General features: G+C 71.5%; 64 protein-coding genes and 3 tRNA genes (1 of these 67 running past the window's edge). 59 read left to right on the top strand and 8 right to left on the bottom strand.

Features of this window, described 5'->3' with window-relative positions; translation table 11 throughout:
- From ACJTNH_RS14740 to ACJTNH_RS14665, 16 genes are all read left to right on the top strand, one after another.
- Positions 1 to 2,524 carry the 3' portion of a putative bifunctional diguanylate cyclase/phosphodiesterase gene (locus ACJTNH_RS14740; RefSeq protein WP_458176876.1) on the top strand. It extends 26 nt beyond the left edge of the window, so the window shows 2,524 of its 2,550 coding nt (coding positions 27–2,550); its start codon lies off the left edge, out of view; the stop codon is at positions 2,522 to 2,524.
- 101 nt (positions 2,525 to 2,625) lie between these two features.
- A tRNA-Thr gene (locus tag ACJTNH_RS14735) sits at positions 2,626 to 2,698 on the top strand.
- Between the two features lie 49 nt (positions 2,699 to 2,747).
- Positions 2,748 to 2,821: transfer RNA gene (locus ACJTNH_RS14730), tRNA-Met, on the top strand.
- A gap of 126 nt (positions 2,822 to 2,947) precedes the next feature.
- On the top strand, positions 2,948 to 3,112 hold the full coding sequence (gene rpmG, locus ACJTNH_RS14725) for a 50S ribosomal protein L33 (RefSeq protein ID WP_014742879.1): 165 nt from the start codon (positions 2,948 to 2,950) through the stop codon (positions 3,110 to 3,112).
- A 44-nt stretch (positions 3,113 to 3,156) separates the two neighbouring features.
- Complete coding sequence (locus ACJTNH_RS14720) at positions 3,157 to 3,603, top strand: FAS1-like dehydratase domain-containing protein (RefSeq protein ID WP_458176874.1); 447 nt, start codon at positions 3,157 to 3,159, stop codon at positions 3,601 to 3,603.
- A complete protein-coding gene (locus ACJTNH_RS14715) occupies positions 3,600 to 4,022 on the top strand; it encodes a MaoC family dehydratase (protein ID WP_458176872.1) in 423 nt (140 codons plus the stop codon). Before ACJTNH_RS14720 ends, ACJTNH_RS14715 begins: the two co-directional genes overlap by 4 nt.
- 10 nt (positions 4,023 to 4,032) lie before the next feature.
- Positions 4,033 to 5,463 carry a M1 family aminopeptidase gene (locus ACJTNH_RS14710; protein ID WP_458176870.1) on the top strand — a complete coding sequence of 477 codons (1,431 nt, stop codon included), beginning with the start codon at positions 4,033 to 4,035 and terminating at the stop codon, positions 5,461 to 5,463.
- A gap of 196 nt (positions 5,464 to 5,659) precedes the next feature.
- Positions 5,660 to 5,735 (top strand) — tRNA-Trp (locus ACJTNH_RS14705).
- 84 nt (positions 5,736 to 5,819) lie between these two features.
- The gene (gene secE, locus ACJTNH_RS14700) at positions 5,820 to 6,296 is read left to right on the top strand and encodes a preprotein translocase subunit SecE (protein ID WP_458176868.1); all 477 of its coding nucleotides are present in this window, start codon (positions 5,820 to 5,822) and stop codon (positions 6,294 to 6,296) included.
- Between the two features lie 43 nt (positions 6,297 to 6,339).
- Positions 6,340 to 7,236 carry a transcription termination/antitermination protein NusG gene (gene nusG / locus ACJTNH_RS14695; protein WP_458176866.1) on the top strand — a complete coding sequence of 299 codons (897 nt, stop codon included), beginning with the start codon at positions 6,340 to 6,342 and terminating at the stop codon, positions 7,234 to 7,236.
- Between the two features lie 88 nt (positions 7,237 to 7,324).
- Positions 7,325 to 7,753 (top strand): 50S ribosomal protein L11, encoded by a 429-nt coding sequence (gene rplK / locus ACJTNH_RS14690; protein ID WP_222194254.1) that lies wholly within the window; start codon positions 7,325 to 7,327, stop codon positions 7,751 to 7,753.
- Between the two features lie 127 nt (positions 7,754 to 7,880).
- Entirely contained in the window at positions 7,881 to 8,600 is a 720-nt protein-coding gene (gene rplA / locus ACJTNH_RS14685; RefSeq protein ID WP_458176864.1) for a 50S ribosomal protein L1, read from the top strand.
- 457 nt (positions 8,601 to 9,057) lie between these two features.
- A complete protein-coding gene (gene rplJ / locus ACJTNH_RS14680; RefSeq protein WP_458176862.1) occupies positions 9,058 to 9,660 on the top strand; it encodes a 50S ribosomal protein L10 in 603 nt (200 codons plus the stop codon).
- Positions 9,661 to 9,677: 17 nt separating this feature from the next.
- Positions 9,678 to 10,067 (top strand): 50S ribosomal protein L7/L12, encoded by a 390-nt coding sequence (rplL, locus tag ACJTNH_RS14675; protein WP_166754911.1) that lies wholly within the window; start codon positions 9,678 to 9,680, stop codon positions 10,065 to 10,067.
- Positions 10,068 to 10,619: 552 nt separating this feature from the next.
- The gene (gene rpoB / locus ACJTNH_RS14670) at positions 10,620 to 14,129 is read left to right on the top strand and encodes a DNA-directed RNA polymerase subunit beta (protein ID WP_458176860.1); all 3,510 of its coding nucleotides are present in this window, start codon (positions 10,620 to 10,622) and stop codon (positions 14,127 to 14,129) included.
- 94 nt (positions 14,130 to 14,223) lie between these two features.
- The gene (locus ACJTNH_RS14665; RefSeq protein ID WP_458176858.1) at positions 14,224 to 18,123 is read left to right on the top strand and encodes a DNA-directed RNA polymerase subunit beta'; all 3,900 of its coding nucleotides are present in this window, start codon (positions 14,224 to 14,226) and stop codon (positions 18,121 to 18,123) included.
- Between the two features lie 201 nt (positions 18,124 to 18,324).
- On the opposite strand, the gene ACJTNH_RS14660 is transcribed toward ACJTNH_RS14665, so the two are convergent.
- The 3 genes from ACJTNH_RS14660 to ACJTNH_RS14650 all read right to left on the bottom strand — a co-directional run bounded on the left by ACJTNH_RS14660 (position 18,325) and on the right by ACJTNH_RS14650 (position 20,725).
- On the bottom strand, positions 18,325 to 19,362 hold the full coding sequence (locus ACJTNH_RS14660) for an LLM class F420-dependent oxidoreductase (protein ID WP_458176856.1): 1,038 nt from the start codon (positions 19,360 to 19,362) through the stop codon (positions 18,325 to 18,327).
- Positions 19,363 to 19,429: 67 nt separating this feature from the next.
- On the bottom strand, positions 19,430 to 19,645 hold the full coding sequence (locus ACJTNH_RS14655; protein ID WP_458176854.1) for a hypothetical protein: 216 nt from the start codon (positions 19,643 to 19,645) through the stop codon (positions 19,430 to 19,432).
- A gap of 99 nt (positions 19,646 to 19,744) precedes the next feature.
- Complete coding sequence (locus ACJTNH_RS14650; RefSeq protein WP_458176852.1) at positions 19,745 to 20,725, bottom strand: hypothetical protein; 981 nt, start codon at positions 20,723 to 20,725, stop codon at positions 19,745 to 19,747.
- Between the two features lie 667 nt (positions 20,726 to 21,392).
- Between ACJTNH_RS14650 and rpsL the strand changes: the two genes are divergently transcribed.
- The 36 genes from rpsL (at position 21,393) to truA (ending at position 44,603) form a co-directional block, all read left to right on the top strand.
- Positions 21,393 to 21,767 (top strand): 30S ribosomal protein S12, encoded by a 375-nt coding sequence (gene rpsL, locus ACJTNH_RS14645; RefSeq protein ID WP_153359811.1) that lies wholly within the window; start codon positions 21,393 to 21,395, stop codon positions 21,765 to 21,767.
- Between the two features lies 1 nt (position 21,768).
- Positions 21,769 to 22,239: a 30S ribosomal protein S7 gene (gene rpsG / locus ACJTNH_RS14640; protein WP_458176850.1), complete on the top strand. Its 471-nt coding sequence runs from the start codon at positions 21,769 to 21,771 to the stop codon at positions 22,237 to 22,239.
- 87 nt (positions 22,240 to 22,326) lie between these two features.
- Positions 22,327 to 24,426 (top strand): elongation factor G, encoded by a 2,100-nt coding sequence (gene fusA, locus ACJTNH_RS14635; RefSeq protein ID WP_458176848.1) that lies wholly within the window; start codon positions 22,327 to 22,329, stop codon positions 24,424 to 24,426.
- Positions 24,427 to 24,529: 103 nt separating this feature from the next.
- Positions 24,530 to 25,723 carry an elongation factor Tu gene (tuf, locus tag ACJTNH_RS14630; protein WP_458176846.1) on the top strand — a complete coding sequence of 398 codons (1,194 nt, stop codon included), beginning with the start codon at positions 24,530 to 24,532 and terminating at the stop codon, positions 25,721 to 25,723.
- Between the two features lie 121 nt (positions 25,724 to 25,844).
- Positions 25,845 to 26,150, top strand: coding sequence for a 30S ribosomal protein S10 (gene rpsJ, locus ACJTNH_RS14625; protein ID WP_012950483.1), 306 nt, complete (start codon positions 25,845 to 25,847; stop codon positions 26,148 to 26,150).
- A gap of 15 nt (positions 26,151 to 26,165) precedes the next feature.
- Entirely contained in the window at positions 26,166 to 26,831 is a 666-nt protein-coding gene (gene rplC / locus ACJTNH_RS14620; RefSeq protein WP_222194242.1) for a 50S ribosomal protein L3, read from the top strand.
- On the top strand, positions 26,828 to 27,847 hold the full coding sequence (gene rplD, locus ACJTNH_RS14615; protein ID WP_458176843.1) for a 50S ribosomal protein L4: 1,020 nt from the start codon (positions 26,828 to 26,830) through the stop codon (positions 27,845 to 27,847). Before rplC ends, rplD begins: the two co-directional genes overlap by 4 nt.
- Positions 27,844 to 28,146, top strand: a complete 303-nt coding sequence (rplW, locus tag ACJTNH_RS14610; RefSeq protein ID WP_014742856.1) for a 50S ribosomal protein L23 — start codon at positions 27,844 to 27,846, stop codon at positions 28,144 to 28,146. The genes rplD and rplW overlap by 4 nt, the downstream gene beginning before the upstream one ends.
- Positions 28,147 to 28,188: 42 nt before the next feature.
- Positions 28,189 to 29,022, top strand: coding sequence for a 50S ribosomal protein L2 (gene rplB, locus ACJTNH_RS14605; RefSeq protein ID WP_458176841.1), 834 nt, complete (start codon positions 28,189 to 28,191; stop codon positions 29,020 to 29,022).
- 23 nt (positions 29,023 to 29,045) lie between these two features.
- Positions 29,046 to 29,327: a 30S ribosomal protein S19 gene (gene rpsS, locus ACJTNH_RS14600; protein ID WP_153359827.1), complete on the top strand. Its 282-nt coding sequence runs from the start codon at positions 29,046 to 29,048 to the stop codon at positions 29,325 to 29,327.
- Positions 29,328 to 29,358: 31 nt separating this feature from the next.
- Positions 29,359 to 29,823 carry a 50S ribosomal protein L22 gene (rplV, locus tag ACJTNH_RS14595; protein ID WP_222194240.1) on the top strand — a complete coding sequence of 155 codons (465 nt, stop codon included), beginning with the start codon at positions 29,359 to 29,361 and terminating at the stop codon, positions 29,821 to 29,823.
- A complete protein-coding gene (gene rpsC / locus ACJTNH_RS14590) occupies positions 29,823 to 30,752 on the top strand; it encodes a 30S ribosomal protein S3 (RefSeq protein ID WP_458176838.1) in 930 nt (309 codons plus the stop codon). Before rplV ends, rpsC begins: the two co-directional genes overlap by 1 nt.
- Positions 30,753 to 30,755: 3 nt before the next feature.
- On the top strand, positions 30,756 to 31,172 hold the full coding sequence (gene rplP / locus ACJTNH_RS14585) for a 50S ribosomal protein L16 (protein WP_222194238.1): 417 nt from the start codon (positions 30,756 to 30,758) through the stop codon (positions 31,170 to 31,172).
- Entirely contained in the window at positions 31,172 to 31,405 is a 234-nt protein-coding gene (gene rpmC / locus ACJTNH_RS14580; RefSeq protein WP_014742850.1) for a 50S ribosomal protein L29, read from the top strand. The genes rplP and rpmC overlap by 1 nt, the downstream gene beginning before the upstream one ends.
- A complete protein-coding gene (gene rpsQ, locus ACJTNH_RS14575) occupies positions 31,402 to 31,701 on the top strand; it encodes a 30S ribosomal protein S17 (RefSeq protein ID WP_458176836.1) in 300 nt (99 codons plus the stop codon). The genes rpmC and rpsQ overlap by 4 nt, the downstream gene beginning before the upstream one ends.
- A gap of 202 nt (positions 31,702 to 31,903) precedes the next feature.
- Positions 31,904 to 32,272 (top strand): 50S ribosomal protein L14, encoded by a 369-nt coding sequence (gene rplN / locus ACJTNH_RS14570; RefSeq protein ID WP_029433456.1) that lies wholly within the window; start codon positions 31,904 to 31,906, stop codon positions 32,270 to 32,272.
- Positions 32,273 to 32,274: 2 nt separating this feature from the next.
- Positions 32,275 to 32,622, top strand: coding sequence for a 50S ribosomal protein L24 (gene rplX / locus ACJTNH_RS14565; protein ID WP_458176833.1), 348 nt, complete (start codon positions 32,275 to 32,277; stop codon positions 32,620 to 32,622).
- Between the two features lie 5 nt (positions 32,623 to 32,627).
- On the top strand, positions 32,628 to 33,212 hold the full coding sequence (gene rplE, locus ACJTNH_RS14560; RefSeq protein WP_222194236.1) for a 50S ribosomal protein L5: 585 nt from the start codon (positions 32,628 to 32,630) through the stop codon (positions 33,210 to 33,212).
- Between the two features lie 32 nt (positions 33,213 to 33,244).
- On the top strand, positions 33,245 to 33,430 hold the full coding sequence (locus tag ACJTNH_RS14555; RefSeq protein ID WP_222194235.1) for a type Z 30S ribosomal protein S14: 186 nt from the start codon (positions 33,245 to 33,247) through the stop codon (positions 33,428 to 33,430).
- 175 nt (positions 33,431 to 33,605) lie between these two features.
- Positions 33,606 to 34,016, top strand: a complete 411-nt coding sequence (gene rpsH, locus ACJTNH_RS14550) for a 30S ribosomal protein S8 (RefSeq protein ID WP_222194234.1) — start codon at positions 33,606 to 33,608, stop codon at positions 34,014 to 34,016.
- A 15-nt stretch (positions 34,017 to 34,031) separates the two neighbouring features.
- Positions 34,032 to 34,571, top strand: coding sequence for a 50S ribosomal protein L6 (rplF, locus tag ACJTNH_RS14545; protein WP_222194233.1), 540 nt, complete (start codon positions 34,032 to 34,034; stop codon positions 34,569 to 34,571).
- Between the two features lie 35 nt (positions 34,572 to 34,606).
- On the top strand, positions 34,607 to 34,987 hold the full coding sequence (gene rplR / locus ACJTNH_RS14540; RefSeq protein WP_458176830.1) for a 50S ribosomal protein L18: 381 nt from the start codon (positions 34,607 to 34,609) through the stop codon (positions 34,985 to 34,987).
- 34 nt (positions 34,988 to 35,021) lie between these two features.
- Positions 35,022 to 35,648, top strand: coding sequence for a 30S ribosomal protein S5 (rpsE, locus tag ACJTNH_RS14535; RefSeq protein WP_458176828.1), 627 nt, complete (start codon positions 35,022 to 35,024; stop codon positions 35,646 to 35,648).
- Position 35,649: 1 nt separating this feature from the next.
- The gene (gene rpmD / locus ACJTNH_RS14530; protein WP_164699904.1) at positions 35,650 to 35,832 is read left to right on the top strand and encodes a 50S ribosomal protein L30; all 183 of its coding nucleotides are present in this window, start codon (positions 35,650 to 35,652) and stop codon (positions 35,830 to 35,832) included.
- A gap of 13 nt (positions 35,833 to 35,845) precedes the next feature.
- A complete protein-coding gene (rplO, locus tag ACJTNH_RS14525) occupies positions 35,846 to 36,289 on the top strand; it encodes a 50S ribosomal protein L15 (RefSeq protein ID WP_222194230.1) in 444 nt (147 codons plus the stop codon).
- A gap of 175 nt (positions 36,290 to 36,464) precedes the next feature.
- Positions 36,465 to 37,775 (top strand): preprotein translocase subunit SecY, encoded by a 1,311-nt coding sequence (gene secY, locus ACJTNH_RS14520; RefSeq protein ID WP_458176826.1) that lies wholly within the window; start codon positions 36,465 to 36,467, stop codon positions 37,773 to 37,775.
- Positions 37,775 to 38,410 carry an adenylate kinase gene (locus tag ACJTNH_RS14515; protein WP_458176824.1) on the top strand — a complete coding sequence of 212 codons (636 nt, stop codon included), beginning with the start codon at positions 37,775 to 37,777 and terminating at the stop codon, positions 38,408 to 38,410. The genes secY and ACJTNH_RS14515 overlap by 1 nt, the downstream gene beginning before the upstream one ends.
- Positions 38,411 to 38,491: 81 nt before the next feature.
- Positions 38,492 to 39,295 (top strand): type I methionyl aminopeptidase, encoded by an 804-nt coding sequence (map, locus tag ACJTNH_RS14510; RefSeq protein WP_458176822.1) that lies wholly within the window; start codon positions 38,492 to 38,494, stop codon positions 39,293 to 39,295.
- Between the two features lie 263 nt (positions 39,296 to 39,558).
- Positions 39,559 to 39,780: a translation initiation factor IF-1 gene (gene infA / locus ACJTNH_RS14505; RefSeq protein ID WP_012950459.1), complete on the top strand. Its 222-nt coding sequence runs from the start codon at positions 39,559 to 39,561 to the stop codon at positions 39,778 to 39,780.
- A gap of 70 nt (positions 39,781 to 39,850) precedes the next feature.
- Positions 39,851 to 39,964, top strand: coding sequence for a 50S ribosomal protein L36 (rpmJ, locus tag ACJTNH_RS14500; RefSeq protein WP_014742835.1), 114 nt, complete (start codon positions 39,851 to 39,853; stop codon positions 39,962 to 39,964).
- Positions 39,965 to 39,978: 14 nt separating this feature from the next.
- On the top strand, positions 39,979 to 40,353 hold the full coding sequence (gene rpsM / locus ACJTNH_RS14495; RefSeq protein ID WP_036334299.1) for a 30S ribosomal protein S13: 375 nt from the start codon (positions 39,979 to 39,981) through the stop codon (positions 40,351 to 40,353).
- Between the two features lie 128 nt (positions 40,354 to 40,481).
- Positions 40,482 to 40,889: a 30S ribosomal protein S11 gene (gene rpsK / locus ACJTNH_RS14490; RefSeq protein ID WP_026844840.1), complete on the top strand. Its 408-nt coding sequence runs from the start codon at positions 40,482 to 40,484 to the stop codon at positions 40,887 to 40,889.
- Between the two features lie 33 nt (positions 40,890 to 40,922).
- Positions 40,923 to 41,549 (top strand): 30S ribosomal protein S4, encoded by a 627-nt coding sequence (gene rpsD, locus ACJTNH_RS14485; RefSeq protein WP_458176819.1) that lies wholly within the window; start codon positions 40,923 to 40,925, stop codon positions 41,547 to 41,549.
- Positions 41,550 to 41,697: 148 nt separating this feature from the next.
- The gene (locus tag ACJTNH_RS14480) at positions 41,698 to 42,765 is read left to right on the top strand and encodes a DNA-directed RNA polymerase subunit alpha (protein WP_458176817.1); all 1,068 of its coding nucleotides are present in this window, start codon (positions 41,698 to 41,700) and stop codon (positions 42,763 to 42,765) included.
- 128 nt (positions 42,766 to 42,893) lie between these two features.
- The gene (gene rplQ, locus ACJTNH_RS14475) at positions 42,894 to 43,691 is read left to right on the top strand and encodes a 50S ribosomal protein L17 (RefSeq protein ID WP_458176815.1); all 798 of its coding nucleotides are present in this window, start codon (positions 42,894 to 42,896) and stop codon (positions 43,689 to 43,691) included.
- Positions 43,692 to 43,718: 27 nt separating this feature from the next.
- Positions 43,719 to 44,603, top strand: coding sequence for a tRNA pseudouridine(38-40) synthase TruA (gene truA, locus ACJTNH_RS14470; protein WP_458176813.1), 885 nt, complete (start codon positions 43,719 to 43,721; stop codon positions 44,601 to 44,603).
- A 7-nt stretch (positions 44,604 to 44,610) separates the two neighbouring features.
- On the opposite strand, the gene ACJTNH_RS14465 is transcribed toward truA, so the two are convergent.
- Positions 44,611 to 45,276 carry an NAD(P)H-binding protein gene (locus tag ACJTNH_RS14465; RefSeq protein WP_458176811.1) on the bottom strand — a complete coding sequence of 222 codons (666 nt, stop codon included), beginning with the start codon at positions 45,274 to 45,276 and terminating at the stop codon, positions 44,611 to 44,613.
- Positions 45,277 to 45,319: 43 nt separating this feature from the next.
- Positions 45,320 to 45,907 (bottom strand): molybdenum cofactor guanylyltransferase, encoded by a 588-nt coding sequence (gene mobA / locus ACJTNH_RS14460; protein ID WP_458176809.1) that lies wholly within the window; start codon positions 45,905 to 45,907, stop codon positions 45,320 to 45,322.
- Between the two features lie 42 nt (positions 45,908 to 45,949).
- Between mobA and fdhD the strand changes: the two genes are divergently transcribed.
- Positions 45,950 to 46,819 carry a formate dehydrogenase accessory sulfurtransferase FdhD gene (gene fdhD, locus ACJTNH_RS14455; protein WP_458176807.1) on the top strand — a complete coding sequence of 290 codons (870 nt, stop codon included), beginning with the start codon at positions 45,950 to 45,952 and terminating at the stop codon, positions 46,817 to 46,819.
- Here the strand turns inward: fdhD and ACJTNH_RS14450 are convergent.
- Genes ACJTNH_RS14450 through moeA form a run of 3 tightly spaced genes read right to left on the bottom strand, consistent with a single transcriptional unit; the run spans position 46,791 to position 48,957 of the window.
- Positions 46,791 to 47,285, bottom strand: coding sequence for a MogA/MoaB family molybdenum cofactor biosynthesis protein (locus ACJTNH_RS14450; RefSeq protein WP_458176805.1), 495 nt, complete (start codon positions 47,283 to 47,285; stop codon positions 46,791 to 46,793). The genes fdhD and ACJTNH_RS14450 overlap by 29 nt on opposite strands.
- On the bottom strand, positions 47,282 to 47,755 hold the full coding sequence (gene moaC / locus ACJTNH_RS14445; protein ID WP_458176804.1) for a cyclic pyranopterin monophosphate synthase MoaC: 474 nt from the start codon (positions 47,753 to 47,755) through the stop codon (positions 47,282 to 47,284). Before moaC ends, ACJTNH_RS14450 begins: the two co-directional genes overlap by 4 nt.
- A complete protein-coding gene (moeA, locus tag ACJTNH_RS14440) occupies positions 47,752 to 48,957 on the bottom strand; it encodes a molybdopterin molybdotransferase MoeA (RefSeq protein ID WP_458176803.1) in 1,206 nt (401 codons plus the stop codon). The genes moaC and moeA overlap by 4 nt, the downstream gene beginning before the upstream one ends.
- A gap of 152 nt (positions 48,958 to 49,109) precedes the next feature.
- Here moeA and ACJTNH_RS14435 point away from each other — a divergent pair, with 152 nt between their 5' ends.
- The 6 genes from ACJTNH_RS14435 to glmS all read left to right on the top strand — a co-directional run bounded on the left by ACJTNH_RS14435 (position 49,110) and on the right by glmS (position 54,960).
- Positions 49,110 to 50,081, top strand: coding sequence for a PfkB family carbohydrate kinase (locus ACJTNH_RS14435; RefSeq protein WP_458176801.1), 972 nt, complete (start codon positions 49,110 to 49,112; stop codon positions 50,079 to 50,081).
- 49 nt (positions 50,082 to 50,130) lie between these two features.
- Positions 50,131 to 50,616 (top strand): beta-class carbonic anhydrase, encoded by a 486-nt coding sequence (locus ACJTNH_RS14430; RefSeq protein ID WP_458176799.1) that lies wholly within the window; start codon positions 50,131 to 50,133, stop codon positions 50,614 to 50,616.
- A 194-nt stretch (positions 50,617 to 50,810) separates the two neighbouring features.
- Positions 50,811 to 51,254 (top strand): 50S ribosomal protein L13, encoded by a 444-nt coding sequence (gene rplM / locus ACJTNH_RS14425; protein WP_458176797.1) that lies wholly within the window; start codon positions 50,811 to 50,813, stop codon positions 51,252 to 51,254.
- Positions 51,251 to 51,670 carry a 30S ribosomal protein S9 gene (rpsI, locus tag ACJTNH_RS14420; protein WP_458176795.1) on the top strand — a complete coding sequence of 140 codons (420 nt, stop codon included), beginning with the start codon at positions 51,251 to 51,253 and terminating at the stop codon, positions 51,668 to 51,670. Before rplM ends, rpsI begins: the two co-directional genes overlap by 4 nt.
- Positions 51,671 to 51,681: 11 nt before the next feature.
- Positions 51,682 to 53,025, top strand: coding sequence for a phosphoglucosamine mutase (glmM, locus tag ACJTNH_RS14415; protein WP_458176793.1), 1,344 nt, complete (start codon positions 51,682 to 51,684; stop codon positions 53,023 to 53,025).
- A gap of 72 nt (positions 53,026 to 53,097) precedes the next feature.
- Positions 53,098 to 54,960, top strand: coding sequence for a glutamine--fructose-6-phosphate transaminase (isomerizing) (gene glmS, locus ACJTNH_RS14410; protein ID WP_458176791.1), 1,863 nt, complete (start codon positions 53,098 to 53,100; stop codon positions 54,958 to 54,960).
- Positions 54,961 to 55,112 lie beyond the last annotated feature (152 nt).

Below are 55,112 nucleotides of genomic sequence, written 5' to 3'. Positions count from 1 at the left end.
CCCCGAGACCAGGGGGAAGGCGCTGTTCCGGCGCCCGGAGACGATCTTCGCCGTCGCGTGCGCGACGGCGGTCGTGTTCGGTGCACTGACTCTCCCGCACGCCTGGGCGACCCCGCCGGTGTGGGCGGTGCTGGCGCTGTTCGCCGCCTTCCTGCTCACCGAGTCGGTCCAGCTGGACATCGAGTTCCGCCGGCAGACCTTCTCGGTCTCGCCCTCGGAGGTCGCTCTCCTGGTCGGGCTGGTCGAGGTCGGCGGCGTCTGGACGGCGGCGGCCCGGGTGGGCGCCGTCGCCATCGTCCTGACGCGCCAGTCCCTGCCGCTGCCGAAGATCGGCTTCAACCTCTCGCTCGCGGTGGTCGAGGTCTGCGCGGCGGTGCTGGTGCTGTCCTGGTTGCCGCCGCTGGACCTCGGTCAGCCGTCGAGCTGGCTGTCGCTGGCGTGCGCGCTGGTGGGCGCCACCTTCGTCGGGATGCTCCTCACCTGCCTGGCCATCTCCCTGGCCGGCGGCTTCCCCGGGTGGGGGTTGCTGCTCGGCATGCTCCCCGCGCTGGCCGTGGCTCCGCTGAGCGTCGTGGTCGGCGTGGTGGCCCTCCTGCTGACCCGGCAGACGCCGTGGGGGTGGGCGTTGATCGTGCCGCTGGTGCTCGGTGTCCTGGCGATCTTCCGCCAGGGGACGCAGGCCCAGCGAGAGCGTCGGACGGTCCAGCAGGTGTACGACTTCGCCCGGCGGGTGGAGCTGGTGAGCCCGGACGAGAGCGGCACCCGGGAGATCGTCCGCGCGGTCCGGGAGCTGCTCAACGCCGATCGGGTGGCCCTGTGGTTGCCGCCGTACCTCGACGAGGGGCCGCTGCTGGTGGTCGATGCCGCCGACGGTGACCTCGCCTGGTACGACGGCCCGGGCGACCCCGACGACCTGGTGCGCCGGCGGGCCCTGGCTCCCGAGGCCACCGGTCCCGTGCTGCTGTCAGCGGCTCGGGCGGACGCCGTCGAGCTCGCCGCGCTGGGTCGGCGCGGTGCTCGCGAGCTCCTCGGCGCTCCCGTCGTGACCGCGGCCGGGGAGCCGGGGTACCTCGAGGTCTGCGACCGGCGCAGCGACGTGATGACCTTCGGCGCCGGCGAGCAGGGCGCGCTGGACTCGATGCTCACGCACGTCAACGCCGCGATCCGCCAGCAGCAGCTGCTCGCCCAGATCCGGCATGACGCCGACCACGACCGGCTGACCGGGCTGCCCAACCGGCAGCGGCTGGCGGCGGAGATCGACGCGGTGCTGTCCGTCGAGCCGGAGACCGCCCGGGCCGGTCTCGTGCTGGCCGCGCTGGACGGCTACACCGACGTCACCGACACCCTGGGGCATGCCGCCAGCGACGAGCTGCTGCTGGTCACCGCCGGGCTGCTGCGCGAGCACGCGCCCCCGCAGGCACTGGTGGCCCGGATGGAGGGTGGCCAGTTCGCCGTCCTGCTGCCGGGGCTGCCCCTGCCGGCCACCGAGCGCGCGGCCCGCCGGCTGCGCGAGGCCGCCTCGACCCGGGCGCGGGTCGCCGGGCTCGACCTGGAGGTGTCGCTCACCATCGGGGTCGCCGCGGCGCCGGTGCACGGGTCCGGGGCCGGGACGCTCATCCAGCGTGCCGACGTCGCCCTGCTGGCCGCGCACAGCTCCGGGGGAGTGGCGACCTACCACCCGGTGCTGGACCAGCAGAGCCTGCGCCGGCTGCAGCTGGGCACCGAGCTGGAGACGGCGATGGCCGAGGGGCAGATCACCGTGGTCTTCCAGCCGATCGTCGACACGCGGACCGCCGACATCGTCTCGGTGGAGACGCTGGTGCGCTGGGCGCACCCCCGGTACGGCGAGATCCCGCCCGACGACTTCATCAGCCTCGCCGAGCAGATCGGCCGGATCGGGCCGCTCACCGACCACGTGCTGGACAAGGCGCTGGACCGCTGCCGCCGCTGGCTGGACCAGGACATCGCGCTGTCGGTGGCGGTCAACCTCTCCGCGCGCTGCCTGGTGCAGCCGGACCTGGTGGACCGGGTGCGGTCGGCGCTGCGCCGGCACGGGGTGCCGGGCGAGCTGCTCACCCTGGAGCTGACCGAGGGCAGCGTCGTCGACGACACGGTGCGCAACAGCACCGTCCTGGCCGACCTGCACGCCCTCGGGCTGCGGCTGTCGATGGACGACTTCGGCACCGGCTACTCGTCGCTGTCCCAGCTGCGGCTCCTGCCGATCGACGAGCTGAAGATCGACAAGTCCTTCGTGCTGGGCATGTCGACCAGTCAGAACGAGTCGTTCATCGCCCGCTCCATCGTGGAGCTGGCCCACAACCTCGGGCTCCGGGTGGTGGCCGAGGGCGTCGAGGACGAGGTCACCCGCGACCTGCTGGCCCAGATGGGCTGCGACAAGCTCCAGGGCTTCCTGGTCAGCCGGCCGCTGCCGGACGACCGCCTGGAGGGCTGGTTGCTCGCCCGGACCGGTGTCCGGGCCCCGGCGCCGGGCGCCACCCACCGCCGGTTGTTCGTCCGGACCTGAGGGAGGACCAGCCCTGCTCCCGCCGCGGGCCGGCGCACGGCAGACCCCCTGCGGAGCGGCCGAGGGCATCAGGTACAGTTCTCCACGGCTCCTCGGAGCAGGCCCCTTTAGCTCAGTCGGCAGAGCGTCTCCATGGTAAGGAGAAGGTCTACGGTTCGATTCCGTAAAGGGGCTCGTACGACGACCACCGGTCCAGTCGCGAGACCGGGCCGGGCGGTCACCCGGCGGTGTAGCTCAGCCTGGTAGAGCAAGCGGCTCATAATCGCTGTGTCACCGGTTCAAGTCCGGTCACCGCTACTCCAGACGGACCCCGCTCGCGGGGTCCGTCGTCGTGTCCGGCTCCTGCCGCACACGGGCACCACCCGATGTCGAGGACCTCTCGACCACCGGTCGTTCCACACCCGACAAGGCGAGGATGCGCTCATGGCAGCCACTGACGTCCGTCCGAAGATCACCCTGGCGTGCCAGGAGTGCAAGAACCGCAACTACATCACCCGCAAGAACCGGCGGAACGACCCCGACCGGATCGAGCTGAAGAAGTACTGCCCCACCGACCGCAAGCACACGGTCCACCGCGAGACGCGCTGACCGCAGCGGTCGCCGCAACATCAGCCGGCTGAGAGGGCGGGAGCATGGCGCTGGACGCAGGACTGGTCGGGCGCAGCTACCCGCCCTCTGCCGTCTACGAGGTCGGTCGGGAGAAGATCGCCGAGTTCGCCACGGCGCTGGGTGACCCCGACCCGGTGTACCGCGACCCCGCCGCAGCGCGCGCGGCCGGGCACCCGGACGTGATCGCGCCCCCCACCTTCGCCATCGTGCTGAGCCTGGGCGCGGGCAACGTCGTCGTGGACGACCCCGACGTGGGCATCGACTACGGCCGGGTGGTGCACGGCGAGCAGCGCTTCACCCACCACCGCCCGATCCGGGTCGGTGACCGGCTGGTGGCCACCGCCACGATCGACGCGGTCAAGACCGTCGCCGGCAACGACATGCTCACCACACGGGTCGACCTGGCCACCGAGGACGGCGAGCCGGTCTGCACCACCCGTTCGATGCTCGTCGCGCGGGGCACGGCGTGAGCGGGCGCCCGGTCGACGTCCAGGTCGGCACGGAGCTGCCCGAGCAGACCTCCCGGGTGACCCGCGCCGACCTGGTCCGCTACGCCGGCGCCTCAGGCGACTTCAACGTCATCCACTGGAACGAGCGGGTCGCTCGCGACGTCGGGCTCCCCGACGTGATCGCCCACGGCATGCTCACCGCCGGCCTCGCCGCCCGCGCGGTCACCAGCTGGGCCGGTGACCCCGGCGCCGTCGTCGACTACCACGTGCGCTTCAGCCGGCCGGTGGTCGTGCCCGACGACGACGCCGGCGCCGAGCTGACCGTCCGCGGCCGGGTGGCCGCCCTGCTCGAGGACGGCCGGGTGCGGGTCGACCTCACCGTCACCAGCGGGGGCGAGAAGGTGCTGTCGCTCGCCCGCGCCGTGGTCGCCCTCGGCTGAGCCGGTCCCGGTGAGCACGCCGCCGGGAGCGGCCGGGCGGACCACGGCCCTCGCGGCCGCGGTCGCGGTCGCACTGCTGGTCTCCGGCTGCACCTCCCCGGGTGAGCCGTCGGCCGAGCCGACTGCGGCGCCGACCGGGGTCGGGAACTGCCCGGTGGAGCGGGCCGAGCCCGATCCCGCACGCCCGGTGGTCGAGCTGGCGTTCTCGCTCTCCGACGACCGTCGCACGGTGACCGGCACCGAGACCGTGCGCTTCACCGCCGACCTGCCGACCGACGAGCTGGTCTTCCGGCTGGTCCCGAACGCCCCGGACGCCGCCGCGCTGGGCAACCGGCTCACGGTCGACCAGGTGCGTGGCGCGGACGTGGACGACGGCGGCTACGAGAGCGCGCAGGCCGCCGCTCCCGGTGGGCTGTACGTGGTCGCCCTGGACGACCCCCTGGTCGCCGGGGAGTCGACCGAGGTGGCGCTGGACTTCACGCTCCAGCTGGGCGGGGCCGGCTTCGAGCGGGTCGGTACCGCGCAGGACGTCACCTGGTTCGGCAGCGGAGCACCGCTGCTCGCCTGGGAGCCGGGCGTCGGCTTGGCCCGGGACCCCTTCGTGGCCGTGCTGGGGGAGACCGCGACCAGCCCGGTCAGCGACACCACGATCACCGTGGACGCCCCGGCCGGGCTGACCGTGCTGATGACCGGCGACCAGGAGGAGCCCACCCGGGCGCGGGCGGGCCGCCGCACGTGGCGGTCGCACGAGCCGGTGGCGCGGGACGTCAGCGTGGCGGTCGGCGCCTTCCGCACCGCGGAGACCGAGGTGGCGGGCGTCCGGGTCACCACCGGTGTCCTGCCGGGCTCTGGAAAGGACCCCGCGCGGCTGGCGCGGGCCACCGGGGAGGCCATCGAACTGCTGGCCGACCGGTTCGGGCCGTTCCCCTACGCCACGCTGACCGTGCCGTGGCTGCCGGACCTCGGCGGCGGGATCGAGTACCCGTCGTCGGTGCTGATGGCCAGCGACCAGGACGTCGTGCTGGTGCACGAGGTGGCCCACATGTGGTTCTACGGGATGGTCGGCGACTCGCAGTTCCGCGACCCGTGGCTGGACGAGGCGTTCGCCGGCTACGCGGAGTCCGTGACCGCGGAACCGCCTGCCGGACGGGTGACCCGGGCGCTCGGTCAGGAGGGGGACGTCGGGGCATCGATGGCCGAGCACGCCGACGACCGCAGCTACGTGCAGGCCGTCTACGTCAAGGGTGCGGCGATGCTGCTGACCGCCCGGGAGGCAGCGGGCGCCGATGCCTTCGACGCCGCCCTGCGCTGCTACGTCGACGCCACGGCCTGGCAGATCGCCACCCCCGCGGACGTGGCCGCGGCGCTGGCCGACCTCCCTGCGGCGCTGGCCGTGCTGGCAGCCGCCGGGGCCCTCGACCCGGCGGACCTGCCGCGGTGACCGGAGGGCGGTCCCACCCCGGGTGGGGGAGTCCCGGCGGGCCTGCCGGGGCGGGCGTTGGCTGGCCGCCCCGGCGGTCCCGTACACTCGTCGTCCTGGAGCCTGAAGGGCCCCGCCACCGGCGTGCCCCGGAGGCCCCTCTCGAGGGTGCGTCGCAGGACGGGGCCATGCCGTCGGGCGGGTCCGGGCGTCCCCTAGGGGTGTAGCTCAATTGGCAGAGCAGCGGTCTCCAAAACCGCAGGCTGCAGGTTCAAGTCCTGTCACCCCTGCCACGACCGACGACAGCCCGTCGTCACCCACCCGGCCCAGCCGGCCCAGGTGGACCCGACCGAGCCGACCGAAGTGAGCGAGGCGCTGTGAGCGAGAAGGACGGCGAGCCGAACGGCGAGCAGCTCGACTCCGAGCGACTCGACGCCGAGCAGATCGACGCCGAGACCCCGGGCGTCGACGACGCGGGCGAGCTCGAGGCAGCCGAGGCCGAGGTCGCCGAGGACGCTCAGGACGACGAGGACAAGGTGGTCGCCGCCCCGACCCGCCGCCGCGCCCGCGGTGCCCGCCCGGCCGGTCGTCCGGCGGAGTCCGGCCGCACGGGTGAGGGCACCCGCACCCGCGCGGAGGCCGAGCGCGCCCGCGCCGCCGAACTGCGCCGCAAGCGCAGCATCGGCCGGTTCCTCCGCGAGGTCGTGGCCGAGCTCCGCAAGGTCATCTGGCCCGGGCGCAAGGAGCTCATCACCTACACGACCGTGGTGATCGTCTTCGTGGCCGTGATGGTGGCCATCGTCGCCGGCCTGGACATCCTCTTCGCCCAGGGCGTGCTCGCCGTCTTCGGCTGACCCGCCCCCGCGACTGCACGCCACCCGAGAAGGAAGAGACCCTGTGACGGACCCCCGCGAGCCCTTCGAGACCGACAGCGCGGTCGAGGGCACCGACCTCGACGACGCACGAGCGGACGTGCGCGGCAGCGCCGACCTCGAGACGGGTGCCGGCGAGACCGGGTCCGCCGAGGGGTCGACCGACACCGCCGACCAGGACACCGACACCGGGGTCGCCGACGTCGTCCCCGAGGTCGAGTCCGGCGAGCCGGGCACGCTGGCCGGCGACCCGCTGCCCGAGCCGGCCCCCGACCACGACCCGCTCGTGACCGAGGCGCTCGAGTCCGCCGACGAGGAGGACGAGGACCCGGCCCAGGCCCTGCGCAAGACGCTGCGCAACCAGTTCGGCGACTGGTACGTGATCCACTCCTACGCCGGCTACGAGAACAAGGTGAAGACCAACCTCGAGTCGCGGATCACCTCGCTGGACATGGAGGACTACATCTTCCAGATCGAGGTGCCCACCGAGGAGGTCACCGAGATCAAGAACGGCAAGCGGACCCAGGTCAACCGCAAGAAGCTGCCCGGGTACCTGCTCGTCCGGATGGACCTCAACGACGAGTCCTGGGGTGCGGTCCGCAACACCCCCGGCGTCACCGGGTTCGTCGGCGCCACCTCCAAGCCCTCGCCGCTGAGCATCGACGAGGTCGTCAACCTGCTCGTGCCGGCGACCACGGCCAAGCCGGCCGTCGCCGCCGAGGCGACCCCGGTGGCCGGCCCGGCGCCCGTGGTCGAGTTCGAGGTCGGCGAGTCGGTCACGGTCATGGACGGCCCGTTCGCGACGCTGCCGGCGACCATCAACGAGATCAACCCCGAGCAGCAGAAGCTCCAGGTGCTCGTCTCCATCTTCGGCCGCGAGACCCCGGTCGAGCTGTCGTTCACCCAGGTCTCCAAGATCTGATCGAGGCCCCGGCGCTCCCCGACGCCCGTACCATCGTGTCGGGGCCCTGCGACGGGGCCGTTCCATCCCGTCACCAAAGAAGGAAGTCATGCCCCCCAGGAAGCGGTTGACCGCGGTCATCAAGCTCCAGATCAACGCCGGTGCGGCCACCCCCGCGCCGCCCGTGGGCCCCGCCCTCGGTCAGCACGGCGTGAACATCATGGAGTTCTGCAAGGCGTACAACGCCGCGACGGAGGCCCAGCGCGGCAACGTCATCCCGGTCGAGATCTCGGTCTACGAGGACCGGTCGTTCACCTTCGTCACCAAGACGCCGCCGGCAGCGCGCATGCTGCTCAAGGCCGCCGGGGTCGAGAAGGGGTCGGGCGAGCCGCACAAGACCAAGGTCGCCACGGTCACCCGTGACCAGGTCCGCGAGATCGCGCAGACCAAGATGGCCGACCTGAACGCCAACGACATCGACCAGGCCGAGAAGATCATCGCCGGCACCGCCCGGTCGATGGGCATCACGGTCAAGTGACGCAGGCCGCCAGCTGACGGCGGCATCGCACCACCCGGGTCCGTGCGGACCCGGCCAGCACTCGTGGGAGGGCCCAGCCAGGCCCGCGCACCACGCGACCCCCGTCCCGGGGGGAAGGAGAACCACCATGGCGAAGCACGGCAAGAACTACCGCAAGGCCGCCGAGCTGGTCGACGCGGACACGCTGTACAGCCCGCTGCAGGCGGCCGGTCTGGCGAAGCAGACCTCGACCACCAAGTACGACGCGACCGTCGAGGTCGCGATCCGGCTCGGCGTCGACCCGCGCAAGGCCGACCAGATGGTCCGCGGCACGGTCAACCTGCCGCACGGCACCGGCAAGACCGCCCGCGTGATCGTCTTCGCGACCGGCGACAAGGCCGCCGAGGCCGAGGCCGCCGGCGCTGACGTGGTCGGCTCCGACGACCTGATCGAGCAGATCCAGGGCGGCTTCCTGGACTTCGACGCCGCGATCGCGACCCCCGACCAGATGGCCAAGGTCGGCCGCATCGCCCGGATCCTCGGCCCCCGTGGCCTGATGCCGAACCCGAAGACCGGCACCGTGACCCCCGACGTCACCAAGGCCGTCAACGACATCAAGGGCGGGAAGATCAACTTCCGCGTCGACAAGCAGGCCAACCTGCACCTGGTGATCGGCAAGACCTCCTTCGACGAGGCCAAGCTGGTGGAGAACTACGCCGCCGCCCTCGACGAGGTGCTCCGCGCCAAGCCGTCCGCGGCCAAGGGCCGGTACGTCAAGAAGGTCACCGTCTCCACGACGATGGGCCCCGGCATCCAGGTCGACCCGAACCGCACCCGCAACCTGCTGGTCGACGAGCCCTCCGCCTGACGGAGGCTCCCGTCCTCCTCACCCTCGCCGGGTGAGCCGCAGGACGAGGCCGTGACGGCGCCGCTCACTCCCCGGGGAGCGGCGCCGTTCGTCGTCCTCGGGTTCCGGTGACCCCCGTGACCGCGGTGACCCGGTCCGGGAGGTCGTGACGGCAGCGCCCGGTCGGCAGGTGTGACCCAGGCGGTTGGCGCGCAGGCCACGCCATGACGTACTCTTGCCGCTGTTCCCCCCATGACCGCTTGGTCGTCGCACGTCCGCGTGCGATCGAAGGTCCGGACCTCCGGACGGCCCGCGCAGGTGGACGGTTCGACGAACGCGCCGGAGCGCAGGTCACCCGACCTGGAGCCTCGGCCCTCCTCGCCCCGTGCGCCTCGCGCCGGGGCGTTCCTCGTCTCCGGGCCCCGATCGTGTGCGAGCGCGCACCGGCCGGTGGTCGCCCGACAGCGAGAGGAGGCCCATGCCCACGCAGGCCAAGGACGCCGCGATCCAGGAGATCACCGAGCGTTTCCAGGCATCCAGCGCGGCCGTGCTCACCGAGTACCGCGGGCTGACCGTGGCGCAGCTGACCGAGCTGCGTCGTTCCCTCGGTGCGGGCAGCAGCTATGCCGTCGTCAAGAACACCCTGACGAAGCGGGCGGCGGACTCGGTCGGTTTCTCCGACCTGGGCCCGCTGCTGAACGGCCCCACCGCGATCGCCTTCATCGAAGGTGACCCGGTCGAGGCCGCCAAGGCCATCCGCGACTTCGCGCGGGCCAACCCGTCGCTCGTCGTCAAGGGTGGCGTGGTCGACGGCCGCACGGTCGACGCCTCCGAGGTCACCCGCCTCGCCGACGTCGAGCCGCGCGAGGTCCTGCTGGCCAAGCTGGCCGGCGCGATGAAGGGCAACCTGACCAAGGCCGCCGGGCTGTTCCAGGCCCCGCTGTCGCAGGTCGCCCGCCTGGCCGAGGCGCTCAAGGAGAAGAAGCCCGCCGAGGGTGCTCCTGCCGCCGACGCAGCTGCTGCTGACACCACCCCCGAGACCACCGACGCTGCCGCGGACACCGCGGCCAGCGACGCCTGACCCACCAAGGAGACACCATGGCCAAGCTTTCCACCGACGAGCTGCTCGACGCCTTCAAGGAGATGACCCTCCTGGAGCTGTCGGACTTCGTGAAGCAGTTCGAGGAGACCTTCGAGGTCACCGCCGCTGCCCCCGTCGCCGTCGCGGCCGCCGGCCCCGCCGGTGGTGGCGCTGCCCCCGAGGCCGCCGCCGAGCAGGACGAGTTCGACGTCGTCCTCGAGTCCGCCGGTGACAAGAAGATCCAGGTCATCAAGGAGGTGCGCGGCCTGACCTCGCTCGGCCTCAAGGAGGCCAAGGACCTGGTCGACAACGCGCCGAAGCCGGTCCTGGAGAAGGTCGCCAAGGACGCCGCCGAGAAGGCCAAGGCCGCTCTCGAGGGCGCCGGCGCCACCGTCACCGTCAAGTGACCCCCCGCCCGGCGGCCCTCGCGGCCGTCGGGTAGCACCACCCCGCACGAACGACAGGGGCCGATCCACTCCGGTGGGTCGGCCCCTGTCGCACGTCCCGGTCGGGGAACCGCCGGCCGGCGTTCATCCCCAGGGCGCGGCGTGGCTGCTGCCGCCGGGCCGCCGCGCTGGCATCATCGGCGGTGCACCCACCCCGTCCCGCCCCTGATCCACGGCACCCGCCCCAGATCCCACGGCACCGGGCCCGCCAGGGCCGCGCCCCGTGGGCCGGGTGGGCGCCGGCCACCCCTCGAGGGTGGGTCACCCGTCGTGACCACCACCCGACGTGGACACCGGCGCGCAGCAGGGGTAGGGTCTCCTGTTGCGCTGCCCTCTGACTGCCAGCCCGTTGACACGGGTCACCAGGGGTGCCCGGGAACGGCTCCGGGTGACCCCGTGTTGACCGTACCGACGAGGTCGGCATCCGCGGTCAGCCTCGCCGAAACCGACGACGACCCAGGACGATCTGCACCCCACCGCCCGCACGTCGTGAGGTCCTTGGAAGGACGCATCTTGGCAGGCTCTCGCCCCACCAGCATCACCCCCGGCACCACCGAGTCCGGCACCACCCAGACCACCCCGGTCGACGTCCAGGCCGGTCCCCGCACCGGCGGCACCGACCACCAGAAGATCCCCGGCGCCCCGCTGCGCGTCTCCTTCGCGAAGATCCACGAGCCCCTCGAGGTGCCGGATCTGCTCGCCCTGCAGACCGCGTCCTTCGACTGGCTGGTCGGCAGCCCCGCCTGGAAGGCCACCCTCGCCCCCGAGGAGCAGGCCGACGCAGTGGGCGGTCTGGCGGAGATCCTCGAGGAGATCTCCCCGATCGAGGACTTCAGCGGCTCGATGTCACTGTCCTTCTCCAACCCGCGCTTCGAGGACGTCAAGGCGTCCCTCGAGGAGTGCAAGGACAAGGACATGACCTACGCGGCGCCGCTGTTCGTCACCGCCGAGTTCATGAACAACACCACCGGCGAGATCAAGAGCCAGACGGTGTTCATGGGCGACTTCCCGGTCATGACGAGCAAGGGCACGTTCGTCATCAACGGGACCGAGCGCGTCGTCGTCTCCCAGCTGGTCCGCTCGCCGGGCGTCTACTTCGACAAGGCCCTGGACAAGACGTCGGACAAGGACGTCTACAGCGCCAAGGTGATCCCCAGCCGCGGTGCCTGGCTGGAGTTCGACGTCGACAAGCGCGACACCGTCGGCGTCCGGATCGACCGCAAGCGCCGCCAGCCGGTCAGCGTCCTGCTCAAGGCCCTCGGCTGGACCGAGGACCGCATCCGCGAGCACTTCCAGTGGTCGCCCACCATGCTGGCCACCCTGGAGAAGGACCACATCGCCGGCCAGGACGAGGCGCTGCTGGACATCTACCGCAAGCTGCGTCCGGGCGAGCCGCCGACGCGTGAGTCGGCCCAGGCGCTGCTGGAGAACCTCTTCTTCAACCCCAAGCGCTACGACCTGGCCAAGGTCGGCCGCTACAAGGTCAACAAGAAGCTCGGCGTGGACGTGCCGCAGGGCACCTCGACGCTGACCGAGGACGACATCGTCGCCACCATCGAGTACGTCGTGCGTCTGCACGCCGGCGAGCCCGACCACGGCGTCGACGACATCGACCACTTCGGCAACCGCCGGCTGCGCACCGTGGGCGAGCTGATCCAGAACCAGATCCGGGTCGGCCTCTCCCGCATGGAGCGCGTGGTCCGGGAGCGGATGACCACCCAGGACGTCGAGGCGATCACGCCGCAGACCCTGATCAACATCCGGCCGGTCGTGGCCTCCATCAAGGAGTTCTTCGGTACCAGCCAGCTCTCGCAGTTCATGGACCAGACCAACCCGCTCGCGGGCCTGACCCACAAGCGCCGCCTGTCGGCGCTGGGCCCGGGTGGTCTGTCCCGTGAGCGCGCCGGCATGGAGGTCCGCGACGTGCACCCGAGCCACTACGGCCGGATGTGCCCGATCGAGACCCCGGAAGGCCCGAACATCGGCCTGATCGGCTCGCTGTCCTCCTTCGGCCGGGTGAACCCCTTCGGCTTCATCGAGACGCCGTACCGCAAGGTCGAGAACGGCACCGTCACCGACCAGATCGACTACCTGACCGCCGACGAGGAGGACCGCTTCGTCGTCGCCCAGGCCAACTCGCCGCTGGACGCGCAGGGCCGCCTCGCCGAGGAGCGGGTCCTGGTCCGCACCAAGGGTGGTGAGGTCGACTACCTCGCTCCCGAGAACGTCGACTACATGGACGTCTCGCCGCGGCAGATGACCTCGGTCGCGACGGCGATGATCCCGTTCCTCGAGCACGACGACGCCAACCGCGCCCTGATGGGCGCGAACATGCAGCGTCAGGCCGTCCCGCTGCTCCGCAGCGAGGCGCCGCTGGTCGGCACCGGCATGGAGCTGCGTGCCGCCGTGGACGCCGGCGACGTCGTGGTGGCCGAGAAGGCCGGTGTGGTCGAGGACTCCACCGCCGACTACGTCACCGTGATGGCCGACGACGGCACCCGGCAGACCTACCGGCTGCTGAAGTTCCAGCGCTCGAACCAGGGCACCTCGATCAACCAGCGCCCGGTGGTCCAGGAGGGCCAGCGGGTCGAGGTCGGTCAGGTCGTCGCCGACGGTCCGTGCACCGACGAGGGCGAGATGGCGCTGGGCAAGAACCTGCTCGTCGCCTTCATGCCCTGGGAGGGCCACAACTACGAGGACGCGATCATCCTGTCGCAGCGCCTCGTGCAGGACGACGTCCTGTCCTCGATCCACATCGAGGAGTTCGAGGTCGACGCCCGCGACACCAAGCTGGGCGCCGAGGAGATCACCCGGGACATCCCCAACGTCTCCGAGGAGGTCCTCGCCGACCTCGACGAGCGCGGGATCATCCGGATCGGTGCCGAGGTCGTCCCCGGCGACATCCTCGTCGGCAAGGTCACGCCCAAGGGCGAGACCGAGCTGACCCCCGAGGAGCGGCTGCTCCGGGCGATCTTCGGTGAGAAGGCCCGCGAGGTCCGCGACACCAGCCTCAAGGTCAAGCACGGTGAGTCCGGCAAGGTCATCGGCGTCCGGGTCTTCTCCCGCGAGGACGGCGACGAGCTGCCCGCCGGCGTGAACGAGCTCATCCGGGTCTACGTGGCCCAGATGCGCAAGATCAGCGACGGCGACAAGCTGGCCGGCCGCCACGGCAACAAGGGCGTCATCTCCAAGATCCTCCCGCAGGAGGACATGCCGTTCCTCGAGGACGGCACGCCGGTCGACATCGTGCTCAACCCGCTGGGCGTGCCCGGCCGGATGAACGTCGGCCAGGTGCTGGAGATGCACCTCGGGTGGATCGCCAAGCAGGGCTGGCAGGTCGAGGGCACGCCGGAGTGGGCCGCGAAGCTCCCCGGCGCCGCCCGCCAGGCGGCTCCCGGCACCCGCACCGCCACGCCGGTGTTCGACGGTGCCAAGGAGGACGAGCTCATCGGCCTGCTCGGCTCGACGACGCCGAACCGCGACGGTCAGCGGATGGTCAAGGAGACCGGCAAGGCGCGGCTGTTCGACGGCCGCTCCGGGGAGCCCTTCCCCGAGCCGATCGCCGTGGGCTACGTCTACATCCTGAAGCTGCTGCACCTGGTCGACGACAAGATCCACGCCCGTTCGACCGGCCCGTACTCGATGATCACGCAGCAGCCGCTGGGTGGTAAGGCGCAGTTCGGTGGCCAGCGTTTCGGCGAGATGGAGTGCTGGGCGATGCAGGCCTACGGCGCGGCCTACGCGCTGCAGGAGCTGCTCACCATCAAGTCCGACGACATCCTCGGCCGCGTCAAGGTGTACGAGGCGATCGTCAAGGGCGAGAACATCCCCGAGCCGGGCATCCCCGAGTCGTTCAAGGTGTTGCTCAAGGAGCTCCAGTCGCTGTGCCTGAACGTGGAGGTCCTCTCCGGTGACGGGCAGGCGATCGAGCTGCGGGACACCGATGACGAGGTCTTCCGGGCCGCGGAGGAGCTGGGCATCGACCTGAGCCGCCGCGAGCCGTCGTCCGTCGAAGACGTCTGATCGGCCGCCGGCCGGCCCTGACCAGTCAGGGCCGGCCGGCCACCACACCCTTTGAAGAGAAGTGAAGAACTAGCCCCGGAAAGGGGTACATCGAGTGCTCGACGTCAACTTCTTCGACGAACTGCGCATCGGTCTGGCCAGCGGTGACGACATCCGCCAGTGGTCACACGGTGAGGTGAAGAAGCCCGAGACCATCAACTACCGCACCCTCCGCCCGGAGAAGGACGGTCTGTTCTGCGAGAAGATCTTCGGTCCCACCCGGGACTGGGAGTGCTACTGCGGGAAGTACAAGCGGGTCCGCTTCAAGGGCATCATCTGCGAGCGCTGCGGCGTCGAGGTCACTCGCGCCAAGGTGCGCCGTGAGCGGATGGGCCACATCGAGCTGGCCGCGCCGGTCACCCACATCTGGTTCTTCAAGGGCGTGCCCTCGCGCCTGGGCTACCTGCTCGACCTGGCGCCCAAGGACCTCGAGAAGATCATCTACTTCGCCGCCTACATGATCACCTCGGTCGACGAGGAGGCGCGTCACCGCGACCTGCCGACCGTCGAGGCCGAGATCAGCGCGGAGAAGCACAACCTGGAGACCCGCCGCGACGCCGACGTGGAGGCCCGCCAGCAGAAGCTGGAGGCCGACCTCGCCGAGCTCGAGGCCGAGGGTGCCAAGTCCGACGTGCGCCGCAAGGTGCGCGAGGGCGGCGAGCGCGAGATGCGTCAGCTGCGCGACCGGGCCCAGCGGGAGATCGACCGCCTCGACGAGGTGATGGACACCTTCCGCAAGCTCGAGGTCAAGCAGCTCATCGCCGACGAGGGCCTCTACCGCGAGCTGCGTGACCGCTTCGGTGAGTACTTCGAGGGCGGCATGGGCGCCGCGGCGCTGCAGAAGCTGCTCGCCGGCTTCGACCTGGACGCCGAGGCCGTCTCGCTGCGCGAGACCATCCGCAGCGGCAAGGGCCAGCGCAAGCTGCGGGCCCTCAAGCGCCTGAAGGTCGTCGCGGCGTTCCAGCAGACCCAGAACTCGCCCATGGGCATGGTGCTGGACTGCGTCCCGGTCATCCCGCCGGACCTGCGCCCGATGGTGCAGCTCGACGGTGGCCGCTTCGCCACCAGCGACATGAACGACCTGTACCGCCGGGTGATCAACCGGAACAACCGGCTCAAGCGACTGCTCGACCTGGGCGCGCCGGAGATCATCGTCAACAACGAGAAGCGGATGCTCCAGGAGTCCGTGGACGCGCTGTTCGACAACGGCCGTCGCGGCCGCCCGGTCACCGGTCCGGGCAACCGCCCCCTGAAGTCCCTGAGCGACCTGCTCAAGGGCAAGCAGGGCCGGTTCCGCCAGAACCTGCTGGGCAAGCGCGTCGACTACTCCGGTCGTTCGGTCATCGTCGTCGGCCCGCAGCTGAAGCTGCACCAGTGCGGTCTGCCCAAGCAGATGGCGCTGGAGCTGTTCAAGCCCTTCGTGATGAAGCGGCTGGTCGACCTCAACCACGCGCAGAACATCAAGTCCGCCAAGCGGATGGTCGAGCGCGCGCGGCCGGTCGTCTGGGACGTGCTCGAGGAGGTCATCACCGAGCACCCGGTGCTGCTGAACCGTGCACCGACCCTGCACCGTCTGGGCATCCAGGCCTTCGAGCCCCAGCTGGTCGAGGGCAAGGCCATCCAGATCCACCCGCTGGTCTGCACCGCGTTCAACGCGGACTTCGACGGTGACCAGATGGCGGTGCACCTGCCGCTGTCGGCCGAGGCCCAGGCCGAGGCGCGCATCCTGATGCTGTCCAGCAACAACATCCTGAGCCCGGCCGACGGTCGTCCGATCACCGCGCCGACCCAGGACATGGTGCTGGGCCTCTACCACCTGACGAGCCTCTCCGGCTCGACGGAGCTGGCCGAGGGCGAGCGCCCGAAGTCCTACGCGACCACCGCCGAGGCGGTCATGGCCTTCGACAAGGGCGCGCTCGGGCTGCAGGAGCGGGTGCTCATCCGCCTCGACGAGGTCTTCGGCGTCGACAGCGGGCCGAACGACCCGTGGGAGGCCCCGGAGGACTGGGAGCCGGGCAAGCCCGCTGTCGTCTCCACCAGCCTGGGCCGCGTGCTGTTCAACGAGGCCCTGCCGGAGGACTACCGGTTCGTCAACTACCAGGTGCCGAAGAAGGCGCTGGGCGCGATCGTCAACGACCTCGCCGAGCGCTACCCCAAGGTGCAGGTGGCGGCGACCCTGGACGCCCTCAAGGCGGCCGGCTTCCGCTGGGCGACCCGTTCGGGCGTGACGATCGCGATCGACGACGTCGTCACCCCGCCGGTGAAGCAGGCGATCCTGGACCGGCACGAGGACGAGGCCCGCAAGATCGAGCGTCAGTACGAGCGCGGCGTCATCACCGACGCCGAGCGTCGGTCCGAGCTCATCGAGATCTGGACCCGTGCGCGGGCCGAGGTCAGCCAGGCGATGGTCGACAACTTCCCGACCACCAACCCGGTGTGGGTCATGGTCAACTCCGGCGCTCGCGGCAACATGATGCAGATCAGCCAGATCGCCGGCATGCGTGGCCTGGTGGCCAACCCGAAGGGCGAGATCATCCCGCGGCCGATCAAGGCCAACTTCCGGGAGGGTCTGTCCGTGCTGGAGTACTTCATCTCCACCCACGGCGCCCGCAAGGGCCTGGCCGACACCGCGCTGCGCACCGCCGACTCCGGTTACCTCACCCGCCGGCTGGTCGACGTCTCGCAGGACGTCATCATCCGCGAGGAGGACTGCGGCACCGAGCGTGGCGTGATCATGCCGATCGGCACCGTCTCCGACGGCGTCGTGACGCGGGACGCCCACGTGGAGACCAGCGTGTACGCCCGTGCGCTGGCCGCTGACGTGGTCGCCGCCGACGGCACGCAGATCGCCCCGGCCGGGGCCGACCTGGGTGACGTGCTCATCGCGCAGCTGGTCGACGCCGGTGTCTCCGAGGTCAAGGTCCGCTGCGTGCTCACCTGCGAGTCGCTGCTGGGCACCTGCGCCACCTGCTACGGCCGCTCGCTGGCGACCGGCAAGCTGGTGGACGTCGGCGAGGCGGTCGGCATCATCGCCGCCCAGTCGATCGGTGAGCCCGGCACGCAGCTGACGATGCGCACCTTCCACACCGGTGGTGTCGCGGGTGAGGACATCACCCACGGTCTGCCGCGCGTGGTGGAGCTCTTCGAGGCCCGCGTCCCCAAGGGCAAGGCCCCGATCGCCGAGCTGGCGGGCACCGTCCGGATCGAGGACGGCGAGCAGTTCCGCAAGCTCACCATCACCCCGGACGACGGCTCCGACGAGGTCGTCTACGACAAGCTGTCGCGTCGTTCGCGGCTGCGGGTCGAGGACGGCGGCCACGTCGAGGTCGGCGAGCAGCTGACCGAGGGCGCGGTCGACCCGCACGAGGTGCTGCGGATCATGGGCCCGCGCGAGGTGCAGCTGCACCTGGTCCGCGAGGTCCAGGAGGTCTACCGCAGCCAGGGTGTGTCGATCCACGACAAGCACATCGAGGTGATCATCCGGCAGATGCTGAAGCGGGTGACCATCATCGACTCGGGTGCGACGGAGTTCCTGCCCGGGGCGCTGGTCGAGCGGACGCTGTTCGAGACCGAGAACCGCCGGGTCGTCGCCGAGGGCGGCGAGCCCGCCTCGGCCCGTCCGGTGCTGATGGGGATCACCAAGGCGTCGCTGGCGACGGAGTCGTGGCTGTCGGCCGCTTCCTTCCAGGAGACGACCAAGGTGCTCACCGACGCCGCGATCCAGGGCAAGAGCGACAGCCTGCTCGGGCTCAAGGAGAACGTGATCATCGGGAAGCTGATCCCGGCCGGTACCGGCATCAGCCGCTACCGGAACATCACGGTCGAGCCCACCGAGGAGGCCCGCGCCGCGGTGTACACCATGGCCGGCTACGACGACGGGCAGTACTACAGCCCGGACGTCTTCGGTCAGGGCTCGGGCGAGGCCGTCCGGCTCGAGGAGTACGACTGGCGCTGACGCGCTGAGTGAGTGACAGAAGGCCCCGCACGCCACTGGCGTGCGGGGCCTTCTGCGTACTCGGCATCACGTGACGCAATGAATCGGCATGTCATGGGCGGGCCGCCTCCCGAGGAGGCAACCACGTCCTTCCTCGCCGGGCGCGGGGGAGGACGGCCGGGTGCGGCTCACGGCCGTCGCGCTGCGTTGCCGACGACCGGGTCAGCAGAGCCGGCGCATCGTCTCCACCGTGCGCAAGCGGCCCTCGCGGCTGTCGTCGAGGGGCTGCAGGTTGATCGTCGTGACGCCGGCCTCGGCGAAGGCGGCGATCCGCTCCGCCACGTAGGACTCCGGCCCGATGAGCGAGGTGGCGCGGACCAGGTCCTCCGGCACGGCGGCGGCCGCCTCCTCCTTGCGCCCGGCCAGGTAGAGGTCCTGGATCGTCTCGGCCTCTGCCTCGTAGCCGTAGCGGCGGGCCAGGTCGTTGTAGAAGTTCTTGCCCTTGGCGCCCATGCCGCCGACGTAGAGGGCGATCCCCGGCCGGACCGCCTGCACCAGGTGGTCGACGTCCTCACCGACGGCCACCGGGACCCCGACCACCACGTCGAGCTCACCGAGGGCCGGGTCGCGCTTGGCCTTCCCGGCCTCGAGCGAGGCACCCCAGACGTCCGCCGCCCGCTCGGGGTGGAAGAAGATCGGCTCCCACTTCTCGGCGATCTCGGCGGCCAGCTCGACGTTCTTCGGGCCCAGGGCAGCCAGCAGCACGGGGATCCGCTCCCGCACCGGGGTGTTGATCAGCTTGAGCGGCTTGCCCAGCCCGGTGCCCTGCTCTGCGGGCAGGGGCACGGTGTACTTCGCGCCCTCGTGCACGAGGCGCTCCCGCCGCCACACCTGCCGGCAGATCTCCACGATCTCCCGGGTGCGCTGGAGGGGGGCGTCGTAGGGGAGGCCGTGCCACCCCTCGATCACCTGCGGGCCGGAGGCGCCCAGGCCCAGGGTGAACCGGCCGTCGGAGACGAAGTCCAGTCCGGCCGCGGTCATCGCGGTGAGTGCGGGCGTGCGGCTGTAGATCGGCAGGATGCCGCTCATCAACTCAACCCGGTCGGTGACCGCGGCCAGGTAACCGAGCTGGCTCACCGCGTCGAAGGTGTAGACCTCCGCGCACATCGCGACGTCGAGACCGGCGGACTCCAGGTCGCGGATCTCCGCCGCGGTCTGCTTGAAGTCCCCGGCGTAACTTGCCTGGATACCGATGCGCACGCGTCCTCCTCGACGTTCGCGGCACCCTCGTCGGCACCGCTCCGGGGGACGGTAACGGCCCGGCGGCTCACTGCGGTCGGACGGTGCCGATCACGTGGGTGACGACGCGGACGCCGTCCACGTCGTGCGGCACCCGCCCACCGGCGCCTGCCTCGGTCAGGTCGACCCGGACCACGTACTCGGCGTCCTGCCGGGCCAGTCCCACCCCCGCGACCCCGGGGTCAGCGGCGAAGCGCGACGCCAGCGCGCTCTTGGCGGCGCGGGCGGTGGCACGGTCGGTCATGGCACCCATGGTGCCCCCGTGCGGGCATCCTGCCCAGGGGGTCGGCCCGCCCGCCCCCTCTGCGGGGGGCCACTGCGACCCCGCAGCCGCCCGGGGCCCTCAGCCGGCGACCCACTCCACGCCGAGCTCGCGCAGCACGGTGGCCAGCGGGTTGGCGAAGGTGACCCCGCCCCCGGCGCTGCCACCCACCGTCGAGCCGGCGAACAGCAGGCCCAGCGGGGCCCGGTCACTGCTCCGCCAGATCACCGAGCCGCTGTCGCCGCCGGCGCTGAACGCGCCGGTGAGCCCCTCGATCTCCACCTGGTCGTCGAAGGTGTGCACGCCGTCGTCGTACTGCACGCCCACCCCGTCGACCTCGACGGCGGTGACCCGCCCACGGGTGTGCCCGGTGGTGCGGCCGACCTTCTCCACCAGCTCGTCGGGGTCGACGGCATCGGCCGCGGCCACCAGGGACGCCAGGGGGCCGCCGGGGTAGCCGCCCGGGTCGGCGACCGTGCCGGCGTCCAGGGTGGCGACTGCGGCGTCCACGAGGTTGCCCGGCTGGGGGGAGAAGCGGACGAACGAGGTCAGGACGCCGATCCGGTCGGTGGCCCGCCCCCCGTCGGCGACGCCCGGCTGGAGCACCTCGTCGCCCTCGCTCGCCGCGTCGCTGTTGGCCAGCACGTGGTTGTTGGACAGCACCAGCAGTGCGTCACCGCCCGGGCGCCGGACGAAGCCGCCCAGCGTGCCCGCGGTCACGTCGGGGTGGCTGACCGAGAGGCCGGGCCGCAGTGGCCGCGTCCGCCGGCGGAGCTCCTCGGGGGTGGGGGAGGAGAGCGGGCGGACCGGGCCGATCACCCGGACGTCGACCTCCTCCCGGGCGCTGTCGTCGAGGCCGCCGAGCACCACCGCCGCGTCGGCCTGCGTCACCAGCCGGATCGCCAGGTGCACCTGGTCGGGGCCGACCGGGCGCAGGCCCAGGGCGACACCGCTCCACGGGCGGGCGCCGCCGGCCGCCCGCGCCGTCGCCCCGTCGAGCGGCGCCTCGCTCAGCCGCTGGGACAGCCGTGCCTTGAGTTCACGTGCGGAGTCGGGGAGCACGGCGTACCTCCGGAGGTCGGGCGGCCCAGGGTGGACAGCTGTTCGTGAGCGGTGCGCCACTGACCGTAGGGCGGGGGTCGGACAGAAGCGACGTGGGACGAGCACGCCGGGACGTCGGCGGACGACGTCGTGGTGCGCGCCGGACGTCCGTCACCGGCCCGGCTCGGGTACCTTGCGGCCGGACGGCTCCCGCATCGCTGCCGCTCGGGTGCCCTCGGACGCCTTCTCCGCTCGTGGGAATGGCGTCCGCGGGCCGGAGGTTGGTGCTGGGCAGACCGGCTGGTCCGGTGCTCGGGACCACATGTCGACCCGCCTTTGACCGGGTCGAGAGGGCCGGGTACTGTGGTCAGCTGTGCCCAGGGTGACTGGGCCGTGCTCCGATATCGGTGCACCTGCGTGTCCAACCGCCCTCGCGGGCCGGCGGGACGCCAGGGGTCATCCTCGTCGCAGACGGGGACCATCTCGCGATGGTGTGGCCGGCGCCGGACCTGGGGCGACGAGTCCGGTTCGATCAACTGGCCGGTTCTCGCGAAGGGCGACACGCCCGAACGCGGGGGCCGGAGGGTGGGTCACGACCAGACTCGGCACGGCCGGGCGACCGGGCACACCACAGCACCGCACCACATCCACAGCACGACCCAGCGCAGGCAGGAGATCCAGGCCACCCATGCCCACGATCCAGCAGCTGGTCCGCAAGGGCCGCGAGGACAAGGTCGAGAAGACCAAGACCCCGGCGTTGAAGGGTTCCCCTCAGCGCCGCGGCGTGTGCACGCGCGTCTACACGACGACGCCGAAGAAGCCGAACTCGGCGCTGCGCAAGGTCGCTCGCGTCCGCCTCACCAGTGGCATCGAGGTGACGGCCTACATCCCGGGCGTCGGCCACAACCTGCAGGAGCACTCCATGGTGCTCGTGCGCGGCGGCCGCGTGAAGGACCTCCCCGGCGTCCGGTACAAGATCATCCGCGGCTCGCTGGACACCCAGGGCGTCCGCAACCGCAAGCAGGCTCGCAGCCGGTACGGCGCGAAGAAGGAGAAGAGCTGACATGCCCCGCAAGGGTCCCGCTCCCCGTCGTCCGCTCGTCGTCGACCCGGTGTACCAGTCGCCGCTGGTCACCCAGCTGGTGAACAAGGTGCTGGTCGACGGCAAGCGCTCGGTCGCCGAGGCGATCGTCTACGGCGCCCTCGAGGGCGTCCGGGCCAAGAACGACACCGACCCGGTGGTCACGCTCAAGCGGGCGCTGGACAACGTCAAGCCGGCCCTCGAGGTCCGCAGCCGTCGCGTCGGTGGTGCGACCTACCAGGTGCCGATCGAGGTCCGCGCTTCCCGCAGCACCACGCTGGGGCTGCGCTGGCTGATCCAGTACAGCCGGGCCCGTCGCGAGAAGACGATGACCGAGCGCCTGATGAACGAGCTCCTGGACGCCAGCAACGGTCTCGGTGCCGCGGTCAAGCGCCGCGAGGACACGCACAAGATGGCCGAGTCGAACAAGGCCTTCGCGCACTACCGCTGGTGACGACGGTCCACCAGCAGCCGCTGCCCGCGGTCGAACCGGGCGACCCCCGGACACCGCGCACGGACGAGAAGGAAGAGGAGTAAGGGAATGGCCCAGAACGAGGCCCAGCTCGCCAAGACCCGCAACATCGGGATCATGGCGCACATCGACGCCGGCAAGACGACGACGACCGAGCGGATCCTCTTCTACACCGGTATCAACTACAAGATCGGTGAAGTCCACGACGGCGCGGCCACGATGGACTGGATGGAGCAGGAGCAGGAGCGCGGCATCACCATCACGTCCGCCGCGACGAAGTGCTCCTGGAACGGCCACGACATCAACATCATCGACACCCCCGGGCACGTCGACTTCACCGTCGAGGTGGAGCGGTCCCTGCGCGTGCTCGACGGTGCCGTCGCGGTCTACGACGGGGTCGCCGGCGTCGAGCCGCAGACCGAGCAGGTGTGGCGGCAGGCCGAGAAGTACGGCGTCCCGCGCATGTGCTTCGTCAACAAGCTGGACCGCACCGGCGCGGACTTCTTCCGCTGCGTCGACATGATGGTCGAGCGGCTGGCGGCCAACCCGCTGGTCCTGCAGCTGCCCATCGGTGCCGAGGCCGACTTCATCGGCGTCGTGGACCTGGTCCAGATGCGCGCGCTCACCTGGCGCGGCGAGACCAAGATGGGCGAGGACTACGCGGTCGAGGAGATCCCGGCCGAGCTCGCCGACCAGGCCGCCGAGTACCGCGAGAAGCTGCTCGAGAACATCGCGGACTTCGACGACTCGCTCATGGAGGACTACCTCGGGGGCGAGGAGATCGCCGTCGACCGGCTGAAGGCGGCCATCCGCAAGGCCACCATCGCCGGCCAGGTCAACCCGGTCCTCACCGGCACCGCGTTCAAGAACAAGGGCGTCCAGCCCCTGCTCGACGGTGTCGTGGACTACCTGCCCAGCCCGCTGGACATCGAGGCCATCGTCGGCACCGCGCTCGACGGTGAGACCGAGGTGCTGCGCCACGCCGACGAGGACGAGCCGTTCTCCGCGCTGGCCTTCAAGATCCAGACGGACCAGCACCTGGGCAAGCTCACCTACATCCGGGTCTACTCCGGCAAGCTCGACGCGGGCTCCCCGGTGCTGAACAGCACCAAGGACCGCAAGGAGCGGGTCGGCAAGATCTACCAGATGCACGCCAACAAGCGCGAGGAGCGCCAGGGCGTGGGCGCCGGCGAGATCGTCGCCGTCAACGGCATGAAGCAGACGACCACGGGTGACACCCTCTGTGACCCGCAGAGCCCGGTGATCCTCGAGTCGATGACCTTCCCCGCGCCGGTCATCTCGGTGGCCATCGAGCCCAAGACCAAGGGCGACCAGGAGAAGCTGGGCACCGCGATCCAGAAGCTCGCCGAGGAGGACCCGACCTTCCAGGTGAAGCTGGACGAGGAGACCGGCCAGACCGTCATCTCCGGCATGGGCGAGCTGCACCTGGAGATCCTGGTCGACCGCATGCGGCGTGAGTTCCGCGTCGAGGCCAACGTGGGCAAGCCCCAGGTGGCCTACCGCGAGACGATCCGCAAGAAGGTCGAGAAGGTCGACTACACCCACAAGAAGCAGACCGGTGGGTCCGGCCAGTTCGCCAAGGTGCAGGTCACGATCGAGCCCCTCGAGGTCGCGGCCGACGGCCCGACCTACGAGTTCGAGAACGCCGTCACGGGTGGTCGCATCCCGCGGGAGTACATCCCGTCGGTCGACGCGGGCATGCAGGACGCCATGCAGTACGGCATCCTCGCCGGGTACCCGATGGTCGGCGTGAAGGCGACGCTGATCGACGGCCAGTACCACGAGGTCGACTCCTCGGAGATGGCCTTCAAGATCGCCGGCTCGATGGTCTTCAAGGAGGCCGCACGCAAGGCCAGCCCGGCCCTGCTCGAGCCGATGATGGCCGTCGAGGTCGTCACCCCCGAGGACTACATGGGTGACGTGATCGGCGACCTGAACTCCCGCCGCGGGACCATCCAGGCGATGGAGGAGCGCTCCGGCGCCCGCGTCGTCCGGGCCCTGGTGCCGCTGTCGGAGATGTTCGGCTACGTGGGCGACCTGCGCAGCCGCACCCAGGGGCGGGCGAGCTACACCATGGTGTTCGACTCGTACGCCGAGGTCCCGGCCAACGTCGCCAAGGAGATCATCGCCAAGGCGACCGGCGAGTAACCGGTCGGTGGGCCAGGGCAGCGATGCCTGACGCCCACCGACCCGAGCACGGCCCACCCCCCAAGCACGCGCACGACTGCGAAGACACGGAGAGAGGAACCCAGTGGCCAAGGCCAAGTTCGAGCGGAACAAGCCGCACGTCAACATCGGCACCATCGGGCACATCGACCACGGCAAGACGACGCTGACCGCGGCGATCACCAAGGTGCTGCACGACAAGTACCCGGACCTCAACGAGGCGTCCGCCTTCGACCAGATCGACAAGGCGCCCGAGGAGAAGGCCCGCGGCATCACGATCTCGATCGCGCACGTCGAGTACCAGACCGAGAACCGGCACTACGCGCACGTCGACTGCCCCGGGCACGCCGACTACATCAAGAACATGATCACCGGTGCGGCGCAGATGGACGGCGCCATCCTGGTGGTCGCCGCGACCGACGGCCCCATGCCGCAGACCAAGGAGCACGTGCTCCTGGCCCGCCAGGTGGGTGTCCCCTACATCGTCGTGGCGCTGAACAAGGCCGACATGGTCGACGACGAGGAGATCCTCGAGCTCGTCGAGCTGGAGGTCCGCGAGCTGCTGTCCGAGTACGAGTTCCCGGGCGACGACGTCCCCGTGGTCCGCGTCTCGGCGCTCAAGGCGCTCGAGGGCGACGCCGAGTGGGGCGACAAGCTCATGGAGCTCATGAACGCCGTCGACTCGGCCATCCCCGAGCCGGAGCGTGAGATCGACAAGCCGTTCCTCATGCCCGTCGAGGACGTCTTCACCATCACCGGTCGCGGCACCGTCGTCACCGGTCGCGTGGAGCGCGGCATCGTCAAGGTGTCCGAGGAGATCGAGATCGTCGGCATCCGCCCGACCTCGACCAAGACCACGGTCACCGGCGTCGAGATGTTCCGCAAGCTGCTCGACCAGGGCCAGGCCGGTGACAACGTCGGTCTGCTGCTGCGCGGCATCAAGCGCGAGGACGTCGAGCGCGGTCAGGTCGTCGTGAAGCCGGGCTCCATCACCCCGCACACGAACTTCGAGGGCTCGGTCTACATCCTCTCGAAGGACGAGGGCGGCCGGCACACGCCGTTCTTCAACAACTACCGTCCGCAGTTCTACTTCCGGACCACGGACGTCACCGGCGTCGTCACGCTGCCCTCGGGCACCGAGATGGTCATGCCCGGCGACAACACCGAGATGACGGTGGAGCTCATCCAGCCCATCGCCATGGAGGAGGGCCTCCGGTTCGCCATCCGTGAGGGTGGCCGCACCGTCGGCGCCGGCCGGGTCACCAAGATCATCAAGTGACACCCTGACGGGCGGCGGCCGCACCTGGCCGCCGCCCGTCACCCGGGTCGGGAGACCCGACCCCCGGGTCAACAGACCCAACTGAACTTTCACAACCGATCGGCAGGAGCGAAGACAACCGATGGCGGGACAGAAGATCCGCATCCGGCTGAAGGCCTACGACCACGAGGCGATCGATGCCTCGGCGCGGCGCATCGTCGAGACGGTGACGAAGACCGGAGCGCGCGTCGTCGGCCCCGTGCCGCTGCCGACGGAGAAGAACGTCTACTGCGTGATCCGCTCGCCGCACAAGTACAAGGACTCGCGCGAGCACTTCGAGATGCGCACGCACAAGCGGCTCATCGACATCCTCGACCCGACGCCGAAGACGGTCGACGCGCTCATGCGCATCGACCTGCCGGCCTCGGTCGACGTCAACATCCAGTAAGGGCTGTTTCCAGACATGGCGAGCACATTCCGTGGTCTCCTCGGCGAGAAGCTGGGGATGACCCAGGTCTTCGACGAGAACAACCGCATCGTGCCGGTGACCGTCGTCAAGGCGGGCCCGTGCGTGGTCACCCAGGTCCGCACCCCGGAGAAGGACGGCTACTCCGCCGTCCAGCTCGGGTTCGGCGCGATCGACCCCCGCAAGGTGAACAAGCCCGAGGGCGGGCACTTCGCCAAGGCGGGCGTCACGCCCCGGCGGCACGTGGTCGAGCTGCGCACCGAGGACGCCGGCGACTACACCGTGGGCCAGGAGCTGACCGCTGAGGTCCTCTCCGGCGTCGCCAAGGTCGACGTCATCGGCACCAGCAAGGGCAAGGGCACCGCCGGTGTCATGAAGCGTCACGGCTTCAAGGGCCTCGGCGCCGGCCACGGCACCCACCGCAAGCACCGCGCCCCCGGCTCGATCGGTGGTGCCTCCACCCCCGGTCGCGTCTTCAAGGGCGTGCGCATGGCCGGGCGCATGGGCGCGGTCACCACCACCACCCTCTCGCTGAAGGTCCACCAGGTGGACACCGAGAAGGGCCTGGTCCTGATCAAGGGCGCCGTCCCCGGCCCCCGTGGCGGGCTCCTGCTCGTCCGGTCCGCGGTCAAGGGCGGCCCCGTGGGGAGTGACGCGAAGTGACCGCACCGACTTCTGCAGGGTCGACCGCGACCCGGACCGACCGTCAGGTCGAGGTCCGGACGCCGGCGGGGGAGACCTCGGGCAGCGTGACGCTGCCCGGCGAGCTCTTCGACGCCCCGGCGAACGTCTCGCTGCTGCACCAGGTCGTCGTCGCCCAGCTGGCCGCGGCCCGCCAGGGCACGCACGCCACCAAGACCCGCGCCCAGGTCAGCGGCACCGGCGCCAAGCCGTACCGCCAGAAGGGCACCGGCCGCGCCCGCCAGGGTTCGCTGCGCGCGCCGCAGTTCGCCGGCGGTGGCATCTCGCACGGCCCCCAGCCGCGCAACTACGAGCAGAAGACCCCGAAGAAGATGAAGGCCGCCGCCCTGCGCGGTGCCCTCTCCGACCGGGCCCGCGAGGGCCGGGTGCACGTGGTCACCGCCTTCGTCGAGGGTGACGCGCCCTCGACCAAGGCCGCGCTCAAGGTGCTCGACGCGGTCAGCTCCGCCAAGCGCGTGCTGGTCGTGCTCGACCGGGACGACGTCCTCAACTGGGTCAGCCTGCGCAACGTGCCGCGGGTGCACCTGATCGAGGCCGGCCAGCTGAACACCTACGACGTGCTCGTCGCCGACGAGGTGGTCTTCACCGAGACCGCCCTGGCCGAGTACGTCGCCGGTCCCGGTGCCACCGGTCGCGGCCGGGCCAGCTCCGCCGAGCTGCCCGACCTGACCACCCCGGACGTCCCCGGCGCCATCCCCTCCATCGAGGGCCAGGGCACCACGGACCTCGACCTGGGCGTCGCCCCGGTCGACCCGGCGCCGGCCAAGAAGGCGGCGAAGAAGGCCGCGGCCAAGAAGGCGGCTCCCAAGGCCTCCGCCGAGGACGCTGCCCCGGCCACCGCGGCCGAGGCCGCCGCTGCCCCCGCCGAGCAGGCCGAGGCGGCCAACGCCGGTGTCGACGCGACCGCGCCCACCGAGGACGGCACCACGTCGAACCAGAACAGCGATGTCGCCGCGAGCACCGAGGAGAAGGCATGAGCGTCCGCGACCCCCGGGACGTCCTGCTGTCCCCGGTCATCTCCGAGAAGAGCTACGGGCTCCTCGACGAGAACAAGTACACGTTCATCGTGCGTCCCGACGCCAACAAGACCCAGATCAAGATCGCTGTTCAGCAGGTCTTCAACGTGAAGGTCCTCGCCGTCAACACGATCAACCGTCAGGGGAAGAGGAAGCGCTCGAAGGGCGCTGTGATGGGCAAGCGCAAGGACACCAAGCGCGCCATCGTCTCCGTGGCCCCCGGCGACCGCATCGAGCTCTTCGGGGGCCCGGGCGCCTGACGGCCCCGGACCACCGATCGGACCAGAGGACTCTGAGGAACCATGGCCATCCGTAAGTACAAGCCGACGACGCCGGGCCGCCGCGGCTCGTCCGTCGCCGACTTCGCCGAGGTCACCCGCGACCACCCCGAGAAGTCGCTGGTCCGGCCGCTGCACGGTCGCGGCGGGCGCAACGTCCACGGCCGGGTCACCGCTCGGCACCAGGGCGGCGGGCACAAGCGGGCCTACCGGCTGATCGACTTCCGCCGGGCGGACAAGGACGGCGTGCCGGCCAAGGTCGCGCACATCGAGTACGACCCCAACCGCACCTCGCGCATCGCGCTGCTGCACTTCGCCGACGGTGAGAAGCGCTACATCATCGCCCCGGCGAAGCTGAAGCAGGGCGACCTGGTCGAGTGCGGCCCCGCGGCCGACATCAAGCCGGGCAACAACCTGCCGCTGCGCAACATCCCGGTCGGCACGGTCATCCACGCCATCGAGCTCCGGCCCGGTGGCGGCGCGAAGGTCGCCCGCTCGGCCGGCACCAGCGTCCAGCTGGTCGCCCGCGAGGGCCGCTTCGCGCAGCTGCGCATGCCCTCCGGTGAGATCCGCAACGTCGACGTCCGCTGCCGCGCGACGATCGGCGAGGTGGGCAACGCCGAGCAGTCGAACATCAACTGGGGCAAGGCCGGCCGCATGCGGTGGAAGGGCAAGCGCCCCACCGTCCGCGGTGTCGCCATGAACCCGGTCGACCACCCGCACGGTGGTGGTGAGGGCAAGACCTCCGGTGGCCGGCACCCGGTCAACCCGAAGGGCAAGCCGGAGGGCCGGACGCGCAAGCGGAAGGCCAGTGACGCCCTGATCGTGCGCCGCCGGCGCACCAACAAGAAGCGCTGAGCGGGTAGAGGAGTCCGACAGACATGCCACGCAGCCTGAAGAAGGGCCCGTTCGTCGACGACCACCTGCTCGCCAAGGTGGACGCTCAGAACGACAAGGGCACCAAGAACGTCATCCGCACCTGGTCGCGGCGCTCGACGATCATCCCCGACATGCTCGGGCACACGATCGCCGTGCACGACGGCCGCAAGCACGTCCCGGTGTTCGTCACCGAGGCGATGGTCGGGCACAAGCTCGGCGAGTTCGCGCCCACGCGCACCTTCCGTGGGCACGTCAAGGACGACCGCCGGTCGCGGCGCGGCTGAGCGACGACCAGGTAGAGAAGAGAATCTCCAGATGACTTCCCAGTTGGGACAGGAGACGCCGGTCGCCCGGGCCACGGCCCGGTTCGTCAGCGTCACCCCCATGAAGGCCCGCCGGGTGGTGGACCTGATCCGCTACCTGCCGACCGACGAGGCGCTGGCCCTGCTGCGCTACGCGCCGCAGACCGCCAGTGAGCCGGTGGCCAAGGTCGTCGCCAGCGCCGTCGCCAACGCCGAGCACAACCTGCAGCTCGACCCGGCTGCGCTCGTCGTCAGCGCCGCGTTCGTCGACGAGGGCCCCACGCTGAAGCGGATCCGTCCGCGTGCGCAGGGCCGGGCGTTCCGCATCAACAAGCGGACCAGCCACATCACCGTCGAGGTGAGCGAGGTGAGCTCCAGCGCCGAGCTCGCGCAGCGTTCCCGCAAGGCACGTCGGGACACCGGGCAGTCCGGCCCGGCGACCCAGCAGAAGAGCAACACGAGGGGAGGGACCCGCTAGTGGGTCAGAAGGTCAACCCGCACGGGTTCCGGCTCGGCATCACCACCGACTACAAGTCCCGGTGGTACGCGGACAAGCTCTACGCCGACTACGTCAAGGAAGACGTGGCCATCCGCAAGCTCATGGGCAAGGGCATGGAGCGTGCCGGCATCTCGAAGGTGGAGATCGAGCGCACCCGTGACCGTGTCCGCGTCGACATCCACACCGCCCGGCCGGGCATCGTCATCGGCCGTCGTGGTGCCGAGGCCGACCGCATCCGCGGTGAGCTGGAGAAGCTCACCGGCAAGCAGGTGCAGCTGAACATCCTCGAGGTCAAGAACCCCGAGTCCGACGCGCAGCTGGTCGCCCAGGGTGTCGCCGAGCAGCTCTCCAGCCGGGTCAGCTTCCGTCGTGCCATGCGCAAGGCGATGCAGTCCGCGCAGCGGAGCCCGCAGGTCAAGGGCATCCGGGTGCAGTGCTCCGGTCGCCTGGGTGGCACCGAGATGAGCCGGTCGGAGTTCTACCGCGAGGGTCGCGTGCCGCTGCACACCCTCCGGGCGAACATCGACTACGGCATCTACGAGGCCCGCACGACGTTCGGTCGCATCGGCGTCAAGGTGTGGATCTACAAGGGTGACGCCAGCGGTTCGCGCGCCGAGCGGGAGGCCCTCGAGGCCCTCGCCCAGCGTCAGCAGCGCCGTGAGCGGGCCCAGCGCCCGCAGCGCCGCTCGGGTTCCTCGGGCACCACCGCCGGGGGCACCGAGGCCGGCCGCGCCGCGGCCGAGACCACCACCGGCCCGGCCACCACCGAGCAGCCCACCGACGCGCCGGCCGACGTCGTCGCCGTCACCACTGGTGAGGCCGTTCCCGCACAGAGCGTCGGCGAGGCCGCCGGCGCAGAGGGCACCGCAGCCGCGCAGGCCGCCGGTGCCGAGAACACGGAGGGCTGAGACGTGCTCATCCCACGTCGCGTCAAGCACCGCAAGCAGCACCACCCGGACCGCTCCGGGCGGGCCAAGGGCGGTACCGCGATCAACTTCGGTGAGTACGCCATCCAGGCCCTGGAGCCGGCGTACGTGACGAACCGGCAGATCGAGTCCGCTCGTATCGCCATGACCCGCCACATCAAGCGTGGCGGCAAGGTGTGGATCTCGATCTACCCCGATCGTCCGCTCACCAAGAAGCCCGCCGAGACCCGCATGGGTTCCGGTAAGGGCTCGCCCGAGTGGTGGGTCGCCAACGTCAAGCCCGGCCGGATCATGTTCGAGCTGTCGGGTGTCGCCGAGCCCGTGGCCCGCGAGGCCATGCGCCGGGCCATCCACAAGCTGCCCATGAAGTGCCGCTTCATCACTCGCGAAGGAGAGGTGTGATGGCCGCCGGTCTCACTGCGCCTGAGCTGCGCGAGCTGTCCGCCGACGAGCTGGCCACCCGGCTGCGCGAGTCGCGCGAAGAGCTGTTCAACCTGCGGTTCCAGGTGGCCACCGGCCAGCTGGACAACAACCGGCGACTGCAGACCGTCCGCCGCGACATCGCCCGGATCTACACGATCATGCGCGAGCGCGAGCTGGGTCTCTCGGTCGCCCCGAACGAGGGTGTGGCATGAGCGAGAGCGAGCAGACGCAGGCCGCCAGCGGCCCGGGCCTCGCCGGGCGTGGCTACCGCAAGGTCCGTGAGGGCCTCGTGGTCAGCGACAAGATGGACAAGACCATCGTGGTCGAGGTCGAGGACCGCGTGAAGCACGGCCTGTACGGCAAGGTCCTGCGCCGGACGAGCAAGCTGAAGGCGCACGACGACGAGAACACCGCCGGCATCGGCGACCGGGTCCAGATCATGGAGACCCGGCCGACCTCGGCCACCAAGCGCTGGCGCCTGGTGAGCATCGTCGAGCGGGCCAAGTAAGTCACTCGGCAGCCGGCTCCTCGGGGCCGGTGGGCAGGGAGTACCCTGGACGACTGGCGCGCCCTCCGGGTGCGCGCCACATCCCGGTACCCGTGCACGGACGCACCGGCGGCACACGCTGCCGGTGCGTCCGCACGTGGGTGCCGGACAGCCGGTTCACCGATCCGGTCCGGCTGTCGCCACTGAGATACAGGAGCAGGAAGTGATCCAGCAGGAGTCGCGGCTCAGGGTCGCCGACAACACCGGGGCCAAGGAGATCTTGTGCATCCGCGTGCTCGGCGGGTCCGGGCGCCGCTACGCGGGCATCGGTGACGTCATCGTCGCCACCGTCAAGGACGCGCTGCCCGGCGCCGGCGTCAAGAAGGGCGACGTCGTCAAGGCGGTCGTCGTGCGCACGGTGAAGGAGCGTCGGCGTCCCGACGGCTCCTACATCCGCTTCGACGAGAACGCCGCGGTCATCATCCGCGACAGCGGCGACCCGCGCGGCACGCGCATCTTCGGCCCCGTGGGCCGGGAGCTGCGTGACAAGCGCTTCATGCGGATCATCTCGCTCGCTCCGGAGGTGTTGTGATCATGGCTCAGCCGTCGAACGGGAAGACCCCGTCGATGAAGGTCAAGAAGGGCGACTCGGTCGTCGTCCTGTCCGGCAAGGACAAGGGTGCCAAGGGCCGCGTCATCGCCGCGTTCCCGAAGACCCAGAAGGTCCTCGTCGAGGGCATCGGCCGGGTGAAGAAGCACACCCGGATCAGCACCACCCAGCGTGGTGCCCAGTCGGGCGGGATCGTCACGCAGGAGGCGGCCATCCACGTGAGCAACGTGATGGTCATCGACTCCGAGGACAAGCCGACCCGGGTCGGCTACCGCAAGGACGAGGAAGGCCGCAACATCCGGGTTTCGCGGCGCACCGGTAAGGACCTCTGATCACCATGAGCGCACCCACCCGTGAGCTGCCCCGGATGCTGGCCCGGTACCGCGAGGAGATCGCGCCCGCCCTGCAGTCCGAGTTCGGCTACAGCAACGTCATGCAGATCCCCGGTCTGGTCAAGATCGTGGTCAACATGGGCGTCGGCGAGGCCACCCGTGACGCCAAGCTGATGGACGGCGCGGTCCGCGACCTCACCGCCATCACCGGCCAGAAGCCCGCCGTCGTGCGGGCCCGCAAGTCCATCGCCCAGTTCAAGCTGCGCGAGGGCATGCCGATCGGCGCCAAGGTGACCCTCCGCGGCGACCGCATGTGGGAGTTCCTGGACCGGCTGCTGTCGCTGGCCCTGCCCCGCATCCGTGACTTCCGCGGCCTGAACCCGAAGCAGTTCGACGGCCACGGCAACTACACGTTCGGTCTGACCGAGCAGTCGATGTTCCGCGAGATCGACGTCGACAAGATCGACCGTCCGCGCGGCATGGACATCACCCTGGTGACCACCGCCACCACCGACGAGGAGGGCCGCGAGCTGCTCACGCTGCTCGGCTTCCCCTTCGCCGGCCAGACCGTCGTGAACGCGACCCGCTGACGCGGTCTGCGTAGAAGGTAGGAGACCGAGAGATGGCCAAGAAGGCCCTTGTCAACAAGGCGGCCCGCACGCCGAAGTTCGCCGTGCGCGGCTACACCCGCTGCCAGCGCTGCGGTCGTCCGCACGCCGTGTTCCGCAAGTTCGGCCTGTGCCGGATCTGCCTGCGCGAGATGGCGCACGCCGGGGAGCTCCCGGGCGTGAGCAAGTCCAGCTGGTGAAGGACCGCTCCATCCCGTCGCGAGCCTGCTCGCGGCGGGGTGGAGCGGGGCTGTTCAGCAGTGACACCGACCAACCGGTCACCCAGATGAGCACCACCGATCGCCGACAGGCCCAGCGCCAAGTCTCCGGGACCCAGCGCATGAGGAACCGCGGCGAGAGAGGCACGACGCACCCATGACGATGACCGACCCGATCGCGGACATGCTCACGCGCATCCGCAACGCCAACCAGGCGTACCACGACGCCGCGGCCATGCCGTCGTCGAAGCTGAAGACGAAGGTCGCCGAGATCCTCCAGCAGGAGGGGTACATCGGCGGCTGGACCGTCAACGACGTCGAGGTGGACGGCCACGTGCGCAAGGAGCTCGTGGTCTCCCTCAAGTACGGCCCCAACCGCGAGCGCAGCATCGCCGGCGTCCGCCGCGTGTCCAAGCCCGGCCTGCGGGTCTACGCGAAGTCGACCGCCCTGCCGAAGGTGCTCGGCGGCCTCGGGGTGGCGATCATCTCCACCTCCACCGGGCTGCTCACCGACAAGCAGGCGACCAAGAAGGGCGTGGGTGGGGAAGTCCTCGCCTACGTCTGGTAAGAGGAGCGAGCAGACATGTCACGGATCGGACGACTCCCGATTCCGGTGCCCAGCGGAGTGGACGTCGCCCTGGACGGGCGCACGGTCAACGTCTCGGGCCCGAAGGGGAAGCTGAGCCACACGGTGGCCGCTCCCATCACCGTCGAGCGCGGTGAGGACGGGACGCTGCTGGTGCAGCGCCCCAACGACGAGCGTGAGAGCCGGGCCCTCCACGGCCTGTCCCGGACGCTGATCGCCAACATGATCACCGGGGTGACCCAGGGGTACGACAAGACCCTGGAGATCGTCGGTGTGGGTTACCGCGTGCAGGCTCGCGGCTCGGACCTCGAGTTCGCGCTCGGCTTCAGCCACCCGGTGGTGGTGAAGGCCCCCGAGGGGATCTCCTTCACCGTCGAGGCGCCCACCCGCCTGCGGGTGACGGGCATCGACAAGCAGCAGGTCGGCGAGGTCGCCGCCAAGATCCGCAAGATCCGCCGGCCCGACCCGTACAAGGGCAAGGGCGTGCGGTACCAGGGCGAGGTCGTCAAGCGCAAGGTCGGGAAGACGGGCAAGTGATGGCACAGGCAGCGAACACCGCGAAGGGTGCCCGGGTGCACAAGCCCGTGGGCACCGACGTCAGCACTGCGCGCCGCGTCTCGCGGCTGCGCCGTCACAACCGCCTGCGCAAGCGGGTGGGTGGCACGCCGGAGCGCCCGCGCCTGGTCGTCAAGCGCAGCTCCCGGCACATCCACGTCCAGGTCATCGACGACACGGTGGGCCGTACCCTGGCCAGTGCGTCGACCATGGACGCCAGCCTGAAGGGCGTCGAGGGCGACAAGTCCGCGCTGTCCCGCCGGGTGGGGGCCCTCGTCGCCGAGCGTGCCAAGGCCGCCGGCATCGACGCGGTCGTCTTCGACCGTGGCGGCAACCGGTACGCCGGGCGCATCGCGGCTCTGGCCGACGGTGCCCGCGAGGGCGGGCTGGACTTCTGATGAGCACCACAATCGAGATCGAGAGGGACGTCTGATGCCAGGACCACAGCGACGCGGCGGTGGCGCCGGCGGTGCCGGTGGCACCGGCGGCAACGACCGTCGCGACCGCCGGGACGGCGGTCGCGGACCCGGTGGTGCCGCAGAGAAGAGCCAGTTCATCGAGCGGGTCGTGGCGATCAACCGCGTCTCGAAGGTCGTCAAGGGCGGTCGGCGCTTCAGCTTCACCGCGCTGGTGATCGTCGGCGACGGCGACGGCACCGTCGGCGTGGGCTACGGCAAGGCCAAGGAGGTGCCCGCGGCCATCGCCAAGGGCGTCGAGGAGGCCAAGAAGCACTTCTACAAGGTGCCCCGCATCGCGGCCACCATCCCGCACCCGGTGCAGGGTGAGGCGGCGGCGGGTGTCGTGCTCCTCAAGCCGGCCAGCCCCGGTACCGGGGTCATCGCCGGTGGTCCGGTGCGCGCCGTGCTCGAGTGCGCCGGCATCCACGACGTGCTCTCCAAGAGCCTCGGGTCCTCGAACCCGATCAACATCGTCCACGCGACCATGCAGGCGCTGAAGGACCTCGTCCGCCCCGAGGAGATCGCGGCTCGCCGCGGCCTGCCCCTGGAGGACGTCGCTCCCGCCGCCATGCTGCGCGCGCGGGCCGGTCAGGGGGTCTGAGATGGCTCAGCTGAAGGTCACCCAGGTCAAGTCGGCCATCGGCACCAAGCCGAACCAGCGTCAGACGCTGCGTTCGCTGGGGCTCAAGCGGATCAACGACTCGGTCGTCCAGGAGGACCGTCCCGAGATCCGCGGGATGGTCGCGACGGTGCCGCACCTGGTCGCCGTCGAAGAGATCGTCTGAGCAGGGGAACGCAATGACTCTCAAGGTCCACCACCTGCGGCCGGCCCCCGGCGCCCACACCAAGAAGACCCGTGTCGGTCGTGGTGAGGGCTCCAAGGGGAAGACCGCCGGTCGCGGCACCAAGGGCTCCGGCGCCCGCGTGCAGGTCTCTGCCCGCTTCGAGGGCGGTCAGACCCCGCTGCACATGCGGCTGCCGAAGCTCTCGGGCTTCAAGAACAACAACAAGGTCGTCTTCCAGGTCGTGAACCTGGACCGGATCGCCTCCCTGTTCCCGCAGGGTGGCGCGATCGACCCGGACACGCTGGCCGACGCCGGCGCGATCCGGCGCGGTCAGCCGGTCAAGGTCCTCGGCACCGGCGAGCTCGGCGGGGTGTCGGTGAACGTGCGTGCGCACGCCTTCTCCAAGTCCGCCGAGGAGAAGATCGGCGCTGCCGGGGGCAGCACCACCCAGATCTGACCCAGCCGACCCCCGGGCCGGTCACCCGATGAGGGTGCCCGTCCCGGGGGTCGTCTGGCATCCAGCTCCCCACGGATAGGGTTGGACGGCCGCCCCGCGGGGCCCTGCCGCGAACCTGCGGGTGGTGGGGGGCGAGGTGGTCCATACACTCACACGACCGATTCGGGGAGGGCACGTGCTGCAGGCGTTCGCCGCGGCGTTCCGGACGCCAGACCTCCGGCGCAAGCTGCTGTTCTCCCTGGCCCTCATCGCCGTGTACCGGCTGGGTGCCAGCGTCCCCGGGCCGGGCGTCTCGATCGAGGCGATCAACAGCTGCCTGGACCAGGCCCAGGCCTCCGACCAGCGCGACGTCTACTCGCTGGTCAACCTCTTCTCCGGTGGCGCGCTGTTGCGGCTCTCGGTGTTCGCGCTGGGCATCATGCCCTACATCACCGCGAGCATCATCGTGCAGCTGCTGGTCGTGGTCATACCGAGGTTCGAGCAGCTCAAGAAGGAAGGGCAGTCGGGCCAGCAGAAGCTGACCCAGTACACCCGGTACCTGACGATCGCGCTCGCCGTGCTGCAGAGCACCGGGATCATCGCGCTGGCGCGCAGTGGGCAGCTCTTCCCGAACTGCCAGCAGGACATCATCCCGTCCGACTCGGTCTGGACCACCGTCGTCCTGGTGGTCACGCTCACCGCCGGCACGGCCGTGATCATGTGGCTCGGTGAGCTGCTGACCGAGAAGGGGATCGGCAACGGCATGTCCGTGCTGATCTTCACCTCGATCGCGGCGCGCATCCCCGCCGAGGGCGGGTCGATCCTGCAGACCCGCGGCGCCGTGGTGTTCACCGTGGTGTGCATCTTCGCGCTGGTGGTCATCGCCTCGGTGGTCTACGTCGAGCAGGCGCAGCGCCGCATCCCGGTGCAGTACGCGAAGCGGATGGTCGGCCGCCGCATGTACGGCGGCACGTCGACGTACCTGCCCTTGAAGGTGAACCAGGCCGGTGTCATCCCGGTGATCTTCGCGTCCTCGCTGCTCTACCTGCCGCAGCTGATCAGCCAGCTGCAGAGCGACTCGAGCGGTCCGGTGCGGCGGTTCTTCGAGAACTACGTGATCAACCAGAGCAGCCCGGTGCACATCGCGATCTACTTCGCGTTGATCGTCTTCTTCACGTACTTCTACGTGTCGATCACGTTCAACCCGGAGGAGCGGGCCGACGACATGAAGCGGTACGGCGGCTTCATCCCCGGCATCCGACCCGGGCGGCCGACCGCTGAGTACCTGCAGTACGTGCTGTCGCGGATCACCCTCCCCGGATCGATCTACCTCGGGCTGGTGGCGGTGCTGCCCAACCTGTTCCTCTCCATCACGCAAGAGGGGCAGAACCAGAACTTCCCGTTCGGCGGGACCGCGGTGCTGATCATGGTGGGAGTTGGCTTGGAGACGGTGAAGCAGATCGAGACGCAGCTCAACCAGCGCAGCTATGAAGGGTTCCTGCGGTAGTGCGCGTCGTGCTGCTGGGCCCGCCGGGAGCCGGCAAGGGGACCCAGGCCCAGATCATCGCCGGCCGGCTCGGCGTGCCCGCCATCTCCACGGGTGACATCTTCCGCGCGAACGTGAGCGGGAAGACCGACCTCGGGCGACAGGCCAAGGTCTACATGGACGCCGGTGACCTCGTCCCCGACGCGATCACCGTCGCCATGGTGTCCGATCGGCTGGCCGAGCCGGACGCCAAGGCCGGTTTCCTGCTGGACGGCTTCCCCCGCACCATCGCCCAGGCCGAGCAGCTGCGCGACTCCCTCGCCGAGATGGGCCATGCGGTCGACCGGTGCCTCGAACTCGTCGTCGACGAGGAGGAGCTGGTCCGCCGGCTCTCCGGACGCCGGATGCTCGTCGACGGCGAGTGGGTGCAGCGGGACGACGACAAGCCCGAGACCGTCCGGCACCGGCTCGAGGTGTACCGGGAACAGACGGCACCGCTGTCCGGCTTCTACGCCGAGGCAGGGCTGCTCAGCCAGATCGACGCCATCGGCGAGATCGACGAGGTCACCCGGCGTGCACTGCAGGCGCTCGGCGCCGAGCACGCCCTGGACGACGAGCCCGGGGACGAGCCGGCCGACGGCTCGACCGAGGACTGAGACCGGGGCTCTCCGGTGCACGGCGACCGCGGTGCCGCGCTCCTCGCCCGACTGCCCCTGTTGGCGAAGTGGAGTGGACGCATGATCCAGATCAAGACCGCGCACGAGGTCGAGTTGATGCGGGCCTCCGGTCTGATCACGGCCGGTGCGTTGAAGGCCGTCAAGGCCGCCGTCGCCCCGGGTGTGACCACCGGTGAGCTCGATGCCATCGCCGAGGACCACATCCGGTCGCACGGGGCGGTGCCGAACTTCCTCGGCTACCACGGGTTCACCGGCACCATCTGCGCGTCGATCAACGACGAGGTGGTCCACGGCATCCCCAGCCCGGACCGGGTCCTGGCCGAGGGGGACAACATCTCCATCGACTGCGGCGCGATCCTGCAGGGCTGGCACAGCGACTCGGCGGTCACCGTCACCGTCGGGGCGGCCAGCCCGGAGGACGCCGCGCTGCTGGAGGTCACCGAGCAGTCGATGTGGGCGGGGCTCGCCAAGGCGATCGCGGGTGGCCGGCTGACCGACATCAGCCACGCGGTGGAGGAGTCGATCACCGCACACGAGCACCCCTACGGGATCGTCGACCACTACGGCGGTCACGGCATCGGCACCGAGATGCACCAGGACCCGCACGTGCTCAACTACGGGCGGGCCGGCCGGGGGCCGAAGCTGGTCCCGGGCCTGGTGCTGGCGATCGAGCCGATGGTGACCATCGGCGACCCGGCCACCGTCGAGCTCGACGACGGCTGGACGGTGGTCACCAAGGACCACTCGCGGGCCGCGCACTTCGAGCACAGCGTGGCCATCACGCCGGAGGGCCCCTGGGTGCTCACCGCCGAGGACGGCGGCGTCTCCGGCCTGGCGCCCTTCGGCGTGACCGCCCGGTCCTGACCTGCCGGCCGCGGTCGCCTGGGGGCCACGCTCGGGGAGCGAGGTCACCGTCACCCGAGGCCGGGTTGGAGACCTGGTGCCACGGGGAGTACAGTGACCGATGGCGTTCGCGCCGTCCGTCGTCGTGCTGTGGCCGTATGCCGACGGACGCCCTCAGCGAGAGCGCCCGCACCAGCGTCATCCAGCAGTGAACCCCAGCACCACCGCCCTGTCGCACCGGCATGGGCGCATGCACGTCGATCGAACGAGGAGGCCGTGTAGGCGTGGCGAAGAAGGACGGGGCCATCGAGGTCGAGGGTCGCGTCGTGGAGCCGCTGCCCAACGCGATGTTCCGGGTCGAACTGCAGAACGGGCACCGGGTGCTCGCCCACATCAGCGGCAAGATGCGGCAGCACTACATCCGCATCCTGCCCGAGGACCGCGTCGTCGTGGAGCTCTCGCCCTACGACCTCACGCGCGGCCGCATCGTCTACCGCTACAAGTGACCCCTGCCGGTCCGGTGTCCCCACGGGTGCCGGGCTCCGGCCACGAACTACAGGAATGAGGGCGGCACCGGTGAAGGTCCAGCCGTCGGTGAAGAAGATCTGCGACAAGTGCAAGGTGATCCGCCGGCACGGCCGGGTCATGGTCATCTGCGAGAACGCCCGGCACAAGCAGCGCCAGGGCTGAGGGAGTACCTGACAATGGCACGACTTGCTGGCGTCGACCTTCCCCGCGAGAAGCGGATGGAGATCGCGCTCACCTACATCTACGGGATCGGGCCGACCTCGGCCAAGGCGACCCTGGCCGCGACGGGCGTCAGCCCGGACCTGCGCGCCAAGGACCTGACCGACGAGGACCTGCTCAAGCTGCGCGACTACATCGACGAGCACTTCCGCGTCGAGGGTGACCTGCGCCGCGAGGTGGCCGCCGACATCCGCCGCAAGGTGGAGATCGGGTGCTACCAGGGCCTGCGGCACCGCCGTGGCCTGCCGGTGCACGGGCAGCGCACCAAGACGAACGCGCGCTCGAGCAAGGGCCCGCGCAAGACCATCGCGGGCAAGAAGAAGGCTCGCTGATCCCAGCACGTCGGCGCACCGTCGCGGGTCCGTAGGGCCGGACCGGCGGTGCGCCTGAGCACGACCGCCCCCTCGGCTAGGACCGCGCGGGCGACCAGGCCACGAACACAGACTCAGACCGGAGAGAGATGCCTCCCAGGGCTCGCGCGGCAGCTGGCACCAAGAAGGTGCGCCGCAAGGAGAAGAAGAACGTCGCCCACGGCGCGGCGCACATCAAGAGCACCTTCAACAACACGATCGTGTCGATCACCGACCCCACGGGCAACGTGATCAGCTGGGCCTCGGCCGGCCACGTCGGGTTCAAGGGCTCCCGCAAGTCCACGCCGTTCGCGGCGCAGATGGCTGCCGAGAACGCCGCGCGCAAGGCGCAGGAGCACGGCATGCGCAAGGTCGACGTCTTCGTGAAGGGCCCGGGCTCCGGCCGCGAGACCGCGATCCGCTCCCTGCAGGCCACCGGCCTCGAGGTGGGTCAGATCCAGGACGTGACGCCGCAGCCGCACAACGGCTGCCGCCCCAAGAAGCGCCGCCGGGTCTGACCGGTCACTGACGAGACGAAGAGGTAGATAGACGTGGCCCGTTACACCGGAGCCGACTGCCGCATGTGCCGGCGCGAGAAGATGAAGCTGTTCCTCAAGGGCAGCAAGTGCGAGTCCCCGAAGTGCCCGATCGAGATCCGGCCGTACCCGCCGGGCGAGCACGGCCGCGGTCGCACCAAGGACAGCGAGTACCTGCTCCAGCTGCGCGAGAAGCAGAAGGCCCGCCGCATCTACGGCGTGCTGGAGAAGCAGTTCCGCGGCTACTACGAAGAGGCCAACAAGAAGTCGGGCAAGACCGGTGAGGTCCTGCTGCAGATCCTCGAGTCGCGTCTCGACAACGTGGTCTACCGGGCCGGCTTCGCCGAGTCCCGCGACATGGCCCGCCAGCTGGTGCGCCACGGCCACATCAAGGTCAACGGCCGCAAGGTCGACATCCCGTCCTACCGGGTGACCGCGAACGACATCCTCGAGGTGGCTGCAAAGTCCGCCGAGATGGTGCCGTTCCAGCTCGCCCAGGCGAAGGCCGGCTCCCGTCCGGTCCCGCCGTGGCTGGAGGTCATCTCCTCGCAGCTGAAGGTGCTGGTCCACAGCATCCCGGCGCGTCAGGTGATCGACACCCCGGTCCAGGAGCAGCTGATCGTCGAGCTCTACTCCAAGTGACCGACCGCCTCACCCCCACCGCCCAGCGGTGGGGGTGAGGCGTCGATCGGCTCCACGGCGGAGCGGGTGGACCGATGTCCGCCCCGCCGGCACCACCTCCCTCACGGCGTCATATGGCGGTCGCCGGAGGACACGAAGGAGAACCACCATGCTCATCGCACAGCGTCCGACCCTCACCGAGGAGACCATCGACGCCCAGCGCTCGCGGTTCGTCATCGAGCCGCTGGAGCCGGGCTTCGGCTACACCCTCGGCAACTCCCTGCGTCGCACCCTGCTGTCCTCGATCCCCGGCGCTGCTGTCACCAGCATCCGCATCGAGGGCACCCTGCACGAGTTCACCACCGTGCCGGGCGTCAAGGAGGACGTCACCGAGATCATCCTGAACCTCAAGGGCCTCGTGGTCAGCTCCGACTCGGACGAGCCGGTGACCATGTACCTGCGCAAGCAGGGCCCGGGTGAGGTCACCGCCGCCGACATCGCGCCGCCGGCCGGTGTCGAGGTGCACAACCCCGAGCTGCACATCGCGACCCTCAACGCGAAGGGCCGGCTGGAGATCGAGCTGGTCGTCGAGCGTGGCCGCGGCTACGTGCCGGCCACCCAGAACAAGCAGCCCGGCCAGGAGATCGGCCGCATCCCCGTCGACTCCATCTACTCGCCGGTGCTCAAGGTGACCTACGCCGTCGAGGCGACCCGCGTCGAGCAGCGCACCGACTTCGACCGCCTGGTGGTCGACGTCGAGACCAAGCCGTCGATGGAGCCCCGCGACGCGATCGCCAGCGCCGGTTCGACCCTGGTCGAGCTCTTCGGCCTGCTGCGCGAGCTGAACGTCGACGCCGAGGGCATCGAGGTCGGGCCGAGCCCGGCCGAGGCCGCCGACATCGCGAACTTCTCGATGCCGATCGAGGACATGGACCTCACCGTGCGGTCCTACAACTGCCTCAAGCGCGAGGGCGTGCACACCGTCGGTGAGCTCGTCACCCGCTCGGAGGCCGACCTGCTCGACATCCGCAACTTCGGTGCGAAGTCGATCGACGAGGTCAAGCTCAAGCTGGCCGCGATGGGCCTGGCCCTCAAGGACAGCCCGCCCGGGTTCGTCCCCTCCTCGGTGGAGAGCTACGACGAGGGCTACGAGACCGACGCGTACCAGGGCGACGCCGCCTACGGCGACCCCGCCCAGTACGACGAGGGCAGCTTCCAGGAGACCGAGCAGCTCTGACAGACGGACCCTGTCGCCCCCCGGGGCGGCAGGGTCCCGCCGGGTCCGGCACCGCCGGCCCCGGAGCACCACCCATCAGTGAACGCGCGGCTCGCAGGGACACCCCGGCGGCCTGAGGAAGGACCGACATGCCCACCCCCACCAAGGGCCCCCGTCTCGGCGGGTCCCCCGCGCACGAGCGGCTGATGCTGGCCAACCTGGCCACCTCGCTGTTCGAGCACGGGCGGATCACCACCACCGAGACCAAGGCCAAGCGGCTCCGTCCGCTGGCCGAGAAGCTGGTCACCTTCGCCAAGCGCGGTGACCTGCACGCCCGTCGCCAGGTCATGACGACCATCCGTGACAAGGACGTCGTCCACCACCTGTTCGCCGAGATCGGCCCGCGCTTCGCCGACCGGCCCGGTGGCTACACGCGCATCGTCAAGGTCGGTCCGCGCAAGGGCGACAACGCGCCGATGGCGATCATCGAGCTGGTCGAGGGCCAGACGGTGGCGCAGCAGGCCGTCGGCGAGGCCGAGCGCGCCCGGGGCACCCGGTTCGCCGCCGGCGCCGGTGCGTCGGCCGCTGCCGGTGAGGTCACCGCGGACGCCCGCGAGACCTCCGACGGCGACCTGACCGACGAGGGCGTCACCACGGGCCCGGGTGGGGACACCAGCCCGGCCGTGACCGGCGACGAGCCGGCCGAGGACCTCGCGGCCGGTCAGGCCGTGGTCACCGACGTCTACAACCCCGACGGTGAGCGGCAGGACGACGGCGACGTCACCGCTGAGCCCACGCGCGAGAACGCCGCCGTGGTCGACGACCCGGAGCTGTCCCCGGACGTGGCCAACGCGGCCGCCGCGGAGGTCGAGGCCGCTGAGCTCGGCGACGCCGCGACCGCGGGCACCCAGGCGCCCGGTGGCGAGCCGGCCACCGACCCGAAGTGACCTGACCGTCTCCTGACGGTCCGCTCCATGGAGCAGCAGCACGTCGACGAGCCCGCCACCGTGACCGGTGGCGGGCTCGTCCGCGTTCGGCTGGACGTGTCCTACGACGGGACGGCGTTGCACGGCTGGGCCCGTCAGCCCGGCCAGCGCACCGTCCAGGGCGAGCTGGAGCTGGGCCTGGCCACGGTGCTCCGGCACGACGTCGACCTGACCGTGGCCGGCCGCACCGACGCCGGGGTGCACGCCACCGGGCAGGTCGCCCACACCGACCTGCCGGCCGAGCTGTTCGCCCAGCACCACGGCAGGTTGCTGCGGCGGCTGCGCGGGGTGCTCCCCCCGGACGTGGCGGTCACCGGCGCCCGCGTGGTCAGCCCGGACTTCGACGCCCGGTTCGCCGCGCTGGCCCGGCACTACGTCTACCGGCTGACCGACGCCGACTCCGGTCCGCCCCCGCTGCGCCGGGCGGACACCGCCGCCTGGTCGCGCTCGCTGCAGGTGGCCGACATGCGGGTCGCGGCGGCGCTGCTGCTGGGGCAGCAGGACTTCGCCGCCTACTGCCGCCGGCGCGAGGGTGCGACCACCATCCGCACCCTGCTCGACCTCGACGTGACCCGGGACGGCGACCTGATCGAGATCCGCGCCTCGGCCGACGCGTTCTGCCACTCGATGGTGCGCAGCCTGGTGGGCGCGCTGATCGCCGTCGGGGAGGGGCGTCGCCCGGCGGGCTGGCCGGCCTCGCTGCTGACCCGGACGGAGCGGGCCAACGACGTGCCGGTGGCGCCCGCCGGCGGTCTCACCCTCGTCCGGGTCGACTACCCGGACGACGACGAGCTCGCGGCCCGGGCCGTGGTGACCCGGGCCAAGCGGCCCGAGCCCCACCGCGCCGGCCCGGGCAGCTCCGCCGGCGGGTAGCCGGGCGTCAGGGCAGGGCGGCGACGGCCTCGGTGACGGGGGTGTCGCCGGCGAGCAGCTCGACCACCGTGCCGTCCTTCGGGGAGTCGAGGAGGGCCAGCAGCACGGCGGCGACGTCGTCCCGGGAGACCTGGCCGCGGTCGCTCGTGCGCTCCAGGCGCACCCGCCCGGTGCCCGGCTCGTCGGTCAGGCCACCGGGCCGCAGCACCGTCGGGGTGAGGCCCGGCGCGGACAGCACGTGCTGCTCGGCCGCCAGCTTGGCGCGCAGGTAGGCGACGAAGACCTCGTCCATCCCCTCGGGGGTGCGCCCGTCGGCGACCTGCTCGACGCCGATCGAGGACACCAGCAGGTAGGGGCGCACCCCGGCGGCGACGGCGGCGTCGGCCAGCAGGACGGCGGCGCCCCGGTCGACGCTGTCCTTGCGGGCGGCTCCGCTGTTCGGTCCGCCGCCGGCGGCGAACACCACGGCGTCCGCCCCGCTGACGACGGCCGTGACGTCCTCGACCGTGGCCTGCTCGAGGTCGAGCACCACCGGCTGGACGCCGTCGGACTCCAGGTCGGGTCGGTGGTCGGGGTTGCGCACGATGCCGAGCACCGTGTCCCCCCGGTCGCTCAGCATCCGGCCGAGGCGGCGGGCGATCTGCCCGTGGGCTCCTGCGATGACGATGCGCATGCGGTGGCCCTACCCGGGCGGGCGGCGGGCAGTCCGACCGTGATCAGGGGCGCAGTGCGGCGGCGCGGGCGCGGGCCAGCTCCGCGGGGGTGTCGCAGTCGGTCCACGGCGCGGGGGAGCCGGACGGCGCCTCCGGCCGGTAGCGCTGCACCGCCAGGGGGGCCAGCACGCCGCGCAGGGGCGCGTGCGCCCGGGCCGACCCGGTCGCCTCCCGGAGCGCGGCCGTGCGCCAGACGCCGAGCAGCAGCTGGTCCCGGCCGGTCTCGTCGACCACCAGCACCCCGTCGCCGGTCAGCCGCCCGCGCAGCGCGTGCACCAGGTCCGGGGTGAGGAAGGGCAGGTCGGCGGCGAGGACGGCGACGACCTCGGCGTCCCCCACCGCGGCCAGGCCGGCCGTGAGCGCCGGCACCGGCCCGCCGCCCGGGGGCTCCTCCCGCACCAGCACGACGCCGTCCGGGACCGGCTGCGGCGGGCCGACCACGACGACCGGGGACGCGCCGTCGACCGCGGCCAGCACCGTCGCGAGCATCGACCGGCCACCGACGTCCAGCTGCGGCTTGGCCTGACCGCCGAGCCGGGCCGCGCGGCCACCGGCCAGGACGATGGCGGCGAAGGGCGGCAGCGGGGTCATGCGCGGAACGGTAGGGCGCGAGCCGTGAGTACCGTCTGCGGGGTGGGACGAGTCACCAGCCGCACCCCGGTGCTGCGCATCCGTGGGCCGCTGCACACCCGGCGGCCGGACACCGTCGCCTCGGAGGAGCCGCTGGAGATCCGGCTGGGCGGGACGCCGCTGGCGGTCACCATGCGCACCCCCGGCGACGACTTCGACCTCGTCCACGGCTTCCTGACCACCGAGGGCGTGATCGCCTCGGCCGCGGACATCGCCGGCCTGCGCTACTGCAACTCCGTGGACGACGAGGGGCGCAACACCTACAACGTGGTCGACGTCGACCTCGCCCCCGGCGTGGAGGCCCCGGACACCGCGCTGGACCGGAACTTCTACACGACCAGCTCGTGCGGCGTCTGCGGAAAGGCGAGCATCGACGCCATCCGCACGAAGACGGCCCACGACGTCGCCGCCGACGACACCCGGTTGACGCTGGAGACGCTGCTGGCCCTGCCGGACCGGCTGCGGGCCGCGCAGGAGGTGTTCGACAAGACCGGTGGGCTGCACGCGGCCGGGCTGTTCCGCGCCGACGGTGAGCTGGTGGCCCTGCGGGAGGACGTCGGACGGCACAACGCGGTGGACAAGGTGGTCGGCGACGCGGTCCGGGAGGGGCGGGTGCCGCTGGCCGGGCACGTGCTGATGGTCAGCGGCCGGTCGTCGTTCGAGCTGACCCAGAAGGCGGCGATGGCCGCGGTGCCGGTGCTGGCGGCGGTCTCGGCGCCCAGCTCGCTGGCCGTGGAGCTGGCCCAGGAGGTCGGCATCACCCTGATCGGCTTCCTGCGCGGTGACGGCTGCAACGTCTACACCCACCCCGAGCGGCTGGTGCTGGACCAGCCCGGGGCCTCCGTCAGTGGTCGCCGCCGCGCAGCTGGCTGACCACGTGGGGGAGCAGCGGGCCGAGGACGGCGAGGCCGTCCCGGACGCCGCCGGTGGAGCCGGGCAGGTTGACGATGAGGGTGCGGCCGGCGGTGCCGGCGAGCCCGCGGGACAGCACCGACGTCGGCACGTGGTCGGCGCCGAAGCGGCGCACGGCCTCGGCGATGCCGGGTGCCTCACGCTCGAGCACCGCCCGGGTCGCCTCGGGGGTGACGTCGGTCGGTGAGAGCCCGGTGCCCCCGGTGGTCAGGACGACGTCGGCCCCGCCGGCCACGGCAGCCCGGAGCACCTCGGTGAGCGCCGGGACGTCGTCCGGGCGGACGTGCGGGCCCTCCACGGCGAAGCCCAGGTCCCGGAGCCCCTCGGCGAGCAGCTGCCCCGAGCGGTCCTCGTACACCCCGGCGGAGGCCCGGTTGGAGGCGGTCAGCACGACGGCCCGGGCGTCGGCGGGCAGTTCGGTGCTCACCGGACCCAGTCGCCCTTCTTGCCGCCGGACTTGGCGAGCAGCCGCACGTCGGTGACCGACGCCCGCGGGTCGACGGCCTTCACCATGTCGATGACGGTGAGCCCGGCGACGGCGACGGAGGTCAGCGCCTCCATCTCCACCCCGGTGCGGTCGGCGGTGCGGGCGGTCGCGGTGATCTCGACGGCCTCGTCGGTCACCTCCAGGTCGACGGTCACCCCGTGCAGGGCGATCGGGTGGCACAGCGGCACGAGGTCCGGCGTCCGCTTGGCCCCGGCGATGCCGGCGATCCGGGCGACCGCGATCGCGTCGCCCTTGGGCACCCCGGTGCCGCGCAGCAGCGCGACCACCTCCGGGCTGACCAGGACCCGGCCGGCGGCGGTCGCGACCCGGGCGGTGACCGGCTTGGCGGTCACGTCGACCATCCGGGCGGCGCCGGTCTCGTCGACGTGGGTCAGCCGCGGTTGGCTCACTGGAGGGCTCCTTCGATCAGGACGACGGCGACCTGCGCGCCGGCCGGCAGTTCGGTGACGTCCTCGGGGACGACGACCAGGCAGTTCGCCCGGGCGAGATGGGCCACCAGGTGGGATCCGGGCCCGCCGACCTGGCTGACCACCGCACCGTCGAACCGGCCGCGGAGGAACTGCCGGCGGCCGGCGGGGGAGCGCAGCGGGGCGGCGAGCCGGGCGGTGGTGCGCAGCCGGTCGGGGTCGCGGTGGCCGAGCGCGCGGCGCAGGGCGGGCCGGACGAACACCTCGAAGGAGACGAACGAGCTGACCGGGTTGCCGGGCAGGGTCACCACGGGGACGCCGTCCACGGTGCCGGCACCCTGTGGCCCACCCGGCTGCATGGCGACCTTGCCGAACTCGACGGTGCCCAGCCCGGCGAAGGCGTCCTTGACCACCTCGTAGGCGCCGGCGCTGACCCCACCGCTGGTGACCAGCAGGTCGGCGTCCGGCAGCTCGGCGCGGACGGCGGTCAGGAACTGCTGGACGTCGTCGGGCACGAAGTGCAGCGTGCGGGCCTCGCCCCCGGCGTCGGCGACGGCGGCGGCCAGCAGCACCGAGTTGGACTCGTAGATCTGCCCCGTCCGCAGCGGCCGGCCCGGCTCGACCAGTTCGGTGCCGGTGGAGAGCACCAGCACCCGGGGCCGCCGGCGCACCGGGACGGTGGCGTACCCGACGGCGGCGGCCAGGCCCAGCTGGGCGGCGCCCAGTGCCGTCCCGGCCGGCAGGGCCAGCTCGCCGGCCCGGATGTCCTCCCCGGCGTGGCGCAGGTGGCTGCCGGCGGCGGGGGAGGAGCTGATGGTGACGGTGTCCGTGCCGGCGTCGGTGCGCTCGACCGGGACGATCACGTCGGCGCCGGCGGGCACCGGGGCGCCGGTCATGATGCGGTGCACGGTGCCCGGCTCCAGTGGCGGGACGTCGCTGCGGCCGGCCGGCAGGTCGGCCGCGACCGGCAGCCGGACGGGGGTCTCCTCCCGGGCGGCCCCCACGTCGGCGTGCCGGGCGGCGTACCCGTCCATGGCCGAGTTGGTGAACCCGGGCAGCGCCACCCGCGCCGTGAGGTCCCGGGCCAGCACCCGCCCCGCTGCTGCCGCGAGTGGGACGTCCTCGACCGGCAGCGGGGCGAGCAGCCCGGCGACCACCGCCTGGTGTTCCTCGACCGTGCGCACCCGCCCATCCTCACTGATGGCCGCGCCGGTGGCCCCGGCGCCGGGGTCGGTGGTGCGCTGCTGGTGCTCGCGCCACGGAGCGTGAGCGGGCAGGCTGTCCCAGTGATGATCATCAGCTGGCAGCCGGGACGTCGACCGCGGCGAGCCGACCGGTGACCGCCCCCGAGGGGCCCGCCGTCGTCGTCGGCCAGGTGGGCCGGGACCTCGTCCTCGACATCGACCGGCTGCCGCGCGGTGGCCGGTCCACGGCGGTCCGCCGGCGGCGCGAGGTGCTCGGCGGGAAGGGCGCCAACCAGGGGCTGGCCACCGTCCAGCTGGGCTGCCCGGTGGCGCTGGTCGGCGTCCTCGGCGACGACCCGGCCGGTGACCTGGTGCTGGCCCAGGCGGTGAGCGACGGTCTCTGGGTGTCCGGGGTCGTCCGCCGGCCGGACACGGCGACCGCCCTGCTGGTCGACCTGGTCGAACCCGGTGGCGTCCGGCGGCTGCTGGAGGACGTCCCCGGCCCGACCCTCCTCACCCCGGCCGACGTGGCGGCGGCCGAGTCGTTGCTCCGGCGTGCCCGGGCCGTGCTGCTGCAGCTCCAGCAGCCCGGCGACGCGGTGCGTGCCGCGCTGCAGCGGGCGCCTCGCGGTGCGCTGACCGTCGCCGACGGCGCACCCCCGGACGAGGAGACCAGGGACGCGCTGCTGGCCTCGGTCCACGTGCTGCGGGCCGACGAGACAGAGGCGGCGATGTGGGTGGGCAGCGAGCTGGACGGTCTCCGCGACGTGCGGGCCGCGGCCACCGAGCTGTGCGCCGCCGGCCCCCGGGTGGTCAGCCTCGCCGCCGGCGAGGAGGGCGACCTGACCGTGTGGCGGGAGCCCGGCGGTCAGGTGCGGGAGGAGCTGGTGCCCCTCCTGGGCCAGGACCCGGTGGACCCCACCGGCGCCGGGGACAGCGTGGTCGCCGCCCTGACCGTCGCCCTGCTCCGCGGCGCCGACCCCCGGTCGGCCGCCTGGGAGGCCGGCGCCGCGGCGGCGCTGACGGTGTCCCGGCTGGGCGGCCGGCCCCGGCTGTCCCCGGCCGAGGTCGCCCGGCTCGCCGAGGAGGGCCGGCGCCGGACCGAGGCGCAGCACCGGCCGTAGCCACGCCCGGTTACGGTGAGCGGCGATCGGCGCGCGACAGGAGGACCTGGTGACCGAGATCGACCGGATGCTGGCGGCCAACGAGGCCTGGCTCGGGGAGTTCCCCGGTGACCTCCCGGTGGCCCCGGCGCGCAAGGTCGCCGTCGTCGCCTGCATGGACTCCCGCATGCCGCTGTTCGGCATGCTCGGCCTGGCCGTCGGCGACGCGCACGTCATCCGCAACGCCGGCGGCGTCGTCACCGAGGACACCCTGCGCTCGCTGACGATCTCCCAGCACGTCCTGGGCACCCGCGCCGTCGTGCTGGTGCACCACACCGACTGCGGGCTGAACAAGGCCACCGACGACGAGGTCGCCGACCTGGTCGAGCAGCGCACCGGGCACCGCCCGCCGTGGACCGCGCGCACCTTCACCGACGTCGACGCCGACGTCCGGGAGTCGATGCGGCTGATCGGGGCGACGCCGTACCTGCTGAGCACCGAGGTCCGGGGGACCGTCTACGACGTGGCGACCGGGCGGTTGCGCGAGGTCAGCTGAGCGCTGCGCCGTCCGGCCGATCGGACGGCGGGGAACGCGGCTCGTGCGGCTGGTATCGTCGTCCGCTGGTGTGCGCCGCCGGCTGGTGCGCGCGCGTCCGGGACCCCGACCCCTCGGGTCGGTCCGCGTCTCCCGTGTTCGGTGAGGCGATCCCACCAGCCACCCGCCCGACGACGACAGGACAAGTGAGCCTCGTGCGCACGTACAGCCCCAAGCCCGGTGACATCACCCGGGCCTGGCACGTCATCGACGCCACCGACGTGGTGCTCGGTCGACTCGCCAGCCAGACCGCGCAGCTGCTGCGCGGCAAGCACAAGCCCCAGTTCGCCCCGCACGTGGACGCCGGTGACTTCGTCGTCATCGTCAACGCGGGCAAGGTCGCGCTGACCGGTTCCAAGCGGGACGTCAAGACCGCCTACCGGCACTCGGGCTACCCGGGTGGCCTCAAGGCCATCAACGTCGGCGACGAGCTGCGCACCCGGCCCGACCGGGTCATCGAGCGCGCCGTCAAGGGCATGCTGCCGCACAACTCGCTGGGCCGGCAGATGCTCTCCAAGCTCAAGGTCTACGCCGGCCCTGAGCACCCGCACGCCGCCCAGCAGCCCCAGACCTTCGAGATCAAGCAGGTGGCCCAGTGACCAGCGCACTGACCGTGACCGACGCCGACGGGCGTCCCATCCAGACCGTCGGCCGCCGCAAGGAGGCCGTCGTCCGGGTGCGTCTGCTCCCCGGCACCGGCCAGTTCACGCTGAACGGCCGCAGCATCGAGCAGTACTTCCCGAACAAGGTGCACCAGCAGCTCATCCGTGAGCCGCTGGTGATCCTGGAGAAGGCCGAGCAGTACGACGTCGTCGGCATCCTCAACGGTGGTGGCGTCAGCGGCCAGGCCGGTGCCCTCCGCCTGGCGATCGCCCGCGCCCTCATCGAGGTCGAGCCGGACGACCGTCCGGCGCTGAAGAAGGCCGGCTTCCTCACTCGTGACCCCCGTGTCACCGAGCGCAAGAAGTACGGCCTGAAGAAGGCCCGCAAGGCCCCCCAGTACTCCAAGCGCTGACCGGTACGTCCGTGGGTCGCCTGTTCGGGACCGACGGCGTCCGGGGTCGGGCCAACGCCGACCTCACGCCGGAGTTGGCCCTCTCGGTGGCGCGTGCCGCCGCCAGCGTGCTCGCCGACCGCGACGGGACCTCGCGTCCCGTCGCGGTCGTCGGCCGCGACCCCCGCGCCAGCGGGGAGATGCTCGAGGCGGCCGTGGTCGCCGGCCTGGCCAGCGCCGGGGCCGAGGTGCTGCGCGTGGGCGTGCTGCCCACGCCGGCGATCGCCCACCTCACCGGCCGCACCGACGCCGACCTCGGCGTGATGATCTCGGCCAGCCACAACCCGATGCCCGACAACGGCATCAAGCTGTTCAGCCGCGGGGGCCACAAGCTGCCCGACGCGGTCGAGGCGGCGATCGAACGCCGGGTCGCCGGCCGGGACGAGGCCGACCACCGGCCCACCGGTGGCGGGATCGGCCGGGTCCGCGACCTGGCCGGCGCAGCCGAGGACTACACCGCGCACGTGCTGTCGGCACTGCGCGAGCCGCTGCGCGGCCTGCGCGTCGTCGTCGACTGCGCGCACGGCGCCGCCGCCCGCTCCGCCCCCGAGGTCTACCGCCGGGCCGGGGCCCAGGTGAACGTGATCGGTGGCGAGCCCGACGGCTGGAACATCAACGACGGCATCGGCTCGACCCACCTGGGGCCGCTGATCGAGGCCGTCGCGGCGCACGGCGCCGACATCGGCATCGCCCACGACGGTGACGCCGACCGCTGCCTCGCGGTCACCGCCGACGGTGACGTCGTCGACGGCGACGCCATCCTGGCCATCTGCGCCCTCGCCCTGCACGAGAGCGGCAACCTCACCGACGACACGGTCGTGGCCACCGTGATGAGCAACCTCGGCTTCCACCACACCATGCGCAAGGCCGGCATCACGGTGCACACCACCGCGGTCGGCGACCGGTACGTGCTCGAGGCACTCCGCTCGCGCGGCCTGTCGCTGGGCGGCGAGCAGAGCGGTCACCTGGTCTTCCTGGACTGGGCGACGACCGGCGACGGCCTGCTCACCGGTCTGGCCCTGCTCTCCCGGATGAGCGCCACCGGCGCCTCGCTGTCCGAGCTCGCCTCCGTGGTGCAGCGACTGCCGCAGACGCTGGTCAACGTGCCGGTGACCGACCGGCTGGCCGTGGTGGAGAGCGACGAGGTGGCCGAGGCGGTGAACCGGGTCGAGGAGGAGCTGGGCGACACCGGCCGGGTGCTGCTGCGGCCCTCGGGCACCGAGCAGCTGGTCCGGGTCATGGTCGAGGCGCCGACCCAGGAGCAGGCCGACGAGGTCGCCGGCCGGCTGGCCGCGGTCGTCGCCGCCACCGGCTGACGCCCCTCGCCCGCTCGGCCGCCGGACTCACGTCACCGGACGGGGGCCGCTGTCCCCGGTACTCTCGGGCGAATGTGCGGCATCGTGGGGTACGTCGGCCCGAAGGACTCACTGGACGTCGTCCTGGAGGGTCTGCGGCGACTCGAGTACCGGGGTTATGACTCGGCCGGTGTGGCCGTGCTCGCCGACGGGCAGCTGAGCACCGCCAAGAAGGCCGGCAAGCTGGCCAACCTGGAGAAGGAGCTCGCCGAGGCGGGGCTGCCGGCCTCCACCCTCGGCATCGGGCACACCCGGTGGGCGACGCACGGTGGCCCGACCGACCGGAACGCCCACCCGCACGTCTCGGCCGACGGGTCGGTCGCGGTGATCCACAACGGGATCATCGAGAACTTCGCCCCGCTGCGGGCCGAGTGCCAGGCGGCCGGCGTCGAGTTCAGCTCGGAGACCGACACCGAGGTGGTCGCCCACCTGCTCGCCGCCGTCTACGCCGAGACCGCCGAGGGCCCCGGCCGGCTCGCCGAGGCGATGCGCACGGTGAGCCGCCGGCTGGAGGGTGCCTTCACCCTGGTGGCCACCCACGCCGCGGAGCCGGACACGGTGGTGGCCTCCCGCCGCAACAGCCCGCTGGTCGTCGGCGTCGGCGAGGGCGAGTACTTCCTCGGCTCGGACGTCGCCGCGTTCATCGCGCACACCCGCAACGCCCTCGAGCTGGGCCAGGACCAGGTCGTCGAGCTGCACCGCACCCGCGGGGTGACGGTGACCGACTTCGACGGCGCCGCCGTGGAGCCGACCGCCTACACCGTCGACTGGGACGCCGCGGCCGCCGAGAAGGGCGGCTACGACTGGTTCATGCTCAAGGAGATCGCCGAGCAGCCCCGGGCGGTGGCCGACACCCTGCTCGGCCGCCTCGGCGAGGCCGGTGAGCTGGTGCTGGACGAGGTGCGGCTGTCCGACCAGGACCTCCGCGACATCGACAAGGTCTTCGTGGTGGCCTGCGGCACCGCCTACCACGCCGGGCTGATCGCCAAGTACGCCATCGAGCACTGGACCCGCATCCCGGTCGAGGTGGAGCTGGCCAGCGAGTTCCGCTACCGCGACCCGGTGCTGGACCGCTCGACGCTCGTCGTCGTCATCAGCCAGTCCGGCGAGACGATGGACACCCTGATGGCGCTGCGGCACGCCAAGGACCAGAAGGCTCGGGTGCTGGCGATCTGCAACGCGAACGGGTCGACCATCCCGCGGGAGTCCGACGCCGTCCTCTACACCCACGCCGGGCCGGAGGTGGCCGTCGCGTCGACGAAGGGCTTCCTCACCCAGGTCGTGGCCTGCTACCTGGTCGGTCTCTTCCTCGCCCAGGTGCGCGGGGTCAAGTACGCCGACGAGGTCGCTGCCATCGTCGAGGACCTCCGCAGCCTGCCCGACGCCGTGACCCGGGTGCTGGCCGACATGGACCCGGTGCGGGAGCTCGCCCGCTCGCTGGCGACCGAGGACACCCTGCTGTTCCTGGGCCGGCACGTCGGCTACCCGGTGGCCCTGGAGGGCGCGCTCAAGCTCAAGGAGCTCGCCTACATCCACGCCGAGGGCTTCGCCGCGGGCGAGCTGAAGCACGGTTCGATCGCGCTGATCGACCAGGGCACCCCGGTGGTCGTCGTCGTGCCCTCACCGCGCAGCCGTGAGTCGGTGCACGGCAAGGTCGTCTCCAACATCCAGGAGGTGCGTGCCCGGGGCGCCCGCACCATCGTGATCGCCGAGGACGGGGACGACGACGTGCTGCCCTACGCCGACCACGTGATCCGGGTGCCGCGCACGCCGACCCTGCTCGCCCCGGTGGTCACCACCGTGCCGCTGCAGGTGCTGGCCTGCGAGATCGCCAGCACCCGGGGCCTGGACGTCGACCAGCCGCGCAACCTGGCGAAGTCCGTCACCGTCGAGTGATGCCCCGGCTCCTCAGCTCTGATCAGGACGCTCCTATGACGCGTCAAGTCGCGATCGGTGGTGATTCGAGGCGTCGGTAGAGCTCGCGGGCGATGTAGCGCTTGAGGCAGCGTTTGATCTCGCGGTCGGTCTTGCCCTCGGCTCGGCGGCGG

The organism is Modestobacter lacusdianchii (genome assembly GCF_054177765.1).
The sequence above is the reverse complement of the archived record's forward strand: the minus strand, read 5'-3'. Positions and strand labels throughout refer to the sequence as shown.

What these genes read in the sequence shown, in the direction of transcription:
- rplV (WP_222194240.1), top strand. Translation starts at nt 29,359, where the DNA reads ATGACTTCCCAGTTGGGACAGGAGACGCCGGTCGCCCGGGCCACGGCC.
- rpsJ (WP_012950483.1), top strand. Translation starts at nt 25,845, where the DNA reads ATGGCGGGACAGAAGATCCGCATCCGGCTGAAGGCCTACGACCACGAG.
- rplQ (WP_458176815.1), top strand. Translation starts at nt 42,894, where the DNA reads ATGCCCACCCCCACCAAGGGCCCCCGTCTCGGCGGGTCCCCCGCGCAC.
- map (WP_458176822.1), top strand. Translation starts at nt 38,492, where the DNA reads ATGATCCAGATCAAGACCGCGCACGAGGTCGAGTTGATGCGGGCCTCC.
- truA (WP_458176813.1), top strand. Translation starts at nt 43,719, where the DNA reads ATGGAGCAGCAGCACGTCGACGAGCCCGCCACCGTGACCGGTGGCGGG.
- rpmG (WP_014742879.1), top strand. Translation starts at nt 2,948, where the DNA reads ATGGCAGCCACTGACGTCCGTCCGAAGATCACCCTGGCGTGCCAGGAG.
- rpmD (WP_164699904.1), top strand. Translation starts at nt 35,650, where the DNA reads ATGGCTCAGCTGAAGGTCACCCAGGTCAAGTCGGCCATCGGCACCAAG.
- rplK (WP_222194254.1), top strand. Translation starts at nt 7,325, where the DNA reads ATGCCCCCCAGGAAGCGGTTGACCGCGGTCATCAAGCTCCAGATCAAC.
- rplB (WP_458176841.1), top strand. Translation starts at nt 28,189, where the DNA reads ATGGCCATCCGTAAGTACAAGCCGACGACGCCGGGCCGCCGCGGCTCG.
- rpsG (WP_458176850.1), top strand. Translation starts at nt 21,769, where the DNA reads ATGCCCCGCAAGGGTCCCGCTCCCCGTCGTCCGCTCGTCGTCGACCCG.
- rpsL (WP_153359811.1), top strand. Translation starts at nt 21,393, where the DNA reads ATGCCCACGATCCAGCAGCTGGTCCGCAAGGGCCGCGAGGACAAGGTC.
- rplW (WP_014742856.1), top strand. Translation starts at nt 27,844, where the DNA reads ATGAGCGTCCGCGACCCCCGGGACGTCCTGCTGTCCCCGGTCATCTCC.
- rpsQ (WP_458176836.1), top strand. Translation starts at nt 31,402, where the DNA reads ATGAGCGAGAGCGAGCAGACGCAGGCCGCCAGCGGCCCGGGCCTCGCC.
- rpsH (WP_222194234.1), top strand. Translation starts at nt 33,606, where the DNA reads ATGACGATGACCGACCCGATCGCGGACATGCTCACGCGCATCCGCAAC.
- ACJTNH_RS14465 (WP_458176811.1), bottom strand. Translation starts at nt 45,276, where the DNA reads ATGCGCATCGTCATCGCAGGAGCCCACGGGCAGATCGCCCGCCGCCTC.
- rpsE (WP_458176828.1), top strand. Translation starts at nt 35,022, where the DNA reads ATGCCAGGACCACAGCGACGCGGCGGTGGCGCCGGCGGTGCCGGTGGC.
- rplX (WP_458176833.1), top strand. Translation starts at nt 32,275, where the DNA reads ATGGCTCAGCCGTCGAACGGGAAGACCCCGTCGATGAAGGTCAAGAAG.
- ACJTNH_RS14720 (WP_458176874.1), top strand. Translation starts at nt 3,157, where the DNA reads ATGGCGCTGGACGCAGGACTGGTCGGGCGCAGCTACCCGCCCTCTGCC.
- rplO (WP_222194230.1), top strand. Translation starts at nt 35,846, where the DNA reads ATGACTCTCAAGGTCCACCACCTGCGGCCGGCCCCCGGCGCCCACACC.
- glmS (WP_458176791.1), top strand. Translation starts at nt 53,098, where the DNA reads ATGTGCGGCATCGTGGGGTACGTCGGCCCGAAGGACTCACTGGACGTC.
- ACJTNH_RS14555 (WP_222194235.1), top strand. Translation starts at nt 33,245, where the DNA reads ATGGCCAAGAAGGCCCTTGTCAACAAGGCGGCCCGCACGCCGAAGTTC.
- rplA (WP_458176864.1), top strand. Translation starts at nt 7,881, where the DNA reads ATGGCGAAGCACGGCAAGAACTACCGCAAGGCCGCCGAGCTGGTCGAC.
- rplF (WP_222194233.1), top strand. Translation starts at nt 34,032, where the DNA reads ATGTCACGGATCGGACGACTCCCGATTCCGGTGCCCAGCGGAGTGGAC.
- rpsM (WP_036334299.1), top strand. Translation starts at nt 39,979, where the DNA reads ATGGCACGACTTGCTGGCGTCGACCTTCCCCGCGAGAAGCGGATGGAG.
- rplC (WP_222194242.1), top strand. Translation starts at nt 26,166, where the DNA reads ATGGCGAGCACATTCCGTGGTCTCCTCGGCGAGAAGCTGGGGATGACC.
- fusA (WP_458176848.1), top strand. Translation starts at nt 22,327, where the DNA reads ATGGCCCAGAACGAGGCCCAGCTCGCCAAGACCCGCAACATCGGGATC.
- rplE (WP_222194236.1), top strand. Translation starts at nt 32,628, where the DNA reads ATGAGCGCACCCACCCGTGAGCTGCCCCGGATGCTGGCCCGGTACCGC.
- rpsK (WP_026844840.1), top strand. Translation starts at nt 40,482, where the DNA reads ATGCCTCCCAGGGCTCGCGCGGCAGCTGGCACCAAGAAGGTGCGCCGC.
- rplL (WP_166754911.1), top strand. Translation starts at nt 9,678, where the DNA reads ATGGCCAAGCTTTCCACCGACGAGCTGCTCGACGCCTTCAAGGAGATG.
- rpmC (WP_014742850.1), top strand. Translation starts at nt 31,172, where the DNA reads ATGGCCGCCGGTCTCACTGCGCCTGAGCTGCGCGAGCTGTCCGCCGAC.
- ACJTNH_RS14480 (WP_458176817.1), top strand. Translation starts at nt 41,698, where the DNA reads ATGCTCATCGCACAGCGTCCGACCCTCACCGAGGAGACCATCGACGCC.
- rpsS (WP_153359827.1), top strand. Translation starts at nt 29,046, where the DNA reads ATGCCACGCAGCCTGAAGAAGGGCCCGTTCGTCGACGACCACCTGCTC.
- rplJ (WP_458176862.1), top strand. Translation starts at nt 9,058, where the DNA reads ATGCCCACGCAGGCCAAGGACGCCGCGATCCAGGAGATCACCGAGCGT.
- mobA (WP_458176809.1), bottom strand. Translation starts at nt 45,907, where the DNA reads ATGACCCCGCTGCCGCCCTTCGCCGCCATCGTCCTGGCCGGTGGCCGC.
- ACJTNH_RS14655 (WP_458176854.1), bottom strand. Translation starts at nt 19,645, where the DNA reads ATGACCGACCGTGCCACCGCCCGCGCCGCCAAGAGCGCGCTGGCGTCG.